We start from the raw sequence: 54163 nt of genomic DNA, 5'->3' as shown, positions 1-54163 counted from the left end.
CCGGCGGCATCGGCCTGGCGAAAGACCTCTTCCCGTCCGTAGCCGGTCACCATGACCCGATAGGGACGCGGGCCCATGCTGCGGGCGATGAGGCGGCGACCGGTCTCGATGCCATCCAGCCCCGGCATGTGCCAGTCCAGCAATACCACTTCGTAAGGCTGTCCCTCCTGCTCGGCGCCGGCGATCATCTGTAGTGCCTGCTGGCCCGACTCGGCGGTGTCCACCACAAAGCTCATGCTGCGCAGCAGGGCGGCCATGATGGTGCGGGCGCTGGCACTGTCGTCGGCCACCAGCATGCGGCGCCCGCGCAGATCCAGGCTCGGCAGATAGCGGGATCTGCGCCTGCCCCTACCGAGTCGGGCGGTAAACCAGAAGGTGCTGCCCTGGCCTGGTTCGCTCTGTACCCCCACCTCGCCGCCCATCAGCTCGGCCAGTTTGCGGGAAATGGCGAGGCCGAGGCCGGTGCCGCCGTACTTGCGGGTGGTGGAGCTGTCCGCCTGCTGGAATGACTGGAACAGCCGCTGCTGCTGCTCCTGGCTCATGCCGATCCCGGTGTCCTGTACCGAGCAGTGCAGCAACACCTCCTGGGGTTGTTTCTCCAGGCAGCTGACCTTGACCAGGATCTCCCCCTGCTCGGTGAACTTGACCGCGTTGTTGGCGTAGTTGATCAGGATCTGGCCGAGGCGAAGGGGATCGCCATAGAGCAGGGTGTCGAGCTGGTGATCGACCTCGAACAGCAACTCTATGCCCTTGGCTTCCGCCTTTTCGCCCACCAGGGTGGCCAGATTCTCCAGTACATGGTCGAGATCGAATTCGATCCGCTCCAGATCCAGCTTGCCGGCCTCGATCTTGGAGAAGTCGAGGATGTCGTTGATGATGCCGAGCAGATGCTGGGCCGAACGCTGGATCTTGCTGACATAGTCGAACTGCTGCGGATCGAGCCGGGTCTGCAGGGCGAGATGGGACATGCCGAGGATGGCGTTCATGGGGGTGCGGATCTCGTGGCTCATGTTGGCGAGAAAATCGCTCTTGGCCCGGGTTGCGCCCTCCGCCAGCTCATAGGCCACTTCCAGCTCCTGGTTCTTGGCCTGCATCACCGCAAACAGCTCGTCCCGGGTCGGTTCTGCGAACTGCTGCTGCATCTGTTGCAGCAGCAGTTCATCGGGCCCGCGGGGCAGGCGGTAGACCAGGGCGATGGCGTTGTCCGCGTGCGCGACCAATCGGATGCCACATGATTGGCGGCCGTCCGGCTCGGGGGGGATGGGGGCGTCAGCCGAGAGCGAGAGCCACAACTCCTGTGTGCTAGGCTCCAGCCACAACTGCAGTTGCAGCGGCTCCGTGTTCGCCACCAGCTGGCGTACCAGCTCGGAGGTGGCGCCCGCCAGCGGTGCCACGAAGGTGGGAGTTCCGTCGAGGCAGGTGAGTACCTGGATCACCTTGCGCCGGGCGGTGAGTGCCGCCGCCGGGCCTGACAGCAGGGTTTCCCCGATCAGTTGCCGCATCTAGTCCTCCTTTCCTGCCAGCACACGCAGCACGATGCAGCTGGCATCGTCGGTGCTGCGGCCACTGTGGGCGATCACCTGGCGTGCCAGCTGGGCGGGCTCGGCAGCCAGATCCAGTGCTCCGTCGCGCAGGTTGAGGGATTCGCTGATACCGTCCGAATAGAGCATCACCACGTCCCCCGCGACGAGTGGCTGGCGCTGCAGCAAGGGGGTGGGGAAGCGCTCTCCCAGCACCCCATCGCGGGAGATGCCGCGCCAGGGTTCGTGGCCGCGCAGGCAGATGCGGGTATTGCCGATGCCGGCATAGCTCAGCTCACCCCGTTCGCCGTTGACCAGGGCCACGCCGGCGGCGGCGCCCCGGGTACCGATGCAGTGCTGGTGCAGCAGTTGCAACAGGCGGGCCGGTTCCTGCTCGTGGGTTTGCTGCAGCGCAGCCTCCAGCACCTGTACCAGCTTGTTGGCCGAGGCACCGTGGCCGCTCACGTCGATCAGGATCAGCGATACCCCCTCCGGCCCCGGTCGGATGAAGGCCAGATCACCGGAGACCCGTTCCGGATAGCAGGGGCGGTTCTCGCTGGCCCATGTCAGCTGCAGGCCGGCGTGCAGCTGGCCTGTGCAGGCGAGAGGAGGGATTGGTCTGGATACCAGGGGCGCCGCGCCCAGCCACTTGCGGGCCTGCACCAGAGTTCCCCCTTCCGGCGGGGTACTGATAGTGAGTTCAGACATCATGCGGCGCACGCCGGGCAGGCCTAGTCCCAGGGTGCCCGAGGTGCTGTAGTGATCCTGCATGGCCTGATGCACGTCCCCAATGCCGGGTCCCTGATCGCGGGCGACGATGTCGATGCAGGGACGCCCGCTGGGATGGTGGAGGGTGAGGGTGATCTCCCCCCGCTCGGCGTATTTCAGGATGTTGCTGCCAAGCTCGGAGACCACGGTGGAGAGCATGGCACGGTCCACCTCGGACAGGTTGGCGATGAAGGGGAGGCGGCGTACCGCCATCACCGTCAGGTGCAGGTCGATGTCGTGGCGCAGCGGGTAGCTGGCTTCTTGAAGGCACTGTTCCAACTGCATGATGCGCTACTCCTCATCCTTGAGCGTCCTGCGAACATGGGCGAAGGCATCGTCCATGTCGAGAAAGCAGCGCAGCGGCCCGGGCTCGGCATCGGCCAGCGCCAGGAAGGCGGCGATCCCTGCATTGAGCCCAACCAGCAGGCAGACGGCACCGAGCAGGCGGCACACCTCGGCCAGTTTGCGTACCTGCCTGAATTCGTGGTGATCGAGCAGCATGACCCCGGAGAAGTCGAGCAGTACCGCGTGCTGGCGGCCCAGCATCAGCCGCTGGGAGAGGGCCTGCATCAGTTGCTGCATGCCCTCGTCACCGAGGTCGGGGCGCATGCTGACCACGATGCAGTCGGCCACGTCGGCGATGCCCAGATCATTGTTGAGCAGCATGCATCTCTCCTGGAGGCCTAGAGGGTGGATCCGACCCGCTTGAGGGCGATCTCGAAGGCATCCCGCAGGGTCGCCGTGGTGCGGATGTCGCCGACAGAGACCCCCAGCTCCACCATGGTGCGGGCGATGGCCGGCGAGACGCCGGAGATGATGGCCTCGCACCCCATGAACTGGGTCGCCTTGGTGATCTTGATCAGCTGGTTGGCGACGCCGGTATCCACGGTGGCGACTCCGGCGATGTCCAGTACGAAGACCCGGGCCCGGGTCTCGGCAATCTTGGTGAGCGATTTGTTCATCACGTCGGCGGTACGCATGGAATCGATGATCCCCACCAGCGGCAGCAGCAGGATCCCGTCCCAGATGGGGGTGACCGGGGTCGACATCTCCTGCAGCGACTTGTGCAGCTCCTCGCGCACCCTGGCGGCCTCTTCCGCCTCCTCCATGGCGCGCTTGAGCTGGTGATGCTGTTCTACTTGGGCTGTGATGTCGGTGGCAAACTTGACGATCTTGCTGGGCTTGCCGGTGAGATCCAGCACCGGGTTGTAGGAGCCCTGGATCCAGATCTCTTCACCCTGTTTGCCGATTCGGCAGAACTCTCCCGCCAGGAATTCACCGCGGCGCAGGGTTTCCCAGAAGGTGCGATAGTCGGCCGACTGGGCGTAGTCGGGATCGACCAGCAGCCGGTGGTGCTGGCCCTTCAGCTCTTCCAGCTGATAGCCCACTGTCTCCAGGAAGCGGGCATTGGCATCGAGGATGATGCCATCCAGTGAAAACTCCACCTTGCCCATGACCCGGCTCAGGGCGTTGAGCTGCCCCTCGAAGTTGGCGTTCAGCTGCTTCTGTTCGGTCAGGTCCATGGTGTATTCGATGACCTGAACCAGCGCGCCCTGTTCGTCCAGCAGGGGGCTGCAACTGCCTCGCAGCCATATGTCCCGCCCCTGCCGATCCCGGCGGCGAAACTCTCCCTCCTGTGCCTGCCCCGTTCGCAGCGCCTGCCAACGGGCGGCCTCGTCGGCGGATTCTGCTGCCTCCGCGGGGAACAGCATGCTGTAGTGCTGACCCTTGAGCTCGGCCAGCTGGTATCCCATGATGGCGAGAAAGCGGGGGTTGGCATCCAGAATCAATCCGTCTGGCGCGATCTCGAGCCGGGCCATCAGCTGGTCGACGGCCTCCAGTCTGGCCTGGGATGAAGCGGGAGTGACAGTATTCGAATGGGCAGCTGCGGTGTGCACGTCCATGGCATCTCCGGTAAATGGTGCAATTGATTTGAATGCCATTAGAAGGCGTACAGCAGTTATAGCCCACCGGGGCGAGAGCGGGGGACAAGAAGTGCCGAAAGAGCCTGCTGGCGGATGGGTCTTGGGCCTGGGGAGTTCGTCATGAACACCTTATATCGGGACTAATGTCCTTATCGCCCCGCTTTGCCCTGGTTGCCGCCAGCCTGACCCTGCCCGCCGTGGCAGTTGAAATCCCGACCAGCCCCGCCGGTGTCATTGCGGTGAGTCTGGCCCAGCAGGCCCCCCTTCACTGGGTGTCGGTGATGCAGATTGCCAGGAGCCTGGATGGGCTGCCGCCGATGGCGGTGGGTTTCGACATCGATGACACCCTGTTCTTCTCCAGCCCGGGGTGCTATCGCGGCAAGAAGGCGTTCTCCCCCAATGGTGAGAGCTGCCTGAAGAATCCGGCCTTCTGGGAGAAGATGAGCAACGGCTGGGACGCGTTCAGCGTGCCGAAAGAGGTGGGCAAGGCGCTCATCGCCATGCACTTCCCGCGCGGCGATCACATCTACTTCGTCACCGGCCGTTCGGCCAACTCCACCTACTTGCCCCTGCCGCTGGCTGGCGCATGGGAGGAGGAGGTGATCGTCAACTCCCTGTACTGAGGTTCCCATGCATGGCAAAAGGGCCGGATCCTGTCAGGTTCCGGCCCTTCTTTTGGGCGTCTAGCGGGCGGCGAAGGTGTCGCAACTGGCGGGCTTGCCGCTGTCAAAACCGCGTTTGAACCAGGCGAGGCGCTGGGCCGAGGTGCCGTGGGTGAAGCTGTCGGGAACGACCCGGCCCTGACCTTGCTGCTGCAACCTGTCGTCGCCGATGGCCTGGGCGGCATTGAGCGCCTCTTCCAGATCGCCACGCTCCAGCACCTGCTCTTTTTCCATGTAGTGGCCCCAGACCCCGGCGAAGCAGTCCGCCTGCAGTTCGAGCTTGACCGACAACCGGTTCTGGGCAACCTGGCTCAGCCCCTGTTGCTGCTGGCGCACCTTGGTGGAGATACCGAGCAGGTTCTGCACGTGGTGGCCCACCTCGTGGGCGATCACATAGCCCTGGGCGAAGTCGCCGTCGGCCCCCAGCTTGTCGCGCATGTCCTGATAGAAGGAGAGATCGATGTAGACGGTGCTGTCGGCCGGACAGTAGAAGGGCCCCATCACCGACTGCCCCTGGCCGCAGCCGGTGCGGGTCGCACCGCGATAGAGCACCAGTCTGGGGGCCTGATAGTGGTTGCCACTTTGCTGGAACATCTCGCCCCAGGCGTCCTCCGTGGAGGCGAGCATCACCGAGGTGAAGCGGGCGAGGGGATCGTTTGCAGCCTGGGACGAGTTCTGACGCTGGGGCTGGCTCTGCGGGGCCGGATCCTGCAGCAGGGGGCCGAGGTCCACGCCGTAGTACCCCGCCACCATGACCACCACCAGCAGGATCAGGCGCCCCTTGCCACCGATGGGCAGGCCGCCGCCCCCGTTGCCGCCGCCTTGCTGGCGTCGGTCTTCCACATTGTTGCTCTCACGGCGATCTTGCCAGCGCATATCCCCATACTCCCGTCATTGGTGGTGGCAGTAATGATAATGGCTGGCGCCGGGGCTTGCCTAATCGGCCCGGGTCATTCGGCCCAGGGCATCTCGGGCAGGCTGTCGAGAAACTCGCCGTAACGGACGAGGTTGAAGGGGCCCTGTTCGGCTTCCATGGCCATGAGCTCGGCACCCAGGGCGCAGGCGATGTATTGCAGCGCCTCTTCCCGCGGGGTGCCCTTCATCACCAGGCGCATCAGGGTGGCTTTCACCTGGAGGGGATGGCCGTCGGCGAGCTGATTCTCCACCATCTCCAGCAGTGTCTCTTCATCAAAAAATTCGGGGGTATCGGTCATGGCCGTTCTCCTGCCTGTTCCATGGGGTGGGCAGTATAGCGGGGACGCGGCTCCCGGGGGCGAAAATATCGTCCGGGTCTTGCCAAGGAAGCGGGGCGGGAGCAGTCTTGGACACTCTCTCTGCCGAACGAGCCCATGTCATGATCCTCTCCGAGCGCCTGGAACTGCGCGAACTGACCATAGTCGATGCCCCCTTCATTCTCGAACTGCTCAACGATGGTGATTTTCACCGCTACATCGGCGATCGCGGGGTGCGTACCCTGGCGGATGCCGAAAACTACATCCAGCAGGGGCCTGCGGTCAGTTATGCCCGCCACGGTCACGGACTCTATCTGGTGGTGCGGCGGGAAGACGGAGCCAGGCTCGGCATCTGCGGTCTGATCAAGCGCGATACCCTGCCCTGTGAAGACATCGGCTATGCCTTCCTGCCCGCCTGGCGCGGCCAGGGCTATGCCATCGAAGCCGCGCGGGCGGCCATGGCAGATGGCCGTGAACGGCTCGGCATCGAGCGGGTGGTCGCCATCGTCACCCCGGGCAATGAGCGCTCGGTCCGGCTACTCGCCAAGCTGGGGCTGAGTCAGGGCAAACGGGTCAGGCTGGGAGCTGGCGAGGAGGAGTGCCTGCTGCTGGAGGCGCCTGACAAGGAGACTTGCGGGGTCTAGTCATCGCTCGGGTGGTGGGGCCATGCAGACTATGACGTCAGGCAAGGAGGCCGCCGTGAGTTGCGGCCTGTCTGCATCGGGCGCTGCCTGGGCAGGCAGGATCAGTTGAGCTCTTCGATGGAGAACTCGCCGGCGATGCCATCACAGGAGATGGCGAAGCCGCCGCTGAAGCGGGTGCTGAACTGGATCAGGAACGCATCGTCGTCGTGCTCTTGCACGGGCAGGTTGATGGGTTTGCTGCGACGCAGGGGTTTGCGGATCTGTACGTGTTTCATCATGGTATTTCTCTATATAAATTAAGTGTTTGCTCCTTGTATTGGCAAATGTCAGGTCAATGGGCGCGGTCAGCACGATGGCGGACGAGCGCGCAGGAATACCCAGCCCGGTTCAGGGGCGTCTGCACTTTCAAGGAAGGCGCCAAGGACCACGCGGATGCATGATGCTACTTGGGAGTGGGCAGATCGGGTCTGCACCGTGAGAGCCGGGCAACGCAGGCAGACAGCCTGAACGGTTCTCAAGGCGAGTAAATCAGAAGAAGGTTATGCGGGTACTGGCAGGATTCATCGTGAGGTGAAGCATTGCGAACATAATCAGGGCTGATTAACTAGCCGGCGCGCATTCTCTCCTCGAAATGTGTAAAAAGCAAACACTAATTGTGCGTTCACCCAGTCATTCCCTGTTTTTCACTGCCACGGGGACGGCAAAAGGGCTCCCGAGGGAGCCCTTTTCATTGCCGGTCAGGGACGGGCTCAGGCGTCGCCACAGGCCTTCTTGGCGGCGGTGATCATGGGGGTAATGGTCATACCCTGTACCACGATGGAGAACATCACCACCGAGTAGGTCATCACCAGGATCACCTGGCGCAGATCGACGTTGTGCTCCGGGATCATCATGACACCGGATGGCAGTGCCAGGGCCATGGCCATGGCCAGGCCGCCACGCAGGCCGCCCCAGGTGAGGATGCGCACCGAGAAGGTGTTGTAGCTGCGGAACTTGCGGAACGCCACATAGGGCAGGGAGACGCTGATGAAGCGGGCGGCCAGGCAGAGCGGTACCGCGATGACCAGCAGGATCCAGTCGCGCCAGGCCAGATCCAGCAGCACCAGTGCCAGACCGATCAGCAGGAACAGCAGGGCGTTGAGGAACTGATCCATCAACTCCCAGAAGTGATCCAGGTGGTGCTGGCTCTGCTCGGAGAAGCCGGAATGACGGGTCCAGTTGCCGATCATGATGCCGGTCACCACCATGGCCAGGGCGCCGGAGACGCCGATCATGTTGGCGAAGGCGAAGCCCGCGGTCGGGATGCAGAGGGTCAGCAGCAGCTCCAGGGAGCCGTCGTCGGTGGCGCTGATCATCACGTGGGCGATGAGACCCAGCACGGCCCCGAACAGGATGCCGCCGAGAGCCTCATGCAGGAACAGACCGGCCACGCTGCCGAAGGTGGGCTCCACGCCGCCAAAGGCCACGGCAAACACGGTGGCGAAGATGACGAGGCCAACACCGTCGTTGAACAGGGATTCCCCCTCGATCTGGATGGCGATCTGGGGTGGCGCCTTCATCTTCTTGACGATGGCCAGTACGGCAATCGGGTCAGTGGGGGAGATCAGGGCACCGAACAACATGCAGTAGACCAGCGGCAGGTCCCAACCCAGCAGCTTGGCGATGAACCAGAAGCCGTAGCCGATGAGGAAGGTGGAGAGCAGGGTGGCGGCTATGGCCAGAATGGTGATTTCCCACTTCTGGCTACGCAGCGCCTTGAGGTTGATGCCAAGGCCGCCGGCGAACAGCAGGAAGCCCAGGATCCCCTTCAACAGGAAGTTCTGGAAGTCGATGCTCTCCATGGTCTTGATGGCGAGAGGCTCCAGATTGAACCAACCCAGTTTGCCAAACAGCACCAGCAGCGCGGAGATCAGCATGGAGCCCGCAGTGATGGCGATGGTGGTCTGGATCTTCACAACATACTGGTTGGCAAAGGCGATGAAGATCGCCAACGCTGCCAGGAAGCAGAGTGTGTAGTAGACGCTCATAGTTATTTTTCTCTTTGGTAAACAGCAAGCACGTATCCCTCTTGAGGACGGGCATAGGGTACTCCCGGGTTAGATCATGCTCATTACCTATTTATGGTTATATTTAATCGTCATCACGGACAGATAGACGGCTAGATTTCCATTTAATTTGATTGCTGCTAGGATGGGCATCACGCAGTTGCATGGATGTAAGGGGTACGAGCGGTGTCGAGCAGAGAGTCGAACAAGAAAGCGGATGTCACAGCCAGGCTGGAAGCCTGTCTCAAGGAGCGGATCCTGATCATCGACGGGGCCATGGGCACCATGATCCAGGGTTACAAACTCGGTGAGGCGGACTATCGGGGGGAGCGGTTTGCCGACTGGCATACCGACATCAAGGGCAACAACGACCTGCTGGTGTTGAGCCGTCCCGCCGTCATTCGCGAGATCCACGACCAGTATTGTGCCGCCGGGGCCGACATCCTCGAGACCAACACCTTCAACGCCACCCGCATCGCCATGGCGGACTACGAGATGGAAGCGCTCTCGGCCGAGATAAACCGGGAGGCGGCCCGCCTGGCCCGCGCCGTGGCGGACGAGTGGACCGCCAAGGACCCGGCGAAACCGCGCTTTGTGGCAGGGGTTCTGGGCCCCACCAACCGTACCGCCTCCATCTCGCCGGACGTGAACGATCCGGGCAAGCGCAACGTCACCTATGACGAGCTGGTGGCCGCCTACACCGAATCGACCCACGCCCTGATCGAGGGCGGTGCCGACATCATCCTGATCGAGACCATCTTCGACACCCTCAACGCCAAGGCGGCCGCCTTCGCGGTGGACCTGGTGTTCGAGGAGCTGGGTTACAGCCTGCCGGTGATGATCTCCGGCACCATCACGGACGCCTCCGGTCGTACTCTCTCGGGCCAGACCACCGAGGCCTTCTACCATTCGCTGCGCCACGTCAAACCGGTCTCCTTCGGTCTCAACTGCGCGCTGGGGCCGGATGAGCTGCGCCAGTACGTGGAGGAGCTGTCGCGCATCAGCGAGACCCATGTCAGCGCCCACCCCAACGCGGGCCTGCCCAACGCGTTTGGCGAGTACGACCTCGATGCTGTCGAGATGGCCGAGCATATCCGCGAGTGGGCCCAAAGCGGCTTTCTCAATCTGGTCGGCGGCTGCTGCGGCACCACCCCGACCCATATTCGCGCCATGGCGGACGCCGTGGCGGGCATCAAGCCGCGCGTCCTGCCGGATCTGCCGGTAGCCTGCCGCCTGTCGGGCCTCGAGCCCCTCATCATCACCCCCGAATCCATGTTCGTGAACGTGGGGGAGCGCACCAATGTCACCGGTTCGGCCAAATTCAAGCGGCTGATCAAGGAGGGGCTCTACGACGAGGCCCTCGACGTCGCCAAGCAGCAGGTAGAGAGCGGCGCCCAGATCATCGACATCAACATGGATGAGGGGATGCTGGATGCCGAGGCGGCCATGGTGCGCTTCCTGAACCTCATCGCCGGGGAACCGGACATCGCCCGGGTGCCGGTGATGATCGACTCCTCCAAGTGGGAGGTGCTGGAGGCGGGCCTCAAGTGCGTGCAGGGCAAGCCGGTGGTCAACTCCATCTCCATGAAGGAGGGGGAGGACAAATTCATCGAGCAGGCGAAACTGCTGCGCCGCTACGGCGCCGCCGTCATCGTCATGGCGTTCGACGAGGTGGGCCAGGCCGACACCCGGGCCCGCAAGTTCGAGATCTGCCAGCGCGCCTACCGCATTCTGGTGGACCGCGTCGGCTTCCCGCCGGAAGACATCATCTTCGACCCCAACATCTTCGCGGTGGCGACCGGCATCGACGAGCACAACAACTACGCGGTGGACTTCATCGAGGCGGTGAAGGACATCAAGGAGCACCTGCCCCACGCCATGATCTCCGGCGGCGTCTCCAACGTCTCCTTCTCGTTTAGGGGCAACGAGCCGGTGCGCGAAGCCATCCACGCTGTCTTCCTCTACCACGCCATCAGGAACGGCATGGACATGGGGATCGTCAACGCGGGCCAGCTTGCCATCTACGAAGACATCCCGGCCGAGCTCAAAGAGAAGGTCGAGGCGGTGGTGCTGAACCTCAACGACAACGCCACCGAGGCGCTGCTGGCCATCGCAGAGAAGTATCGCGGCGCGGGTGCCCAGGCGGAGGATCCGCGGGATCAGGAGTGGCGCAGCTGGCCGGTGGGCAAGCGGCTCGAACACGCCCTGGTCAAGGGGATCACTGATTTCATCGAGGAGGATACCGAGGAGGCACGCGCCCAGGCCGAGAAGCCGCTGCACGTCATCGAGGGGCCGCTGATGGACGGCATGAACGTGGTGGGCGATCTGTTCGGCGCCGGCAAGATGTTCCTGCCCCAGGTGGTGAAGTCGGCCCGGGTGATGAAGCGGGCGGTGGCCTACCTGCAGCCTTACATCGAGGCGGAGAAGTCCGGCGGCTCCAGCAACGGCAAAATCGTGCTGGCCACCGTCAAGGGCGACGTGCACGACATCGGCAAGAACATCGTCGGGGTGGTGCTCCAGTGCAACAACTTCGAGATCGTGGATCTCGGGGTCATGGTCTCCTGCGAGACCATCCTCAAGACGGCCCGGGAAGTGAACGCCGACATCATCGGCCTGTCGGGCCTCATCACTCCGTCCCTGGACGAGATGGTGCACGTAGCAAAGGAGATGGAGCGTCAGGGGTTCAAGCTGCCGCTGCTCATCGGCGGTGCCACCACTTCCAAGGCCCACACCGCGGTGAAGATAGAGCAGAACTACTCCGAGCCCGTGGTCTATGTCTCCAACGCCTCCCGCGCCGTGGGGGTGGCCCAGAGCCTGCTGAGCCCGGAGCTCAAGCCCGCCTTCGTCGCCCGCATCGACAAGGAGTACGAGATTGCCCGGGATCAGCATGCCCGCAAGCAGCCGCGCTCCAAGCCGGTCAGCCTGGCCCATGCCCGGGCCAACCGCCATCAGCTGGACTGGGTGGGCTATGAGCCCCCGGCGCCCCGGGAGCCCGGCGTACAGAAGTTCGAAAACGTGCCCATCTCGGTGCTGCGCCCCTACATCGACTGGACGCCGTTTTTCCTCAGCTGGGAGCTGGCGGGCAAGTTCCCCCGCATTCTGGAGGATGAAGTCGTGGGGGAGGAGGCGACGCGCCTCTACGCCGACGCCAACGCCATGCTGGACCAGCTGGAGAAGGATCAGAGCGTGCGCTGCGCCGGCATCGTCGGCCTGTTCCCCGCCAACGCCGTGGGGGACAGCATCGAGGTCTACACCGACGAGACCCGCACCCAGGTGCGCAAGGTGCTGCACCACCTGCGCCAGCAGAGCGAGAAGCAGGGCTTCCCCAACTACTGTCTGGCGGACTATGTGGCGCCGAAAGAGAGCGGCAAGCCCGACTGGATCGGTGCCTTCGCGGTGACCGGCGGCATCGGCGAGGAGGCCATCGCCAAGGCCTACAAGGCGGACCACGACGACTACAACGCCATTCTCATCCAGGCGGTGTGCGATCGCCTCGCCGAGGCCTTTGCCGAATACCTCCACGAGCAGGTGCGCAAAGTGCACTGGGGCTATGCCCCGGACGAGGCGCTCAGCAACGAGGAACTGATTCGCGAAAATTACCAGGGGATACGTCCGGCGCCGGGCTACCCGGCCTGCCCGGAGCACACCGAGAAGGGGAGCATCTGGGAGCTGCTGGACGTGGAGCAGGCCATCGGCATGCAGCTCACCGAGTCCTACGCCATGTGGCCGGGGGCAGCGGTGTCGGGCTGGTACTTCTCCCACCCCGAGAGCAAGTATTTCGCCGTGGCCCAGATCCAGCAGGATCAGGTGGAAGACTATGCCATGCGCAAGGGGATGACCCTGGCAGAGGCCGAACGCTGGCTGGGGCCCAACCTGCATTGATCCCCGTCTGCCCCGCCTCACGCGGTGCGGGGCAGGCGCCGGGTACGCACGCCATATCGAGGTTGCCATGAAGATTGGATTTGTCGGTCTGGGGGCCGTGGTGCAGACAGCCTATCTGCCTGCACTTGCCGCCCTGGCGGAAAATACCGAGATATGGGGTTTTGATCCCGCCATCACCCTGCCCGGCGTCATGTCTGCCCCGACCCTGGAAGCCCTGCTGGCCGAACCCCTGGATCGGCTGGTGATCGCCACGCCTTCCCTGCTGCATCTGCCCGTGCTGGAACAGGCACTGGCCAGCGCCATTCCCCTCATCCTGGTGGAGAAACCCGTGGTGGCCACCCTGGCCCAGCACGATCGCCTGCACGCCCTGCTGGCGGACCCCGAGGTCGCGGCCAGGGTGCTGGCGCTGGATCACTGGATGGCCCGCAATGCCGTCCAGCAGTTGCTGCTGAGCGGCAAACTGGATGAAGGCTGGCAGCCTCGGGAACCAGGCTGCGCCGGGGTCGGACTGGCCACCCTCGCCGATATCAGCGCGGTGGAGGGCTTTTTGCTGGAACCCTGCGGCCTGGACGAGGCGGGGCATCCCTATGCCCTCAACTTCGCCACCGGCGAGCCGGATCGGCGGGTCCTGCGCCACCCGGACGGTGTCATCCTCGACATCGGCACCCATCTGCTGGCGATGATCCGGGAACTGCTGGTGGCCCTGGGTGGGGACGACCGCCTGCACCTGATCGCGGAGGGCGTCTGCGACCGGCTGGGGCAGCCCATCCGGCGCGGGGATCTGGAGAGCGCCGAGGGGCGAGCCTGCCTGCGTGGCGAGGCGGCAGGGGTGCCCCTGACCCTCTGGCTCGACAAGTATGCAGGTCCCGGGGTGGAGAAGAAGGGGCTTTGCCTGCACCTCAAGGATGGGCGGCGCATCGAACTGCTTCGCCGCGGCAACCTGGAGTGGCTGCACCATCACGACGTCGACGGGATGCGGGGCTGGCAACATGAGGGGCCCCTCTATCGCCACTGCATCGCCCAGACCCTGCTGGCCCCCGTGCCTTTGGGAGGCTGGGCCGGCACCACGGCGCGCCGGTTGCAGGAGGTCGCCCTGCTGCTTGAGTTGCAGCAAGGGCTGCGCGGCCCCCATTGACGTCGCTGGCGCCATCCGGCATGAGGGCTGGTGGCTGGCGCTGTCTTGCAGAACGCTCTCTGGCTTTGGTCCGTCTTGAGTGCGGCACTCTCGGGTTTTGCCCGTTCTTGCAGAACCGCGCATGGTGAGGGGAAAGGATTGGCGTTGCCAGTCGTTCATGGCACCTTATACTCTCCAGTCCGATTATCAGGTCTGCCATTTCCATGAATATTGCCATTTTATCCCGTGAGCCCAACAACTACTCCACCCGCCGTCTGGTCGAGGTGGCCCGGGCCCGTGGGCACCAGGTCGAGGTGCTCGACACCCTGCGCTGCTACATGAACATCGCCTCCCACAGCCCCTCCATCCATTACGAAGGACGGGAGCTGGAGAGCTATGACGCCGTGATCCCGCGCATCGGTGCCAGCATCACCTTCTATGGCACCGCCGTGCTGCGCCAGTTCGAGATGATGAGCACCATGGCCCTCAACAGCTCGGTGGCCATCTCTCGTTCCCGGGACAAGCTGCGTGCCATGCAGCTGCTCTCCCGCCATGGCATCGGCCTGCCGGTGACCGGCTATGCCCACAGCACCCACGACGTACCGGATCTCATCACCATGGTGGGGGGCGCCCCCCTGGTGGTGAAGCTGTTGGAGGGCACCCAGGGGATTGGCGTGGTGCTGTGCGAGACCCAGAAGGCCGCCGAGAGCGTCATCGAGGCCTTTATCCAGACCAACAACAACATCCTGGTGCAGGAGTACATCCGCGAGGCCAACGGCGCCGATATCCGCTGCCTGGTGGTCAACGGCAAGGTGGTGGCCGCCATGCGCCGCCAGGCCCAGCCGGGGGAGTTTCGCTCCAACCTGCACCGGGGCGGCACCGCCGAAGCCATCAAGATCACGCCGGAAGAGCGTGCCACCGCCGTGCAGGCCGCCAAGATCATGGGGCTGGACGTGGCCGGGGTGGATATTCTGCGTAGCGCCCGCGGCCCGCTGGTGCTGGAGGTGAACTCCTCCCCCGGCCTGCAGGGGGTGGAAGCTGCCTCCGGCAAGGACGTGGCGGGCAAGATCATCGAGTTCCTCGAGCTCAAGGCGAGCCGCAAGCACAAGCCGGCGGAATGAGCCCCAAACGAGTGTCAGACAGGTAAACACAGGGCGCCCTCGGGCGCCTTGTTGCTATCTGGAGGGTGGGCTGGAAGGCTGCGGGCTTGCCGGGAAGTGTCTCCCTTCTCCCACTGTGTTGAACAGCCGGAGAGAAGGGCCGGGGATGAGGGGGTTATACCGCCCCGGGGGCGCCGGGGATCATCACCAGCCGGGCGCTGAAGACCCCATCCACCAGGTGGGTCTCAATCTGCCAGCCCAGCTTCTCGCAGATGCGCTGGATGATGGTGAGACCGCAGCCGTAGCCGAGGATCTGATCCGGCGCGGCGGCGGTGGGGTTGCTGATGGTGAGCACCTGCTCGTGCAGGGTGATCTCGATGTGGCCCTCGGCGTAGCTCAGGGCGTTTTTCAAGAGGTTTCCGAGGGCGATGGCGAGCAGGGAGAGGGGGGCCTGCACCTCGCTCTCCTCGTCCAGTTGCAGGCGAATGTCCAGCGTCTCCCGTTGCAGCAGGGGGGCGAGGCGGGTCAGTTCCCGGCGAATGAGCGGCGCCACCTGCTGGGGCGGGCGCTCCACGGCCTCCTTGCGTCCCAGCAGCAGGAAGGTTTCGGTGAGCAGGGCCATCTCGTCGGCGGCGGCGCGGATGCGGCTGACGGCGCGGGCTGCCGGGGCGGGCAGGTCATTCACCTTGCCGAGCAGGGCCGCGGATCCCTGGATCACCATGTTGGGGGTGCGCAGCTCGTGGCTGGCAAAGCGGCTGAACTCCTGTTCACGGGCAAACACGGCGGCTACCTCGTGCTTGCCCGCCAGCAGCGCCTGCTCTATCTCTCGCAGCTCCTGCCAGGGGGCATCGGGCACGAAGTCCCCCTGATCCGGGGTGAGGTGGGCGACCCGCTGGCGCAGCCGCTCCAGCGGCCTGGTGATGTGACGCACCAGCCAGATGCCGAAGGCGAGGCTCCCCAGCAGCAGGGCCAGGCCGATGAGGCGGGTCACCAGATGCAGCTTGGCTTCGTAAGGGTCGAGGTAGTCGTCCGCATCGTCGTTGAACACCAGATAGAGCAGCCCCTGACCCGAGGGGTGGGCGCGTACCAGGAAGTGCTTGTCCTCCCGGCCCAGCTGATGCTCGAAGAAGCCTGGGCTCTGGTAGGCCTTGAGCCAGGCGGGCAGGCGGCCCGCCTCTGTCCAGTAGCTGGAGAACTGGCGGGGGCTGGGGGCGGGGGCCGCCATCCCGAGGCGCAACCAGTCGTCGTCATAGCGGGTTGCCTCCGCCTCCAGCCAGTGGCGCAGGCTCAGCTCCTCCATCTTGTTCTCGGCCACCACCATCAGCAGGCTCAGGATCACCAGCAGCAGCAGACCGGCCCCTCCCAGCGCCAGCACCAGGCGCCGGCGCAGGCTCGGCAGGCCGGAGGCAAGGGGCGGCGTCGGGTTCGTCATGGGGTCACCAGCCGGTAGCCCTGGCCGTGCAGGGTCTCCAGCATGGGGGTGGGGAAGGGCTTGTCGAGGACATTGCGCAGGGCATAGATGTGGCTGCGCAGTGCGTCGGAGTCGGGCTCCTCGTCGCCCCAGACGGTGTCGAGCACCTCCTGGCGCGTCACCAGCTGGGGCGCGCGCTTCACCAGCAGGGTGAGGATCTGGAACGGGATCTTGCCGAGCTTGAGCTCCACCCCGGCGCGGGTGGCGCGGCCGCTGGCGGGATCCACCGTCAGATCGCCAAAGCCGAGGACGCCCATGTCCCCTCTGGGGCCACGCAGGCTGAGGGCCTCCAGGCGCACCTCCAGCTCCTCCATGGCGAACGGCTTGACCAGATAGTCGTCGCCCCCCGCCCGAAAGCCTGCCAGCTTGTCCTCCAGGCTGTCACGGGCGGTGAGAAAGAGCACCGGGGTCGCGATGCCGTCCGCACGCAGCCGCTCCACGGTACGCAGGCCGTCGAGGCGCGGCATCATGACGTCCATGATGATGACGTCGAAGCGCTCCTGGGCCAGCAGTTGCAGCGCGGCCTGGCCATGATAGGCGCAATCCACCCTGTGCCCGGCCAGCGCCAGATAGTCCATGATGGTCTCCGCCACCTGGGGACTGTCTTCCACCACCAGTATTTTCATGCTCTGATCTCCTGGTCTGTGCCGATATTTCACGGCCATTTCACACCGGATGGGTCATCCTGTGTGCCAGTGTAACCCCGAGGATCCCCGATGAAGAAGTCTCTCTGCGCCTTCTGGTTATTGATTCTATTGCCTTTTGGTCTGGTGCAGGCGGCCGAGTTCAAGCTCACGGGCCGCACCACCTGGCAGCTTGGCCAGTTGATGGTCAATGGCATTCCCTTCGTGATCGATGAGCGCACCCGCTTCAAGGATGGCCTGGATGAGGACGATCTCGGCGGGACCTGGGTCGATCTGGAAGGGGTCGTGCAGGAGACGGCGGCAGGGGCGCGGCGGCTCGTTCGCGAGGTGGAGGCGCTGGAGGAGGAGGACGAGATGGAGCTCGAAGGGCCGGTGGAAGGGGGACGGATCTGGGGTTATATCACCTCGGATGGGAGCCTCTCCCCGTTCGAGGGACGCTGGCTGGAGCTGGAGTGCAAGTTTGACGGCATGCGCCTGAGCCAGTGCCGGGAGGATGACTGACCGGTCAGTGCGGACCGGGAAAAATTGCCCGTCCGGGGCCATAGTTAAACCTCACCCCGTGACCCCGGACCGCCTGCCATGACCCGAACCGCACTCTGCCTGCTGCTGTTGCCCTTCTGCACCTTTGCCGACGACGCCGAGCTCTGGCTGGTGGAGCTGGAGCACAACGACGGGGTGCGCCTGCAATTCCAGGGGGCTGAGCTGGAGCTCGGCAGTGCCGAACTGCACGGCGTGGCGCAGCCGGACGGGCTCGTGCCCGGCATGCACCTCGCGATCCAGAGCCGCTACGGCGTCGCCGAGACGATCCGGGTGCTCGACGGGGCGCCGGATCCGGCGCTCGGGGCCAGTTGGCGGCGGGCGGAGGATCGACTGCTCACCCACAATCAGCAGGCATTGCTGCTACAGGAACTCGGCGTGCTGGTGTTTGATGCTGACACTCGCTGGATCAACGGCAGCGCCGCCGATCTGCAACCGGGTCGCCGCCTGGTGCTGAGCCGGGATGAAGAGGGCCGCCTCACCGATATCCTCATTCCCGACCCCGAGGATCCCCTCGACGCCGAAGAGTGAGACCTCTCTCCCTTTCCCCTTGTTAATGGCTTGTACTTTAAATTTCCCCACTTATACTGGCGCACATCTTGTCGGAGTGCTGACCGTCGAACGACGCTAAGCTGAGACCGTTAATTCGGGATCCGTGGAACCTGATCAGGTTAAGACCTGCGAAGGGAAACAAGGGTAACTTGCGGGTTACCGCGCCGGGGAAGGCACACCTTCCCGCCAGCCAGAGGCAGACCGCCTCTGGCTGGCACAGGCGCACAGGGGGAGGTTGTCCCGTCCGGCTGTCCTTAGGGCGCCGGGTTTCCAGACCAGGGAAACACCGGGACGGCAGAGCAGGGAAGATCCATGCCCGACTCACTCCCCCGAGCACACCCCGCCGCAAGTTCATCTTCTCCTCGAACTCCAGACAAGCAAACACCCATAACTTCAACCAGTTAATGTGAGTTTTGCTATGTCTACCAATGTATCTGATACCACCAAATCCAGCCGCCGCGAGCAGCGCTCCAGCGCCCAGACCTTTATCGACAACTTGAAAGGGATGGCTCACCCCAACTCCCGCCGCATCTTTATCGAAGGCTCCCGCGCCGATATCCGGGTGCCCCTGCGGGAGATCCAGCTGGCCGACACCTTCGTCGGCGGCACCAAGGAGGCTCCCCAGTTCGAGCCCAACGAGCCGGTGCCGGTTTACGATACCTCGGGCCCCTATGGGGAAGAGGCCGCCCCCATCGACGTGCGCCGTGGTCTGCCGCGCCTGCGCGAAGCCTGGGTGCTGGAGCGTGCTGACACCGACGCGCTGGACGGGCTGAGCTCCACCTTCACTCAGGAGCGGCTGGCGGACGAGGGGCTGGATCACCTGCGCTTCGAGCATCTGCACTCTTCGCAACATAAGGCCCGCCGTGCCAAGCCGGGCCGCCGGGTCACCCAGCTGCACTATGCCCGCCAAGGCATCGTCACCCCCGAGATGGAATTTATCGCCATCCGCGAGAACATGGGCCGCGAGCGAGTGCGCTCCGAGCTCCTGCGCACCCAGCATCCGGGTCAGGGCTTTGGCGCCAGACTGCCCCAGAACATCACCCCCGAGTTCGTGCGCGATGAGGTGGCCGCCGGTCGCGCCATCATCCCCAGCAACATCAACCACCCGGAAGCGGAGCCCATGATCATCGGCCGCAACTTCCTGGTGAAGATCAACGCCAACATCGGCAACTCGGCGGTCACTTCCAGCATCGAAGAGGAAGTGGAGAAGCTGGTGTGGTCCACCCGCTGGGGCGCCGACACCGTGATGGATCTCTCCACCGGCCGCTATATCCACGAGACCCGTGAGTGGATCCTGCGCAACAGTCCGGTCCCCATCGGCACCGTGCCCATCTACCAGGCGCTGGAGAAGACCAACGGCATTGCCGAAGACCTCACCTGGGAGCTGTTCCGCGACACCCTGCTCGAACAAGCCGAGCAGGGGGTGGACTACTTCACCATCCACGCCGGCGTCTTGCTGCGTTTCGTGCCCATGACCGCCAAGCGCCTCACCGGCATCGTCTCCCGCGGCGGCAGCATCATGGCCAAGTGGTGCCTGTCGCACCACAAGGAGAACTTCCTCTACGAGCACTTCCGCGAGATCTGCGAGATCTGCGCCGCCTACGACGTGAGCTTGTCGCTGGGTGACGGTCTGCGTCCGGGCTCCGTCTACGACGCCAACGACGAGGCCCAGTTCGCCGAGCTGCGCACTCTGGGCGAGCTCACCAAAATTGCGTGGGAGTACGACGTGCAGGTGATGATCGAGGGCCCCGGCCACGTGCCCATGCACATGATCGAGCGCAACATGACCGAGCAGCTCGAGCACTGCCACGAGGCGCCCTTCTATACCCTGGGCCCGCTCACCACCGACATCGCCCCGGGTTACGATCACTTCACCTCCGGCATCGGCGCCGCGCTCATCGGCTGGTACGGCTGCGCCATGCTCTGCTACGTGACCCCCAAGGAACACCTGGGCCTGCCCAACAAGGAGGACGTGAAGCAGGGGCTCATTACCTACAAGATCGCCGCCCACGCCGCCGATCTGGCCAAGGGCCACCCGGGCGCCCAGATCCGCGACAACGCCATGTCCAAGGCGCGCTTCGAGTTCCGCTGGGAGGATCAATTCAACCTGGCCCTGGATCCCGACACCGCCCGCGCCTACCACGACGAGACCCTGCCTCAGGAGTCCGGCAAAGTGGCCCACTTCTGCTCCATGTGCGGGCCCAAGTTCTGCTCCATGAAGATCACCCAGGACGTGCGCGATTATGCGGCGAAACTGGAAGCCGTGGAGATCAAGCTGGTCGGCATGGACGGTCAGCAGGAGCGGGTGGTGGCCGAGGTGGAGAGCGGCATGGCCCGCATGGCGGAAACCTTCAAGGAGACCGGCGGCGAGATCTACCATCAGGCGGCGACCCTGAAGCAGGCCGCAGGGGAGGAGGCGTGAGCAGCGAGCGCGGGGCTGTCAGCCCCGCCGACCTGTCGCCTGTGACGCAGGCCCGCCCCGTGGTCTGGACCATCGCCGGGTCTGACTCCGGCGGCGGGGCCGGCATTCAGGCCGACTTGCACACAATGCATGACCTCGGCGTGCACGGCTGCTCGGTCATCTCTGCCATCACCGCCCAGAACTCGGTGGCGGTGAAGATGGTCGACCCCGTGCTGATGCAGACCTTCGCCGCCCAGATCGATGCCCTGGGGCTGGATCTGCCACCCGCCGCCATCAAGATCGGCCTGCTGCCGACCCGGCTGCATGTGGAGGTGCTGGCACGCAGGTTGTCGACCGTCGAGGCTCCCTTCGTGGTCTACGACCCGGTGGCCATCGCCAGCACCGGCACCCCCATGGCGGAGCCCGGCATGCTGGTGGCGGTGCGCGAGCACCTGCTGCCCCGTTTGTCCCTCATCACCCCCAACGGTCCCGAGCTGGAAGCCCTGACCGGCCTGCCCGCCACCAGTCCCGAGCTGGTGCGCCTCGCCGCCCGGCGGCTGCGCGAACTCGGCGCTCGCGCCGTGCTGGTCAAGGGGGGCCACCTTGAATGGGGCGGGGATCTCTGCCTCGACTACTACCAGGACGAGAGCTGCGAATTCTGGCTCGCCGCGCCGCGCCTCGATACCCGCCACGGTCACGGCACCGGTTGCGCTTACGCCAGCGCCATCGCCGCCGTGGTGGCGCAGGACTATCCGGTGGAGGACGCCATCACCCTGGCGCGGGCCTACCTGCAACAGGGCTTGGCGGCGGCGCAAGGGGTGGGCGCAGGCCCGGGGCCCATCGCCCATCTCGGCTGGCCTGCCGATCTTGCCCACTTCCCCCGTGCCGTGCTGGCGGGCTCACCGCTCGATCGCCGCTTTGGATTGTATGAAGCGAGCAGCGCCCGTCTGCCGCAGGGCCCCTTCGCGCCGACCGAACACAACCTCGGCCTCTATCCGGTGGTGGACTCGGTCAAGTGGCTCAAACGCCTGCTGGGGGCCGGGGTCAAGACCATCCAGCTGCGGATCAAGAATCTGCCCGCCACAGAGGTGGCGCCGGCCATTCGTGATGCGGTAGCGCTCGGTCGCCGCCATGGGGCGCGGCTCTTTATCAACGACTACTGGCAGCAGGCCATCGAGGCGGGTGCCTGGGGCGTGCACCTGGGGCAGGAGGATATGGAGACCGCCGATCTCGCCGCCATTCAGGCGGCCGGGCTGCGCCTTGGCATCTCCACCCACGGCTACTTCGAGCTGATGCGGGCCCGCGAGCTGGCCCCCTCCTATATCGCGCTCGGCCATATCTTCCCGACCAACACCAAGGCGATGCCTTCGCGCCCCCAGGGGCTGGCGCGGCTGCACCACTACCGCGCCCTGATGGCGCAGTGGCCCACGGTGGCCATCGGCGGCATCAGCGAGGAGCGGGTGGCGGCGGTCAAGGCAAGCGGGGTCGGCAGCATTGCGCTGGTCTCGGCCATCACGGCAAGCGATGACTGGCAGGGGGCGACCGAGCGGCTGCTCGCCGCCGTGGGGGCGGGGGATGAACCGCGCTCGGCCTGCGTGATACGGGAGGCAGAACATGCGCTCTGATGCCGCTTCTCTTAGTGACAAAGAGTATCTGCGATACGGCCGCCAGCTGATGCTGGCGGAAGTGGGGGAAGCCGGTCAGGCACGGCTCAAGGATAAATCCGTGCTGATCGTGGGCCTCGGCGGGCTCGGCTCGCCGCTCGCCCTCTATCTGGCCGGGGCCGGGGTGGGCACTTTGTGGCTGGCCGATGGCGATACGGTGGACTCCAGCAATCTGCCGCGCCAGATCCTGTTCGATAGCGAGGCGGTCAACCACTCCAAGGCGGAGCTGGCCCGCGAGCGCTTGGCCGCCCACAACCCGCTGGTGGAGCTGATTGCCATCAATCAGCGACTCGATGCCGCCAGCCTGCCGGAGTTTGTGACCGAGGTGGATCTGGTGATCGACTGCTGCGACAACCTCGCCACCCGCCAGGCCATCAACGCCGCCTGCGTGGCCCAGGGCAAGCCCTGGGTCTGTGCCGCCGCAGTGGGCTGGCAGGGGCAGCTGATGGTGCGCACCAGCAGCGATCACGCCTGCTACGCCTGCCTTTATCCGTTGGATACCAAGGTGAGCCAGAGCTGCGAGACCAGCGGTGTCACCGGCCCGCTGGTCGGGGTGATGGGCTCTTTGCAGGCGCTGGAGGCACTGAAAATGCTGCTCGGGATGCCGAGCCCGGTGGCGGGCACATTGCGCCGCTTCGATGCGTTGACCCATCAGTGGCAGACCCTCACGCTGGCTCCCGACCCCGATTGCCCGGTCTGCGGCAGCACCCACGCGGCCCTGGAGAATTAACCATGAAGATCCGATTGAACGATATCGAGCTGACGCTGCCCACCGGCCAGCGCCTGACTGAGCTGCTGGCGGTGCAGGAGATTTCCCCTCAGGGGGTAGCGGTGGCCCTCAACGGTGCCGTGCTGCCCCGTGGCCGCTGGGCCGAGACCCGTCTCAATGACGGGGACGAACTCCACCTCTTCACCGCCATCGCGGGAGGCTGATCCATGATGCTCGCAGTCCCATCTTCGCGCGCTCTGCCTTGCGGCGGGGCCTCATCTCTTCTTATCGCAGTGGCCGGAGGCTGACATGCTCAAGATTGCCGATCACACCTTCTCTTCGCGCCTCTTCACCGGCACCGGCAAGTTTGCCCGCCCGGAACTGATGGCCGCCGCCATCGAGGCAAGTGGCTCCCAGCTGGTGACCATGGCCATCAAGCGGCTCGAACCGGGCAAGGCCCACGACGATATCCTCACGCCCCTTCGGCAACTCGGGGTCAAGCTGCTGCCCAACACCTCGGGGGCCAAGACCGCCGCCGAGGCGGTATTTGCCGCCCACCTCGCCCGCGAGGCGCTGGGGACGAACTGGCTCAAGCTCGAGATCCACCCCGATCCGCGCTACCTGCTGCCCGATCCCATCGAGACGCTGAAAGCCGCCGAGCAGCTGGTGAAAGAGGGCTTTGTGGTGCTGCCCTACTGCGGCGCCGACCCCGTGCTGTGCAAACGGCTCGAAGAGGTGGGCTGCGCCGCCGTGATGCCGCTCGGTGCGCCCATCGGTTCCAATCAGGGGCTGGTGACCCGGGAGTTTCTCTCCATCATCGTCGAGCAGGCCAATGTGCCGGTCGTGGTGGATGCGGGGATCGGTGCGCCGAGCCACGCCGCCGCCGCCTTTGAGCTCGGCGCCGATGCCGTGCTGGTCAACACCGCCATCGCGGTGAGCGGCGACCCGATCGCCATGGGCCGCGCCTTTGCGCTGGCCTGCACCGCCGGGCGCAGTGCCTATGAAGCCGGTCTCGGCGCCCGCGCCCTGCAGGCGCAAGCCTCCAGCCCGCTTACCGATTTTCTGGGGGCGTTATGAGTCAGCATGCCAATGACCCCACCCCGACCCTCCCCTTGCCAGGGGAGGGAGTGTCGACTTCGCCCTCTTGTGAAGTAGGAGATCGGGGGGGCGGATTAACACCTCCCCCTTGTGAAGGGGGAGGCCGGGAGGGGGTTGAGAGAAAGTCGGAGAGTTTTCTCGATAGATGGCAGGAGCTGGAGTGGGACGATATCGGCATGCAGATCCGCGCCAAGACCGCCGCCGATGTAGAGCGGGCGCTGACTACCTCCCGCCGCACCCTGGCCGACTTTATGGCGCTGATCTCCCCGGCCGCCGAGGCGTATTTGCCGCAGATGGCAGCCGAGGCCGAGCGCCTGACCCGCCAGCGCTTTGGCAACACCATCGGCTTCTATGTGCCCCTCTATCTGTCGAACCTCTGTGCCAACGACTGCACCTACTGCGGCTTCTCCATGAGCAACCGCCTCAAGCGCAAGACCCTGAATGCAGAGGAGATTGAGCGCGAGTGTCTGGCCATCAAGGCGCGCGGTTTTGACAGCGTGCTGCTGGTGACCGGCGAGCACGAGCACAAGGTGGGGCTCGCCTATTTTCGGCAGGTGTTGCCCATCATCCGCCGTCACTTCAGCACGGTGGGGATGGAGGTGCAGCCCCTCTCGCAAGCCGAGTACGCCGAGCTGAAAACCCTCGGCCTCGATTCGGTCATGGTCTATCAGGAGACCTACCACGCCCCCACCTATGCCCGCCACCACCTGCGCGGCAACAAGCAGGACATCGCATGGCGCCTCGCCACGCCGGATCGGCTCGGCCGCGCCGGTATCGACAAGATAGGGCTGGGGGCGCTCATCGGTCTCTCTGCGGACTGGCGTGCCGACAGCTACTTCGTCGCCGAGCACCTCGCCTGGCTTGAGCGCCACCACTGGCAGAGCCGCTACTCGCTCTCCTTCCCGCGCCTGCGCCCCTGCACCGGCGGGCTGGAGCCTGCCGTGGTCATGTCGGATCGCCAGCTGGCCCAGCTTATCTGCGCCTGGCGCCTCTTCTCGCCCACGCTGGACTTGTCCCTCTCGACCCGCGAGTCCGCCACCTTTCGCAACGGCGCAGTGCGCCTTGGCATCACCCAGATGTCGGCCGAGTCGCGCACCCAGCCGGGTGGCTATGCCGAGGGGGATAAAGAGGAGCTGGAGCAGTTCGCCATCCACGACGACCGCCCGGTGGGGGAAGTGGCCGCCGCCGTGCGGCTGGCAGGGTTGCAGCCGGTGTTCAAGGACTGGGAGCCCTTCCTGGGCCGATAGGGGCGGCCACGCCCCTTTGCCGGTGGCATCCCGGCGTCCAGCCAGACTCCGTGCCTGTGGCAAGCAGGCACGGCTTTGCCGTGCAGGACGTGAGGCCGCTGACCTCGAAGGGGTTTCGCCCGCCCTTCGGGCTTGGGCGAGTAACTTTTCTTTGCGTGGCCAAAGAAAAGTCACCAATCGAGCGGCCACCCCCGCTTATTCGCCCTACTTCATCGGGTTCCTTCGGCTCACCCGCTTGTCCGACGGCACGCGCCGACGGGCCTTTGGCTTTCACCATCCATGGCTTCGGCCAAAGCCCGCTTCGAACATCCCTGTTCTCGCGCCAAATCGGGTCGAGCGGCGCTCGTCCTTGCCCGATTTGGCCCATGGTCTGGCGCCGCTCGCTTGACATCCTGTCTCGCGGCCTGGACAAGCGGGCTCGCCTCAGCGAATAAGAGGGAGGAGCAATGCTCCTGTCTTTGCTTTTATGATAGATATCATTATAAGAACTTATATTGTTGAACCCCGCTACGCGGTTGTTCAAATGAAATTAGTTAAGTGTTTTTTATATAAAATTCCAAACCGTCCTCATCTAGAGGTCTTAAATCAGAAGAAAATGCATGCCTTTTTTTATAAACTATCTCAAGGTTTACAAAAGAAATTTTCTCCGAGTGAGAATTGATGGATTTACTAGTGTTCTTACGAATATGCTCGTCCCAAATTATAATTTTAGATATTGTTTCTAGATTGTCTATAAAAATGTTATCAGCATCGTGTGATTGATTTTTATCCACCGGAGACAATCTAATTCGGAATATTGCATGCTTATCCATAAGTTCAATCTCAGCTTGTTTAGCGCCTATAGAGTCAGCCCCATATTTGTACCAAATTTCAATTGATGTCTGTCCCTTTCTTAGGCTACGAATCATCTAGACTCTCCTTCAACATAACGCTTAAATGACGGTTGTAGTTTCTACCATGATAGATGTAGAAGGTGTGTAGTTAATTTACTTGTTAGGTCTACCATCTTGAATGCAACTTTTGGCGCGGAGTCATTGGAGCTCCAGTATAGCCATCTAATAAGCTTGGATTCCTATCCAAATATTCACGAGCCCAAGGTTGTAGATTAAATGCAAAGCCATTGAGCATGTCCCCCATGCTTGCTGCCAGATAGGTAATACCTTTTGCACGTAGTCCAGCCATTACTCCATCATCTATACCAACATAAACCGTGTTCTGCTGTTCTTCTATGTATGCTATCAGGTAACCTTTTTCCTCTGGAGTCAAATTATGAAGTACCGCCTGTCGTTTCTTGAGTGTTTGTCTCTGACGATATCCCTGCATCAAAAAATGGAATAGTCTGGCTGCGCAAAATGATAGCGTGAGTAAAAAAGCCGGGCCCAAAAAAACTCTATATTCATTTCTAAAGCCGTCTACAGCTAGAGTTTTAGAGTATTCTTCTGGCAAAAATAAAATGAGACCAAGAACAGATATAATGGCTACTAAGAATGCAGCTGGTATCTTTATGAAATAGTCAGAAAACGCTGTCAGTTTATCAATCATTGTTTCGCTTTCTCCTGAAAACTATCAAAATTACTATCATGACATGTAGACCAGTGTACTTCCGATGGAATTATGAATGAAGCATTGGAGTCTTTTGATGTGATATACCCAGTGTTGTTATGAGCTGCACCCACTTGGTGACGACGTTTTACCACTACAGCCGCACATTTTTTGATGCGAGTCTTACCCTATTCGCCCTGATTACTCCCTATAACCCCACCGTCTCCAACTCACTAATCTCCCCGCCGCCGATCAAGTTCAAATTCCGGCTGATCCGCTCCACCGGCCAGTCCCACCAGGCGAGGGCGCCCAAACGGGCGATGGTGTCGTCGTCAAAGCGATAGCGGATCACCTTGGCGGGGTTGCCGCCGACCACGGCGTAGTCGGGCACGTCCGTGGTGACCACTGAGCGGGCGGCGATGATGGCGCCGTTGCCGACCTTGACGCCCGGCATGATCAGGGCGTCATAGCCTATCCAGACGTCATTGCCGATGAGGGTGTCTCCCTTGTAGGGAAGGGTGCCAGGTTTGGGGGCGGCGCTCTCCCAGCCGTTGCCGAAGATAAAGAAGGGGTAGGTGGAGAGGCCGGAGGTCTGGTGGTTGGCGCCGTTCATGATGAACTTGACCCCGCGGGCGATGGCGCAGAACTTGCCGATGATGAGCTTGTCGCCGATGAAGGGGAAGTGGTAGAGGACGTTGCGCTCGAAGCCCGCCGCATCCTCCGGATCGTCGTAATAGGTGTAGTCACCCACCTCGATATTGGGTCCCTTGATGGTGTTCTTGATAAAGCACACCTGGGGGAAGCCGTTCATGGGGTGGGGGTTGGCGGGATCGGGTCCGTGCATGGGGGCTCCTCTGGGGTCTGGGCTCTGGCTACCCTAACGGAATCGGGTGGAGCCTTGCCACCCTTTTGTGCCCTCCGCTTCGCCAGTCTCTGTCGCCCCCTGCCCATGTGCGCATCGACCCGGGGCGGGTTTGTCTCTAGCATGGAGGGGCGGCGGAGTCTGGCTCCGTCAAAGTGGATGATGGACGAAGTGCGCCTTGCACACTTCTGGCGGAGAGAAAAGATGAAGCTGCGTTCCTTGTTGATGGTGGGTGCCCTGCTGCTGGGCGGATGTGCGGTCAATCCCTATGGGGGGACGCCTGCGCCGGTCGGCGAGCCGGACAAGCCGGTGACCAAACCAGAGAAACCCGTGGCCGAGCCTGACAAGGCCGAGCCGGTGCCTGCTCCCAAACCCGTGGCACCGACGGGGCTGGCGGTCGCCCTGGCCGATGACTTCCTGAAGGCCGCCGATGTGCAGGCGCTGGCGGGCAGCAGCCCGGTACTGCTGCTGATGGCGCCCCAGAACGGTACAGGTGAGCCCTTCAGCACCCAGCCCCTGGCGGTGGCCATGATCCAGCGCATTCAGGCCAATAGCGGCTTTCGTTTCGCAGACCCGGGCCAGGTGGCGGCCATCACGGGTCAGCTCGAATACCAGCAGGGGGGCATGAACCCCGCCTCCCTGGTGCGCCTGGGTCGCCAGACCGGGGCGGGTTACATGCTCTACGGGGATCTCCTCTCTGAAGGGGGCCGCTACCGGCTCGCCATGAGCCTGATGGATCTCAAGAGCGGCGAACTGCTCTGGAACGCCAGCCGATCCGCTGCCCGCTGATGCCGGCTCGCCATGAGCCTGATGGATCTCAAGAGCGGCGAACTGCTCTGGAACGCCAGTCGATCCGCTGCCCGCTGATGTCGGCTCGCCGGATCCCTCTTGACCGGGATCCGGCCCTGCCCCCCTTGTCCGGGGGCGGGAATACCCCTGTGGCGCCCCTGACGTCACAGGGGTTGGCATGTCGCACTGCCTGAAGGCAAAAAAACCTTCCTGACTGTCTGACAACCCTGGTTCTGACAGCATCCCCGATTGCTACCATTCACTTTGCCGGAGGCTTGTCCGGTGGGCACGTCACCGACCGCATCCTTCCCGCCCGGCAGGCAGCTTTCTGCCCCTGTGCGATACTCCATGAGTCTTGTATAACAGGAGTACAGGGACCCACTCCCACGGATAGCAAGGAGCTCGGATGGCGCTCTCAGTGGCACAACTCTACGAAGTGATGGCCCAGTTGCCGGATCCCGTTTTCATCCTCAGCGAAGATGGCTACTACATCGAGTACATCGGCGGGATGGAGCAGCAGTCCTACCAGAACGGCAACCCGCTGATCGGCAGACAACTGCTGGACGTGCTGCCCGAGGACAAGGCGCAGTGGGTGATGGCGCAGGTGGCTCAGGCCCTCGCCAGCGGCCAGGTGCAGGTGGTGGAGTATGACCTCTCCCCCGCCGAGGTGGACGGCATCGACGCTGACGCCGGGCCCCAGGGAATGCAGCGTTTCGAGGGCAAGATAGCGCCCTTGCCCTCTTTATATGAGGGGAAGCGGGCGGTGGCCTGGATGACCCGCAGCATCACCCGCCAGCACGAGCTGCAACAGCGGCTCAAGCGGCTCGGGGAGACGGATCAGCTCACCGGCCTCTACAACCGCCACTTCTTCTTCGACCAGTATCACCATAAGGTGCAGGGGCAGCATCTCACCGGCCTCATCATGCTGGATCTCGATCACTTCAAGCAGATCAACGATCGCTTCGGCCACCAGACCGGTGACAAGGTCCTGTGCCGGGTCTGCGAGTGCGTCTCCGCCCAGTTGCGGGGGGAGGATCTCTTCGTGCGCAGCGGTGGCGAGGAGTTTCTGATCCTGCTGCCGCAGATCGACGAGGGGATATTGCTGAAGGTGGCGGAGCGGATCCGCGCCGCAGTGGCGGCCATGGCGCCGGATCCCGCCCCCGTGACCGTGAGTCTGGGCACCACCCTGATCCGGCCGGGAGAGGATCTTGGCACCGTGCTGGCCCGGGCGGACGAGTGGCTCTATCGGGCCAAGCGGGGCGGGCGCAACCGGGTGGCCCACGATGGGGCGCCCTGAGGGGCGCAGTGAACAGGAAAGAGGGCGACCCGGGGTCGCCCTCTTTCATTTGGCCGGGCCAGATCAGCCGAACAGGGTCGAGATATTCTGCCCCGCCATCAGCAGGCCGATGGCCAGGGCGCTGAACCAGACCAGGGTGGCGGCGACCAGAGCATAGCCGAGGGCGACGAAGAGACCGTCCCGCTGCAACATGCCGATGGCCAGCAGCAGGATGGCCCAGGCGGGCATGGCGTTGGTGAAGGGAATGGCGCCGAGCGGCAGCATCAGCAGCAGGGCGGCCAGCATGATGAGCAGGCCGTTGCAGCGGTTGATGGTCACGCTGCCGGTCAGGATGAGCAGGCGCGGGCGGATGAAGCGGTCGATGCGGGCCAGCAGATCCGCCCCCTTGTGCAGGGTCGGCTTGAGGTGCTCGGCGGCGAAGCGGCGCTCCATCAGGAAGGCGGGCAGCCAGGGCACCCGGTTGAGGGTAATGCCGATGCCGATGAAGAGGATCAGCAGGCCAAAGGGGGTGCTGACGCCGGGAATGGAAACCGGCAGCAGGAAGGGAACCGTGAGCAGCACGCAAAACAGCAGCATGCCCTGCTCGCCCACCAGGGCCAGCATCTGGCGCAGGCTGATGTGGCTCTCCTCGATGGCGTGGGCGGTGGCCCTCAGGGTATCGGAGAGCGTGCTTTGGGGGTCGTTGAGTTGCGCGGCAACCATTCCTGAGATCCTCGTTTGTTGATGCCACCGCTGTGGCGCCGCCAGCTTACGGGGCCGAGGTTAATCCCGGATGAATAACCCCGGGGAGCACAGATTTTTCCATCGGGAGCGGGGCAATGAGGCTTGTACAGCGCCTGTCCAGTGTGGGAGACGGGCGCTCTGATATGCTTTGCGCAGGTCTTTTCACCAAAGGATGAGCACATGAGAGGAGCGATGGGGATGGTGCCTGGGCTGCTGCTGCCCCTGGCGGGCTGGGCAGCCGAGCCCCCGGCGACGGGCTGGCAGCTGACTCCCTTTGCGGGATACAGCTCGGCCATCGACTTTCGGGCCATGGACGAGCCGGCCCCCACGCCGCACGGGAGCGACATCGACACCCTGCAAGGGGAGCGCTCCGGCAGCTGGGGGCTCTTCATCAGCAGGGAGGTGGATGACCCCGGCATGGTGGAACTGCTCTACAGCCACCAGTCGACCCGGATGTCCCCCGAACTGCCCGACAGGCTGACGGTGGACACCCTGCAGTTTGCCGGGGCCCTGACTCTCTCGGACAACCTGATGGCCCCCTATATCGGTGCCGGGATAGGGGTCACCCGCTTCGATGCCTACGACAGCGAGACGGCCCCTTCCATGTCCCTGGCCCTCGGGGTGCAGCCGCGCCTGACCGAACATCTGGCTGTGCGGGCCGAGGTGCGCGGTTATGGTGCCCTGGTCAACGACGACAGCCAGTTTCTCTGCAACCCCGAGATCTGCGCCTTTCGGGTGCGAGGGGAGCTGATCACCCAGTGGCAGGCCAATATCGGCTTGACCCTGAGGTTCTGAGCCTCATGATGGGACTCCTTTGACCAGACAAGGCGATACGACTCCGTGCCATCCCTGCCCCGTGAACTGCCCGTACTGCTGACGCCAAGAGGGCGACTGCGCCCCTTCGATGGGCGGGATGCTGCCGATCTCTTCGCCATCTACGGGGATCCCCTGGTGATGCGCTTCGTCGGGGAGCCGCCGTTTCCCTCCCTTGCCACCGTGTCGCAGATGCTGGCTAGCGTCGAGCGGTTGCTGGCTGGCGGCGAGTCGCTGGAGTGGGGGCTGGAGTTACGCGGCAGCGGCCGCCTGGTGGGCACCTGCGGCTTGCACAGCTTTGCGGCCGGCGCCAGCCTGCGCCAGGCGGAGGTGGGCTGCATGCTGGCCCGCAGCCACTGGGGACAAGGTCTGATGGGGGAGGCGCTGAGCGCCCTGATCGTCTATGCCCGCCAGCTTGGCATCGTCACCCTGCTTGCGGATATCGAACCGGACAATCTGCCCAGCCAGCGGCTATTTGAGCGGCTGGGCTTCATCTGGCAGCAGGATACCTGCTACCGGTTGCTGCTGGGCGAGGAGATCACACCAGACCGCGCGTGACGCGACTCAGGGGCTCGTTGACGTCGAACACCTTGTACTGCACCGCGCTGGCGCCCATGGCGAGCACCCGCTGCTCATGCATGGTGGCGTAGGCGAGGGCACTCCCCTCATCCTCGAACAGATAGATGCCGCCCGCCTCGCCGGTGCGCGGATTCTCGGTCCAGATCTTGGAGATGAAGCCCGGCTCCCGGGTGATGGAGTCGGCCAACGGCATGGCCGCAGCAGTGAGGGCTGGTCCCATCATCTGGGCGGGGAAGTTGAAATGGATCTGTAGCAGGCTGGGCATGATAAACCTCTCGTGGGCGTTGATTGACGGAATCCGCATCATAGGAAGCCGGCATCTTGGCTGCAAGAAGGCACATTTTCGTGGCATAGTTACTGCAAAGTAACCACTCACGAGCCATACCGTGCCCTCACTGCCCTGTCCCGCCTATCAGGTATTAAGCCTGCTGACCGGCAAATGGAAGCCGGCCATTCTGTTTCATCTGCGCGAACAGACCCGGCGCTTTGGCGACCTGCGCCGCTGCCTGCCCGAGGTGAGCCAGAAGGTGCTCACCGCCCAGCTCAAGGAGCTGGAGAGCGACGGTGTCATCATCCGCACCCTCTACCCCGACGTACCGCCCAGGGTGGAGTACAGCCTGAGCCCCCTTGGCGCCGCCCTGATCCCCCTGCTCCAGCAGATGCACGATTTTGCGCTGAACCACGTTGATCTGCTGGCTGGTCAGGGTCCTGTTTCTAGCGAGCCCGCAGCAACCAGCGGCTGAGGGCGGTGGCCGCCAGCAGTCGGTAGCCGAGCAGAGTGAGCGCCAGCAGCGCGGGTACCTTGAGGAGTTCCCACCACACCTGTTTGCCCTGGGGGCCGAAGATCATCAGCCACACCACCAGCATCATGTGCAGACAGTAGAGGCCGAGCACCTTGGGGGCCTGGCGCTCCAGCCAGCTGCCTTTGCCCCATGCCGGGTTGGCCAGCAGCAGGCCGAACAGCCCCAGCGCCCAGGGGAGCGAACCCAGCAGGAAATCATGACGAGCGAGGGGGACGGCGGCAACGCGCAGCAGACCTGCGGCCTCCAGGGCGTAGAGCCCCATCCCCGCCATCATCATCAGGGCGCAGCGCCTGGCGTCCGGCTGCCAGGCACGCAGGCGCAGCTCGGCGCCAAGCGCCACGAACAGCAAGGAGAAGAAGGGGCCGTTGCGGGTCAGCAGGGCCCACTCGCCCCCCGGCAGCAGCGGGCCATAGGAGCCACCGATCAGGGCCAGGCTGTAGAGCAGGGCCCCCAGCAGCAGGGCCAGCCTCGGCAGGCGGACCTGCTGGCAGAGCCCCAGGATCAGCACCGCCACCATCAGGGCGGGCAGGAACCAGAGGTGGATCATGCCGCCCACCCACCAGACGTTGAGCGGATCCCCGAGCTGCATCTGCCACTGGCCTGCCATGGCGGGCAGGTAGCCCTCGCTCACCGCCGCGAGCGGGTTGAAGGGTATCAGCACGTAGAGCAGGCTCCACGCCAGCCAGAGCCCCAGCAGGGGTCGGCAGTAGCGCAGTGCGACCGTCAGCGGGTGGCCTGCGGCGAGGGCGGGCTGCAAGAAGTAACCGGCGCACAGGAAGAACAGCGGCACCGCGAAGCGGCAGAGCTGGTTGATGACGGCCCCGACCAGAGGGTAGGGCGTGCCGTCCCACAGGGCGGGGTCGAAGGGGTTGCTGAAAGGGGAGAGATGGATGGTCATCACGGCCAGGATGGCCACCACTCGCCCGCATTCGATGCTGGAGATGCGCATGATTCCTCGTGGCGTTCGGGAGCTGGGCGCACCCTATCAGCCGCAGGTGCTCCCTATCCAGCCGCCTGGTCGCCAACTGTGACCCCCATCGGCGGCCGGTTACCCTTTGTTACCCGAGGTGCGGGCAAGGTTACCGCCGCCGGGAGCGGGATCCCGTTTTGGTGTCGGTAAAAGGGCTAGAGCAGGGCCACCAGCACGGTGACCAGGGCGCCCAGCAGCAGCAGGGTGATGCCGCGACCGGCGGGGCCGTGCAGCTTGTTCCACATCAGCAGGCTGGTGAGGGCCAGCAGCAGCATGGCCAGGGCCGCCAGATCGCCCACCAGTTGCCAGGGCAGGCCGGTGCCCATGCCACGGTGCAGCCGGTTGAGGCTGGCAGCGAAGTTGGCCTGCTGCAGCTCGGTGCGCACCAGCAGAGTGCCTTCCACATAGCTGGCGGCCACGCTCTGGCTGAGGGTGACACCGCGCAGCTCCCAGCGGGCCGGCAGGGTGAGGGCGCCGGATGGTGTGGGCAGGGTCTGGGGCGGGGTGATCTGGGGTCTCCCCTCCTCGAACATGTCTGCATAACGCTGTTGCAGCAGGGCTTTCAATTCATCCGGGCTGGCCAGCGGCGTGCTCAGTACTATCTCTTCGCTCGATTTGGCGGTGTGGGGACCGGGCAGGGGCAGCACGGCCCTGTGTTGCAGCCAGAGGCCGGTGAGGCCGTAGAGCAGCATCAGGGTGAGGGTGGCAAAGCCGGCCCAGGCGTGGATGCGGCGCACCCACTTGTTGTTGTGCAGGGGAAGTTTTCTGCGTGTCATCGTTCGGTGCTTCATAACAATCTGGCCAGCGAACGCTGGCCAGAGGGGTCGGTAAACAGGGAGGATCAGAAGCGGTAGGCGGCGGTCAGGTGCAGCTGACGGGGCGTGCCCGGCATGATCTGGGCCGCGCTGGTGGCGCTGACGAAGTAGTCGTGATCGGTCAGGTTCTCCACGCTCAGCTGGGCTTCCCACTGGGGCCAGCGGTAGCCGGCACGGGCGTCGAAGCGGGCGTAACCGGGCAAGGTGGTGGTGTTGGCGTTGTCGGCGAAGCGATCCCCCACCGCCGTCACCCCGGTCTCGCCGAACCAGCCCTGCTTGCCGCTCTGGTAGCCGGCGAACAGCTGGCCGTTCTGGCGGGAGACGTTCATCGGCCGCTTGCCTTGCAGGTCCGCGTCTGCCTTGACCTGCTCGGCATCCTGGATGGCGACGCCGCCGCGCAGATAGATCTCGTCGGTCAGCTGGGCACGGGCGCTCAGCTCGATGCCGTCGGTGCGCTGCAGACCGGTGAGGATCACCCGGGTGGGATCCAGCGGATCCTTGCTGCGCTTGTTGTACATCTCCAGCCGGTAGAGGGAGAAGGTGGTGGCGAGGCGGCCGTTCAGCCAGTCGCTCTTCACGCCCCCTTCATAGAGCCGGGTGTGCTGGGGATCCAGGTTGTTGTTCTTGTCCCCCGGGGTGATGCCGATAAGCTCACCGCCCACCGGGGTGAAGGTCTTGCTGTAGGAGGTGTAGAAGGCATGCTCCTCGATGGGGTTCCACACCAGGCCCAGGCGCGGACTCAGGCTGGTGACCGAGAGGGTCTCTTCCTTGTCGAGGTCGTTGCGGCGGCTGGTGACGGTGAAGTCGTCGCGGCGCAGGCCTGCCAGCAGGTGCCAGTCGCCCAGGCTGAGCTGATCCTGCACATAGAGGCCGACACCGCGCACCCTGTGATGGGCGTCGCTGGAGAGTTTCATGGCGCCGTCGTAGGTGGGCAGGGAGCCCGGATCATAGAGGTTGCCTGCCGGGATCGGGTTGGCGTTCTGGTAGAGCTTGGGGGTGCGATCCTGCCAGCCCTGCTCCAGACCCACCAGCAGACGATGGGCGATGGGGCCGGTTTGCAGCTGGCCTTCCGCCTCGGTGTTGCTGGTGAGGCTGCTGGCCTTGAGATCCTGCTGCCAGCGGGCGCGGGTCACCTTGTCACCCTTGACGCTGGTGACATAGGTATTGTCGAACTGGCTGTCGAGGGTGGTGTAGCCGAGCTGCTGGCGCAGTTGCCACTGATCGTTGATGTCCCAGGTGAAGCGGGAGCGGGTGGACTGGGCCACATCGTCGATGAAGTCGCGGCGTGTGTCGCTGTAGACGCTCTCGATGGGGACATCCGCCGGGCGACCATCGACGCCGGGAATGCCGCGATCCGGGGTGCGATCGTGCTCGTTGCGCTCGTATTGCACCAGCCAGTTCAGGGTGTCGGTGATCTCCCAGTTGACGGAGGGGGCCAGCAGGGTGCGCTTGCTGGTCACGTCGTCGCGAAAGCTCTCCTTGTCCTCCTGGGCCAGGTTCAGGCGCACCTGTACCCGCTCTCCTGCCTCGCCGTTGAGATCGGCGGCGAAGCGTCGGCTGTCGAAGCTGCCGACCTGGGCGCTGACGCTGGAGGCCTGCCCCTTCTGGGGAACCTTGCTGACCCGGTTGACGATGCCGCCCGTGCTGCCACGGCCGTAGAGCACGGCGGCGGGGCCCTTGAGCACTTCGACCCGTTCGATGTTGCCAAGGTCGCGGGTGTATTGCATGTCGTCGCGCAGGCCGTCGAGGTAGAAGTCGTTGCTGGCGCTGAAACCGCGGATGGTGACGCCGTCAAAACGGGTGTCGCCGCTGGCGTTGACGCCAGGGATGCCGGTCAGGGCTTCACTCAGGGTGGGCTGGCCGAAGGCGGTCAGCTCGCTTGCCTTGACGGTCTCGATGCTCTGGGGCACCAGCTTGGCCGGGGTGGCGGTACGGGTCGCGGTGGCGACCTCTTCATGTTGGCTGCGTTTGCCGACCACGGTCAGGGTTTCGTCTTCGGCACGGGGGCTGGTGCAAACCGCCAGCAAGGCGACGCCCAGCAAGGCGCGCGGGGAGTTGGAATGGTTCATCTGGGTGTGACTCTTTGTCGACCAATCGGCCTGAACTTGTTGATTTAATTGTAATTATTGATTTCTCTCATCGCGAGAGGTTGCTAATGATATTGATTTTCATTTGCCTTGCAAGGAGAAGATGCAAGAAAAAGAGATCATTGGCGGCAGGCACTGAGGGGGCTGGAACCTCGGGGAAAAGGCCGGGGGAACCTTGGTTCGGTTCGGAGGGGACGCTACCATGGTGGCCTCGCGCCTTGGCGCACCATCCGGCACACACAGGGAGAGAAACATGGTCGAGATCATCAGGGCGGATCTGCACAACCCTCGCCACGGCGAGGCGCTGATCGCGATGCTGGACGAATACGCCAGGGACGAGATGGGGGGCGGCAGTGCACTGGCGGACGAGGTGAAGGCGAATCTGGCCGAAGCCCTGGCCGCGCGACCCGGTGCTCATGTGCTGCTGGCCTGGGTCGATGGGGAGCCCGCTGGCGTTGCCACCTGCTTCGAGGGTTTTTCGACCTTCGCCTGTCAGCCGCTGCTCAATATCCACGACGTGGCGGTGCACCCTACCCATCGCGGCCAGGGCATCGGCAAGCAGCTGTTGGCGGAGGCGGAGCGGCTCGCCCGGGAGCTCGGTTGCTGCAAGCTGACCCTGGAGGTGCTGGAGGGGAACAAGGTGGCCCAGGCTGCCTATCGCGCCAGCGGCTTTGCGGGTTATGAGCTGGATCCTGAGGTGGGCCGGGCCATGTTCTGGCAGAAGAAGCTGGGGTGAGAGGGTCGGCAAACATGATCTGCCGGGCTTGCCTCTGAGACTCCTGTCCCCTAGAGTGGCACCAGATTTTTCAATGTGTTGATGGAACCGGCCCGGCCGGGTGCGTGACATGACCCTTTATGCTTCGGATCAGCGAGTGACCCGAATGAACTCCGTACAGATGCGCACGATGAAGCATTGTCCGGAGCCGGTGGAGGCCCAGACCTCCCATCCATTCATCGTGCAGTGACGACCGGATCTCGCTACCTCGCGGGAGCCGTGACCTTGCCGCACGACTGAACCAAGGCCATAGACGTTGCCTCGTCTATGGCCTTTTTTGTTGCCTCGCAGCCAGGCTGCGGGTGCGAGACAGAGCAGAGGCCCGCCCGGGTCTCTGCTTTTTTTATGGTCTGTCATGACCGACGGTATGCTTGGCAAGGGCCGGGTCGTCGGCCAGAGAGGCTGACCATCTTCCAGAGGAAACAGTGCAATGTCACAAAATATCTATGACGAACCAGGGTTTTTTGAGGGCTATGCCCAACTGCCACGCTCCCTTCACGGGTTGGCGGGGGCGCCGGAGTGGCCGGCGCTGCACGCCATGCTGCCGGAGCTTGCCGGCAAGCGGGTGCTGGATCTGGGCTGCGGTTATGGCTGGTTCTGCCGGGCAGCCAGAGATCTCGGGGCTGCCGATGTGGTCGGTATCGATCTCTCCGCGAAGATGCTGGCCCGTGCCGCCGAGCTGACCCGGGATGAGGCCATCCGCTATCGGCAGGGAGATCTGGACGGTCTTGCGCTGTCCGATGAGCCTTTCGATCTCATCTACAGCTCCCTGGCGCTCCATTACCTGCCCGAGGTGGCGCCGCTGTTTGCGGAGATCCACCGTGCGCTGGTGGCTGGCGGCAGCCTGGTGTTCTCGGTGGAGCACCCCATCTTCACCTGCCCGCAGCCGCAGGGCTGGCTGGTGGATGCAGAGGGACGCCGCTCCTGGCCCGTCAACGGCTACCAGGCCGAGGGCAAGCGGGTCAGCAACTGGCTGGCGGAGGGGGTAGTCAAGTATCACCGCACCCTGGGCACCTACCTCAATGCCCTTGTCGCCGCCGGGTTTCAGATCCGCCGCGTGGAGGAGTGGGGGCCGACGGTGGCGCAGATTGCGGCCAACCCGGCCCTGGCGGAGGAGGCGGAGCGCCCCATGCTGTTGCTGGTGTCGGCGTACAAACCCCTGGCCTGACGCAATAAAAAACGGCGCGCAGAGTGCTCTGCGCGCCGTGTCGTCAGGTGGTTGCCGACTTAGAAGTCGTAGCGGGCCGCCAGCTGGAAGTCATCCTTGGTGTTGAGCTTGCCGCTGTCATGGCTGTCGAGGTTGTTGATGCGGTACTCGCCGATGACGCGCAGGTTCTTGTTGAACTTGTACTGGGCACCCAGGGTGTAGTAGTCGATGGAGTCGTAGTCAGACTTGCCAGCCTGCTCCACCTTCTGCTTGTTCCACAGGGCCATCAGGCCGAAGCCGCTCTCGAAGTTGTAACCCAGCGCCCCTTCCCAGCCGGTGTGATCCTTGCCAGTGGCCAGGAAGTCGCTGCCGTCGGCATAGCTCAGGGCGGCGTAGAGGGCCTTGTTGTCGTACTTGGCGGAGAGCAGCCACAGCTTGGCATCCTCTTCACCGCTCTTGTCGCGGATGCCCACGTTGTAGGCGGTCCCCAGGGAGAGGTTGAACGGGAAGGTGTAGGCCACGGCGGCACCGTAGGCGGCATCGCTGTCCTTGCTGGAGGTCTCTTCGGTGTCACCGCCATCGAACTTGTAGCTGGTATCGACCTGGAAACCGTTGAACAGGCCGGAGTACTTCAGCACGGAGCCGGCGCGGTTGGTGGCGAAGGTGTCGGTCTTGGCGCCCAGTGCCTCGTTGCCGTAACCATCTGAGAGAGAGACATCAGTCCAGTCCGCCAGGAAGCCAGGAGCCCCCTTCTGGCGACCGAAGGTGACGGTTCCCCAGTTGGCGCCGACACCGGCGAACGCCAGACGGGTACGCAGGTTGTCGGAGTTCTCGCTGACGGTCTTCTCGCTGTCGTTGATGTACATCTGCAGTTCGTACTGGGCCAGCGCCTTGAGACCCGGGTTGATCTCGCTCTCTACCTTGGCGCCCAGACGGACAAACTGGTTGGCCCCCTGTTTGTCGCTGTATTCGTTCTTGATGTCACCGTTGGCGTCCAGCTCTTTCTTCTCGCCGAAGAACTGGCCGGCGTAGATGCGGCCGTAGAGGTCGAGCAGGGTGCTCTCGTTTTTGTACACTTCGACGGCTTGAGCCTGGAAGGCGGCGGTAAGAGCCAATGCTACTACTGTCAGCTTTTTCATCATGATCCCTTGTGTTGCAAGCTTTTGTTTTAAAAGACGGGGCCATGCTAGAAGTGACAGATGACAGTCGGGTGACCGTGCAATGAACAAACCGTGTCGGTTCCATGTCAGCGGGATGAAAACCGGGATTTATGTGGCTGGTCGCCACTTTTACGCGCAAAGGTTTGCCCTTGTGGTAGAATGCCGCCCGTTTTCGAGCTCCTAAGGTTGGATATGCGATGAGACGTGAACTGGCAATCGAATTTTCCCGAGTGACGGAAGCGGCTGCACTGGCTGGCTACAAGTGGCTCGGACGTGGTGACAAGAATATCGCCGATGGCGCGGCCGTGGCGGCCATGCGTCACATCCTCAATCAGATCCAGATCGATGGCGAGATTGTGATCGGCGAAGGGGAGATCGACGAAGCCCCCATGCTCTACATCGGCGAGAAGGTGGGCACGGGTCAGGGCGACGCCGTGGACATCGCGGTCGACCCCATCGAAGGGACCCGCATGACCGCCATGGGTCAGGCCAATGCCCTGGCCGTGCTGGCGGTGGGCGACAAGGGATCCTTCCTCAAGGCCCCCGACATGTACATGGAAAAGCTGATCGTGGGCCCCAAGGCGAGAGGCGCCATCGATCTCGATCAGGCCCTGGAGCTGAACCTCAAGGCCGTGGCCAAGGCGCTCGGCAAGCCCCTCTCCCGTCTGACCGTCATCACCCTGGCCAAGCCGCGTCATGACAAGGCGATCAAGGAGATGCAGGGCCTGGGGGTGCGGGTGTTCGCCATTCCCGATGGTGACGTGGCCGCCTCCATCCTCACCTGTCTGCCGGACAGCGAAGTGGACATGCTCTACGGCATCGGTGGCGCACCGGAAGGGGTGATCTCGGCGGCGGTGATCCGCGCCCTGGACGGGGACATGCAGGCTCGCCTGATCCCCCGCCACCAGGTCAAGGGTGACAGCCCCGAGGTTCGCGCCCTGGGTGAACAGGAGATCGCGCGCTGCGAGGAGCTGGGCATCGACGTGAGCAAGGTGCTCAAGCTCGAAGATCTGGCCAAGAATGACAACGTCATCTTCTCGGCCACCGGCATCACCAAGGGTGATCTGCTGGAAGGGATCACCAGCGACGGCGTCATGGCGACCACCGAGACCCTGCTGATCCGTGGCAAATCGCGCACCATCCGTCGTATCAAGTCGATCCACTTCCTGGATCGCAAAGACAGCGTGGTACGCGACATCATCCTGTGATGTGCTGACTCCCGCAGCAAAAAGCCCGGCACTGCCGGGCTTTTTGCGCTCTGCAGGGCGCCAGGGTGCCCGGGCAGGGATAAGGCTTAGGAGAAACCGGACTCCTTGCTACACTGCGGTGCCCCACAGAGGAAAAATCACATGGAATGTCGTCAGGGATGCGGTGCCTGCTGCATCGCCCCCAGCATCAGCAGTGCCATTCCCGGCATGCCGGATGGCAAGCCCGCCGGTGTGCCCTGTGTGCAGCTCGATGCGCACCTGGGGTGCAAGATCTTCGGCCAGCCGGAGCGCCCGGCGGTGTGCGGCGGCTTTCGCCCCATGGCGGACGTGTGCGGCTCCCATCGCCAGGAGGCCATCTGGCTTATCGGCGAGCTGGAGCGGCTGACCGCCTGAACCCTTGACCCTCTCCCTCGGGGAAAGGGTGTCTGCTTGTCCTCCTCATCCCCGCCCCTTCTCCCGCAAGAGGAGAAGGGGGTGCCGCCATTCGGAGTCATGAAAAAGGCCCCCTCGCCTGGCGAGGGGGCCTTTTTTATCGTCGGCTCATGGTGAAGCCAGCTTATTCCTTGATGCGCTCGATGCGACCACCCAGGCCTTGCAGCTTGTGCTCGATGTCTTCGTAGCCACGGTCGATGTGATAGATGCGATCGACGATGGTGGCCCCTTCGGCCACGAAGCCGGCCAGCACCAGGCTGGCGGAGGCGCGCAGATCGGTCGCCATCACCTGGGCACCCTTGAGCTGATGGGTGTCGCGGCAGATGGCCACATTGCCCTGCAGTTCGATGTCGGCACCCATCCGTACCAGCTCGGGCACGTGCATGAAGCGGTTCTCGAAGATGGTCTCGGTGACCATGCCGGTGCCCTGGGCGACCGCGTTCAGCACGGTGAACTGGGCCTGCATGTCGGTCGGGAACGCCGGGTAGGGGGCGGTCTTGATGGTGACAGGTTTCAGGGTGCGACCTGTCATGTCGAGGGTTATCCAGTCGTCACCCTTTTCAATCAGGGCGCCAGCCTCTTCCAGTTTGACCAGTACGGCTTCCAGCAGGCTGGGGTCGGTGTTGCGGCAGGTGATCTTGCCACCGGTCACGGCGGCGCCTACCAGGAAGGTGCCGGTCTCGATGCGATCGGGCTGCACGCTGTAGCTGCCACCGTGCAGACGTTCTACGCCGTCGATGGTCAGGGTATCGGTGCCGGCGCCCTGAATGTTAGCTCCGAGCGCGTTGAGGAAGTTGGCCAGATCGACCACCTCCGGCTCACGGGCGGCGTTTTCGATCACGGTGCGGCCGTCAGCCAGGGTGGCGGCCATCATCAGGTTCTCGGTACCGGTCACGGAAACCATGTCCATCAGGATGTGGGCCCCTTTCAGGCGGCCGTCGACGCGGGCTTTGATGTAACCCTCTTCGATGACGATCTTCGCGCCCATCAGCTCCAGGCCGTGGACATGCAGGTTGACCGGGCGGGCACCGATGGCACAGCCGCCGGGCAGGGAGACGTCTGCTGCACCGAAGCGGGCTGCCAGCGGGCCCAGGGCCAGGATGGAGGCTCGCATGGTCTTCACCAGCTCGTAGGGGGCGACATGATTGTTTACCGCGCCGGTCAGCACGGTCACGTTGCCGTTGACCTTGGTGGTGGCGCCCAGCATCTCCAGCAGCTTGAGGGTGGTACCCACGTCTTTCAGGCGCGGTACGTTGGAGAGTTGAACCTCTTCGTCACACAGCAGGGTGGCAAACAGGATGGGCAGGGCGGCATTCTTGGCGCCGGAGATGGTCACTTCACCGGAGAGGGTGCAGGGGCCGGTGATCTTGAATTTGTCCATGGTTTACTTCTTTACCAAATCAGGAGGGCAGCTGGAATTTACGCTCGCGTTTCCACTCGGCGTCGGTATAGGCCTTGATGGAGAGAGCGTGGATCTCGTTGGTGGCGATCTTGTCCATCAGCGGGGCATAGATGGCCTGTTGTTTCTTGACCCGGCTCATGCCGTCAAACATGTCGCCGACGGCGATCACCTGGTAGTGACTGCCGTCCCCTTTGACATGGACTTCGGACAATGGCAAAGCCTCGAGGAGTATCGCTTCAATTTCAGAGACTTGCATTATGAGTCCTCAGTTGTGAGCGGGGTTGAATGAAAGAGGCTGGCCACCCCGTAAAGGTTGGCCAGCGTATGGAAATCGTTGGAGGCACCCACCAGTGTCGGAGTGGCACCCCGTGCCAGTGCCGCCTTGGCCCACTTGACCAGCAGGGCAAGGCCGGCGGAATCCAGGGTAGTCACGGCACCGAGTTCGAGCCGGTCGTCCTGCCACCAGTCGGCGCGGCGTTGCCACAGATCGTTGACCTGCGGGGCCTGCAAGTCACCGCTCAGGATCATGACTTGATCACCAGCGGCTTGGCGTTGTGTTCACGCAGCTGGGCGATCACCGCATCGATGCCGTTCTGGCGAATGAGGCCGCCCAGCTCGTTCTGCTTGGCGGAGAGCAGGCTGATCCCTTCGGCAACCATGTCGAAGGCTTTCCACTCGCCGGTCTTGTTGTTCTTGCGCAGCTTGAACTCGAGGAAGATGTCCGGCTTGCCGGCCTCTTTCACGCTGACGTTGACGGCGGTGATGTTGCTCTCGGCGGCTTTGCCGGGCTGGACCTTGACGGTCTGCTTGTCGAAGTGTGCCAGTGCGTCCGCGTAGGAGCTCACCATGTACTCGGTGAAGACGTCCACAAAAGCGTCACGCTGGGCAGGGGTCGTCTGTTTGATCTGGTTGCCGAGCACCTTGTAGGCGGCGAAGCGGTTGTCCACGTAGGGCAGCAGCTCCTCGCGGATGATGACGCGCAGGTGATCGGGGTTGCTCTTCACCTGGGCCTGATCGGCTTTCAGGCGGGCAAAGGTCTGCTGGGCGGCCTGATCCACGAGGGCATAGGGGTCCGAAGTATTGACATCCGCACGGGCGACGAGGGAGAACAGCATGCTGGTCATCAGACCCAGCATCAGGGCGATCTTCTTGAACATGGTTACTCCTTGGTTGCGGGTGTGTTGGCCGGAGAGGACTGGCTGTAGAGGAACTTGCCAATCAGATCTTCCAGCACGATGGCGGACTTGGTGTCTTCGATCATGTCGCCATCCTTGAGCATGCTGGTGCCCATCTCCTCATCGCTGAACCCCGGTGCCAGACCGATGTACTGCTCACCGAGCAGGCCAGAAGTCAGGATGGAGAGGGTGCTGGTCTCGGAGAACTCGCCGGCACTCTTCTGCATCTGCAGGGAAACGATGGGGACCTGGCTCTTGGGATCCAGGGTGATGTCGCTGACACGACCGACGACGACGCCGCCGACCTTGACCGGCGAGCGTACTTTCAGGCCGCCGATATTATCGAAATGGGCGCGCAGGGTATAGGTTTCTCCTTCCGGTTTGAAACTCAATCCCGCCACTTGCAGTGCCAATGCCAGAATGGCCGCGATGCCAGCCAGCATGAAGGCGCCAACCAGAAATTCTACTTTGCTGAACTTCATCTTTCCCTTATCCAAACATGACTGCGGTGAGTATAAAATCCAGACCGAGCACGGCCAGGGATGAGTGAACCACGGTACGGGTCGTCGCCTGACTGATCCCGGCCGAGGTCGGTTTGGCATCATAGCCGTTGAAGAGCGCTATCCAGGTCACCACCAGGGCGAAGATCAGGCTCTTGATGGCGCCCTGCATGATGTCGTCCTGCCAGTCGACGGAGGCCTGCATGGCGGACCAGAAACTGCCTTCGTCCACCCCCAGCCAGTCGACACCAACCAGCTTGCCGCCAAAGATGCCGATCAGGCTGAACATGAAGGCCAGCAGCGGCATGCTGATTACCCCGGCCCAGAAGCGGGGCGCCACGACCCGACGCAGCGGATCGACCGCCATCATCTCCAGGCTGGAGAGCTGCTCGGTGGCCTTCATCAGGCCGATCTCGGCGGTGAGGGCGGAGCCCGCACGACCGGCGAACAGCAGGGCTGTGACCACAGGGCCCAGCTCACGGAGCAGGGAGAGGGAAACCAGAGGCCCCAGGCTCTGCTCTGCGCCGAAATCCTTCAATACGTTGTAACCCTGCAGGGAGAGCACCATGCCGATGAAGAGGCCGGACACCAGTATGATGGCGACGGATTGCACTCCCACCACATACAGTTGCTGCACCAGCAGCGGGAAGTGCTTGCGTGGCTGGGGCCGTCCTGCCAGTGCATGAAACAGCATGATGGTTGCCCGGCCGACGGCGTTGATGAAACGCACACCGCTGCGGCCCAGCTTGCTTATCTGACTTGTCAACATCACAGATCCTGTAGCAGGTCACCTGCCGGAAAATGAAACGGAACAGGACCGTCGGGCAATCCCTTGAGGAACTGCTCGACTTCGGGATTGTGCTCCTCGCGCAGCTGCTCCGGTGTGCCGTGTGCCACTACCTTGCGGTTGGCGATGATGTAGGCGTAGTCGGCGATGCTCAGCACCTCTTTCACGTCGTGGGTGACGATGACGGAGGTGATGCCGAGGGCATCGTTGAGCTCCTTGATGAGCTTCACCAGCACCGCCATGGTGATGGGGTCCTGCCCCACGAAGGGCTCGTCATACATGATGAGATCCGGATCCAGCGCGATGGATCTCGCCAGGGCCGCGCGACGCGCCATGCCACCGGAGAGCTCGGACGGCATCAGCTTGGCCGCCCCGCGCAGACCGACAGCCTGCAGTTTCATCATGACGATGGTGCGGATCAGCTCTTCCGGCAGGCCGGAGTGCTCCCGCAGCGGGAAGGCCACGTTGTCGAAGACGGTCATGCCGGTGAACAATGCGCCACTCTGGAACAGCATGCTCATCCGTTTCCGCACTTCATACAGGCGTGAACGGGAGAGCGTGGGAACGTCTTCCCCGTCAAACAGAATGTGACCGGACTCAGGCTTGAGCTGGCCCCCGATCAGGCGCAGCAAGGTGGTCTTGCCGATCCCGCTCGGACCCATGACGGCGGTGACCTTGCCACGGGGAATGGTCAGGTTGATCCTGTCGTACAGCAGCCGATCCCCGTGACTGAAGGTCAGGTCGGAGATGGTGATCAGGTCATCGTTCAAACAATTGTCCATCCGGTATAAATGAAGAGCGAATTTTATGGGCTAGTCTAGGTCTAAGCAACAGCGAGGAACAACTATTGAGCGGGTTTCCCCCCCAAGTACGCGACAGTTTTATGTAACAACCTGCGTCAATGACCGCCCATTCCGCATCCGATTCGCTTATCTCGGCAGACTTTTTTATAATCCCGCAGCAAATTTCGGCCCGGAGCTGTGCCTTTATGTCTGTAAAGCCTGAAAAAGTGTCTGAATTGTTCGATTTCCGTCGCAGCGCCCGAGCGGTGCTGGACATAGAAAAACAAGCCATTGATGGACTCTACCAGTACCTTGACGAGGCGTTCGAGCGCGCCTGCGAGATGGTGCTGCGCTGTGGCGGCAAGATAGTGGTGACCGGCATGGGCAAGTCGGGTCATATCGGCAACAAGATTGCCGCGACCCTGGCCAGCACGGGAACGCCCGCCTTCTTCCTGCACCCGGGCGAGGCCAGCCACGGGGATCTCGGCATGATCTCAGCCGGGGATCTCATCATCGCCATTTCCAACTCCGGCGAGAGCGACGAGATCCTGGCCCTGCTGCCGGTGCTCAAGCGCCGCGGCATTCCACTCATCTGCATGACAGGCAATCCTGCTTCCACCATGGCGAAAGAGGCCAACGTGCACCTGTGCATCAAGGTGGAGAAAGAGGCCTGCCCCCTCGGTCTGGCCCCGACATCCAGCACTACCGCCACCCTGGTGATGGGGGACGCGCTGGCCGTGGCCCTGCTGGAGGCCCGTGGCTTCACCGCCGATGACTTTGCTCTGTCGCATCCGGGCGGGTCCCTCGGCAAGCGGTTGCTGTTGCGAGTGGGCGATCTGATGCACGGCGGCGAGCTGTTGCCCAAGGTGGGGATAGATGCCACCATCAGCCAGGCGTTGCTGGAAGTGAGCCGCAAGGGGCTCGGCATGACGGCGGTGGTGGACGATCAAGGGCTGCTTGCCGGTCTGTTCACCGATGGTGACCTGCGCCGCATTCTGGACCTGCAGGTGGATATTCATCACACCCCCATCAGCCGCGTCATGACGGTGAACTGTGTTACCGTAGGGCCTGAGATGATGGCTGCCGAGGCCGTCAAGCTGATGGAAACCAGGAAAATCAACGGGTTGTTGGTCGTGGATGGGGAGAGACACCCGCTGGGTGCCTTCAACATGCATGACCTGCTGAAAGCCGGAGTAATTTGATGCAAGACGTACCGACCCTCTATGGTCCGGTGACGCGCAGCCAGTACGAGAAGGCGGCGCAGATCCGCCTGCTGGTGTGCGATGTGGATGGGGTGCTCTCCAACGGCTTCATCTATATGGGCAATAACGGCGAAGAGCTGAAGACTTTCTGCACCCGTGACGGTGCCGGCATGCGTGCCCTGCTCAATGCGGGCATTGAGATTGCCATCATCACGGGGCGAAACTCCCGCATCGTCAGCGATCGCATGAAGAGTCTGGGAGTCCAGCACCTGGTGCAGGGTGCAGACAAAAAGCTGCCCCACTTCGAGGCCTTGCTGACCAAGCTCGGGCTGGATGCATCGCAAGCCGCCTATATGGGAGATGACACCATCGATCTGCCGGTGATGCAGGCTTGCGGCCTGGGTATCGCCGTTGCCGATGCCCATCCGCTTGTGCTGGCGAAGGCGGATCTGGTGACGCGGCTTGGCGGTGGCGTCGGGGCCGTGCGCGAGGTGTGCGACCTGATCTTGCAGGCCCAGGGATTGGCTGACTATCAACCCGAGGCGTCGCGATGAACAAACAGACTGTGCTGTTCGGCCTGCTGTTTCTGGCTGCGCTGGCGGCCTGGCAGCTGGGGGAGATCGAGCTGGTCCCCGAGCCGACCACCAAGACGGAAAATTTTCAACCGGACTTCACCGCCAGAGAGTTGGTGACGACCCGCTTCAACGAGCAGGGCAAGCGCACCGAGCGGCTGGAATCCGAATATGCGGAGTACTACCAGGTGCTCGAGCAGGCCACTTTCACCAAGCCGGTGGTCTACATGTTCGATGACAAGGGCGCGGCCGAATGGAAGCTGACGGCCGAAACCGGGGTGCTCAACACCGATGACAATGTGATCCTCCGTGACAAGGTGCATCTGGACGGTCTGCTGCCCGCTTCCTTCATCTCCACGCTGGATACCTCCTATCTGGAGCTGGATCTGGTGACGCAGGGGATGAGAAGCAACCAGCACATCAGCATTGTGGGCCAGGAGTTCCAGACCGAGGGCGTTGGCCTCAAGGGCCACCTGGAACGTAAATATTTCGAGTTACTGGATAAAGGCCATGCCACTTATTTCAATGAAAAACGTTAATCTGGCCCTCACGGCCCTGTTGCTGTGCGGTTCCCTGAATGCCAAAGAGTCCGACTTTGCCGAGAAGGTCTATGTGGATGCGGTCAAGCAGGTGGCCGAGATGCAGGACAACCGCATCACCTTCAGCGAGGATGTCATCATCACCCAGGGCACCATCAAGATTAAGGCCGACAAGGTGGTGGTGATCCGCTCCGGCGACAAGGGCGCCGAGGTGATGACCGCGTATGGCAACCCAGCCACCTTCTTCCAGGTGCTGGACAACGGCAAACCGGTCAATGCCCATGGCAACAGCATCCGCTACGAGCTTAAGAACCGGCTGGTGACCATCACCGGCAATGGCCAGCTCAAGCAGGAAGACAGCCAGGTGACCGGCGATCTCATTCGCTACGACATCGTCAAGCAGAAGATGATTGCCGAGAGCAAGGGGCCCACCCAGCGCGTCAAGACGGTGTTCCTGCCGGATCAGGTGGAGAACTTCGACAAACCCGCCGATCAGAAGAAGTAGGAAACAACAGCCATGGCAGTGTTAAAAGCAACGGGTCTGCAAAAGAGCTACAAGCGCCGCATGGTGGTCAGCGATGTGAGCCTGGAGGTGGGAACGGGCCAGATCGTGGGCCTGCTCGGCCCGAACGGCGCGGGCAAGACGACCTCCTTCTACATGATCGTGGGCCTGGTGCAGCGAGATGCCGGCCTCATCACCATCGACGAGCAGGACATCAGCCTGCAGCCCATGCATATCCGTGCCCGCAATGGCATCGGCTATCTGCCCCAGGAGGCCTCCATCTTCCGGCGCCTGTCGGTGTTCGACAACTTGATGGGGGTCATGCAGACCCGCAAGGGGTTGAGCCGCGAAGAGCGGGAGGATAAGGTCGAACAGTTGCTGGAAGAGTTCAATATCACCCATATCCGCGACAGCCTGGGTCAGAGCCTCTCGGGTGGGGAGCGGCGCCGGGTGGAAATCGCCCGGGCGCTGGCGGCAGAGCCGAGATTCATTCTGCTCGATGAGCCTTTCGCAGGTGTTGATCCTATTTCAGTCATCGATATCAAAAAGATCATCCAGCATCTGAAAGAACGCGGGTTGGGTGTGCTGATAACGGACCACAACGTCAGAGAGACGCTGGATGTGTGCGAGAAGGCCTACATCGTCAGCCACGGCAAGATGATTGCCGAGGGCGCGCCGGCCGATATCCTCGCCGATGAGCAGGTCAAGCGCGTCTATTTGGGCGATCAATTCAGTCTATAGTAAGGGGGCACCCCTCATTTTTGTTAGGTGACTGCCTCGCTGAACATAAGGATATCCCGACGTAGATGAAGCCGACATTACAGTTGCGTCTCGGTCAGTCCCTGACCATGACGCCACAATTACAACAAGCGATTCGTCTGCTCCAGCTCTCCACCCTGGAACTCCAGCAGGAAATTCAGCAAGCGCTCGACAACAACCCCTTGCTGGAGCAAGAGGAGAACGAGGCGCAGGAAACCAGTCAGGCAGAGACACAGGACGCCAGTCAACTCGACTCCAGCGATGCCATGGCCCAGGAGAGCATGCCGGATGAACTGCCGGTGGACACCACCTGGGACGAGGTCTACTCGGCCGGTACGGCCCAGAGCGCAGGCCCCATCCATGACGGGGAAGACAGCGTCTATCAGGGGGAGACCACCGAGAACCTGCAAGACTACCTGCTGTGGCAGATGCGGCTCACCCCGTTCAGTGATGTGGATGCGGCCATCGCCCTTGCCATCATCGATGCCATCGACGAATCCGGGTATCTGACTGCCACCCTCGAGGATATTCAGGCTGCAGTCAGCAGCGAGGAGGTAGAAGTCGAACTGGATGAGATCGAAGCCGTGCTCAAGCGGGTGCAGCATTTCGATCCGGTCGGCATCGCCGCCCGTTCGGTGCAAGAGTGTCTGCTGATCCAGCTCGGCCAGTATTCGCCGGACCTGCCCTGGCTCGACGAAGCCAGAGAGGTGATCCGCGAACACATGGACCTGCTCGGCAATCGCGACTACCGCACCCTGGCTCGCAAGACCCGCCTCAAGGAGAGCGATCTCAAGGAGGTGCTGGATCTCATCCAGCAACTGGAGCCCAGACCCGGCAACGGCATCATCCAGAGTGAATCCCAGTACGTGATCCCGGATGTGTCCGTGGTCAAGAAGGGCAGCAAGTGGGTGGTTGAACTCAATCCGGATTCTGCTCCGCGCATCCGTGTCAACGAGGCCTATGCGGCCATGGCGCGCAATGCCCGCAGCAGCACGGATACCCAGTTCATCCGTTCTCATTTGCAGGAGGCCAAGTGGTTCATCAAGAGCCTGGAGAGTCGTAACGACACCCTGCTCAAGGTGGCCAGCTGCATCGTCGAGCAGCAGCAGGGCTTTTTCGAGTACGGCGAAGAGGCCATGAAACCCATGGTACTCAACGACATCGCGGAAGCGGTGGAGATGCATGAGTCGACCATTTCACGGGTCACGACCCAGAAGTACATGCATACGCCCCGCGGCATTTTTGAACTGAAGTTTTTTTTCTCCAGTCACGTCAATACGGAGGGAGGAGGAGAGTGCTCATCGACCGCTATTCGCGCCCTGATCAAGAAGCTGGTGACGGCGGAAAACCCCGCCAAGCCGCTTAGTGATAGCAAGATCGCGGATTTGCTGGCCGAACAGGGTATTATGGTGGCGAGACGCACGATCGCAAAGTACCGTGAATCCTTGTTGATCCCGCCATCCAATCAGCGCAAACGCCTGGTTTAGGCAAACAAAAGGAAGACGTTATGCAAATTAACCTGACCGGACACCATGTCGAGATTACCGAAGCTCTGCGTGATTATGTGAACAACAAATTTGCCAAACTCGAGCGTCACTTTGACCATATCAACAACGTACACGTGGTGTTGAGCGTCGAAAAACTGAACCAGATCGCCGAAGCCAAGCTGCATGTCAGCGGGGGAGAGGTGTTCGCCAATTCGCAGCATGCCGACATGTATGCGGCGATTGATACCCTGCTGGATAAACTGGATCGGCAGATCATCAAGCACAAAGATAAGTTAAATCAAAAATAACTATGCAACTTGAACACATACTGAGTCGGGACTGCACCAAGAGTGCGGTCCCTTGTACCAGCAAGAAACGCGCGCTCGAGATCATCAGTGAACTGGCCGCAGAGCGCCTCGGCGCTTCCCGCCAGGTCCTGTTTGAAAGCCTGCTGGCGCGAGAAAAGATGGGCAGTACCGGGATCGGAGCCGGTATCGCCATCCCCCACGGCCGGATTGACGACGCCTTCGCGCCGACCGCCGTGTTGATGACCTTCTCCGAGCCCATCCCTTTCGATTCTATCGACAATCAACCGGTTGACCTGCTCTTTGCATTGCTGGTGCCGGAAAGCGAGTGCAAGCAGCACCTCAAGACTCTTTCCCTGATGGCATCCAAACTGGGTGACAAGGCCGTCTGCCGCCAGTTGCGCCAGGCGACCAGCGACGAAGAACTCTATCAGATCATGACGTCGGCCTGAGGCCGGGTCTGACACAGCCACGTTGGCGTGAGGGGACAAGATGCAGTTAATAGTAGTAAGCGGTCGTTCGGGCTCCGGCAAGACGGTGGCCCTGAGGGTGCTCGAGGATCTCGGGTACTACTGCGTGGACAACCTGCCGGTCAACCTGCTGCCCCAGTTGATCGTGTCGGTGGAGAGCCAGTATGACAAGCTGGCTGTCAGCATCGACGTGCGCAACCTGCCTGCCCAGGCAGACAGGCTGGAGAACCTGCTGAGCCAGGTGCGCAACGAGGGGCGAGTCAAGTTTTCGAGCTTCTTCTTCGATGCGGACAACGCGACCCTGCTCAAACGCTACGGTGAGAGCCGCCGTCTGCATCCTCTGTCCCGCAACAAGCTTTCGCTGGACGAGGCGATCCGGGAAGAGACCCACCTGCTGGCACCGCTCTCCTCGACCGCCGACCTGCGCATCGACACCACCAACCTCAGCATTCACGATCTCAGCGAGCTCATCAAAACCCGGGTGCTCGGCAAGAAAGAGAACGAGCTGGTGCTGGTGTTCGAGTCGTTCGGCTTCAAGTACGGCATTCCCAAGGATGCGGACTTCGTGTTCGACGCCCGTTTCCTGCCCAACCCGCACTGGATCCCGGAGCTCAAGCCCTTCACCGGCAAGGATGAGCCCGTGGCCAACTACCTCTCCAGCCAGCCGGATGTCATGCTGTTCATCCAGCAGATCGAGAATATGCTGGGGACCTGGTTGCCCCACCTGGAGCGCAACAATCGCAGCTATGTGACCGTCGGGATTGGCTGTACCGGCGGACAACACCGCTCGGTGTTCATCGCCGAACGGCTGGCCAGCGCATTCCGCTTGCTTGGCAAGAACGTGCAGATCCGCCATCGCACGTTGGACAAGCGTTCAAACCCCGCCTGACAGATCCACAGGATGCTCAGATGACCGTTTCCGCCTCGGTAGAAGTCAAAAACAAGTTAGGCATTCACGCGCGACCGGCCATGATGCTGTTCGAGCTGGTGCAGGGGTTCGATGCCCACGTGTTGCTGCGCAACGAAGAGGGGGTCGAGGCCGACGCGGACAGCGTGATCGGCCTGCTGATGCTGGACTCCGCCCAGGGCAAACAGGTGGAGGTGCAGGTGGAGGGCCCCGAAGAGGTGGAGGCCCTGGCCGCCGTGGTGGCGCTGTTCACCTCGGGCTTCAATGAGGAGTAATACGCCTCGGCGTGCTCAAGGTGCGCTGCGAGCCAGCGCCTTGAAAGCGGCAAAATCCCGACAAGCCAGCAGACTTCTGCTGGCTTTTTCGTTCATCAGTGCCAGAAACAGATCATAAAGTCCCATGGCTTCCTCATAATCCGCCTTGGCGATGGCCAGCACGAAGATGAGGGTAGCGCTCTCGCCGTTGCCCCAATCGATCCCCTGGGGGGCCAGCACGGTATAGACCAGGGTGCGGCGCGCCAGCAGGCCGAGGGAGTGGGGCAGAGCGATGCCGTCCCCCAGCATGGTTGAGACAATTCGCTCCCGCTCCTGCAAGGATCCCCGGAATCCGCTCTCCACCAGATCCTCCGCCTCAAGCTGGCTGCAGATGCGATCAAACAGCACCCCCTGGCTGATGGGTTCATCAAGCACCATGAAGTGGTCGGCATCGAAATACTTGTCGAGCAGATAGGGACGGGTGCGATCGACGAGCACCAGCTTGCCGAGCTGCTCCAGCTGGTACTGAGTCGGGAAGGGGGAGACCTGTACCACGGGAGCATTCTTCTCGCTCACCTTGAGGGTGCTGATGACGAAATCCTGCTCGATCCGCGCAAGCCCTTCGTAATCCCGTACCGACTCCAGCGTGGTCAGCTGCAGTTGGGGGTATTCCCGCCGGATGCGTGCTTCCAGCACCCGGAAGGTGGCGTTGCCCGCATCGCACAGCAGCAGCGCCTGGGGGCGCCGGGTGTAACCGATGTCGTAGTGGCGCTCCAGGCCGACCCCGATGTGGATCACCAGGTAGCCGATCTCGTGATGGGTCAACCGGTAGGGGGTCTGCCTGATCCACTCAGAGATGGCCGCCAGGGTGATGTCGTAGGCGAGGGGGTAATACTGCTTGATGTGGTCCGCCAGGGGATTGTGGCTGCCAATCTGGTATTTGACTCGCAGCAGCATGGCGCCGATATGGGTCTGCAGGTCGGCTCGCAATTGCGGGTCGCCGCGCAGGTCATAGGGGTAGTGGTGGTGGATGTAACCCAGCAGGTGCGTAGTCAGCTGCTCGCTCTCGGCCGCCATGGCCGGGCTGAGCAGGGGCGTCTCTGCAGTGAGGCGAGCCTGGATCTGGATGGCGAGACAGGCGATCTCTTCCTGCCCCGGTGACGTCAGGGTTGGCAGCTCGGCATAGATGTCGCGGGCCACCACTGCCAGGGGTGGGGTGATGTCGTCGCTGGCAAACTGGCGCAACTCGTGGCCAGACGCCTGGCGAAGCAGTGCGACGGCACAGTAGACGGTGACTTGCTGC

General features: G+C 63.0%; 59 protein-coding genes and 1 riboswitch (2 of these 60 cut by a window edge). Of the genes, 32 read left to right on the top strand and 27 right to left on the bottom strand.

The window, feature by feature from the left end; genetic code table 11:
- The 4 genes in view from AB5Y70_RS19955 to AB5Y70_RS19940 are tightly spaced (at most 17 nt apart) and all read right to left on the bottom strand, a layout consistent with a single transcriptional unit that may run on beyond the window.
- Positions 1–1502, bottom strand: the 5' portion of a protein-coding gene (locus AB5Y70_RS19955) for a response regulator (RefSeq protein ID WP_103244122.1). It extends 1165 nt beyond the left edge of the window; only the first 1502 of its 2667 coding nucleotides appear in the window; it begins with the start codon at positions 1500–1502; the stop codon falls past the left edge of the window.
- Entirely contained in the window at positions 1503–2573 is a 1071-nt protein-coding gene (locus tag AB5Y70_RS19950; protein ID WP_103244123.1) for an ATP-binding SpoIIE family protein phosphatase, read from the bottom strand.
- Between the two features lie 6 nt (positions 2574–2579).
- Positions 2580–2954 carry an anti-anti-sigma regulatory factor gene (locus tag AB5Y70_RS19945; protein WP_043154645.1) on the bottom strand — a complete coding sequence of 125 codons (375 nt, stop codon included), beginning with the start codon at positions 2952–2954 and terminating at the stop codon, positions 2580–2582.
- A gap of 17 nt (positions 2955–2971) precedes the next feature.
- Positions 2972–4192 carry a PAS domain-containing protein gene (locus tag AB5Y70_RS19940; RefSeq protein WP_103244124.1) on the bottom strand — a complete coding sequence of 407 codons (1221 nt, stop codon included), beginning with the start codon at positions 4190–4192 and terminating at the stop codon, positions 2972–2974.
- A 164-nt stretch (positions 4193–4356) separates the two neighbouring features.
- Between AB5Y70_RS19940 and AB5Y70_RS19935 the strand changes: the two genes are divergently transcribed.
- Entirely contained in the window at positions 4357–4836 is a 480-nt protein-coding gene (locus tag AB5Y70_RS19935; RefSeq protein ID WP_199767286.1) for an HAD family acid phosphatase, read from the top strand.
- 60 nt (positions 4837–4896) lie between these two features.
- Here the strand turns inward: AB5Y70_RS19935 and AB5Y70_RS19930 are convergent, their stop codons facing one another.
- Both AB5Y70_RS19930 and AB5Y70_RS19925 read right to left on the bottom strand, forming a co-directional pair.
- The gene (locus AB5Y70_RS19930; RefSeq protein ID WP_042015333.1) at positions 4897–5751 is read right to left on the bottom strand and encodes a neutral zinc metallopeptidase; all 855 of its coding nucleotides are present in this window, start codon (positions 5749–5751) and stop codon (positions 4897–4899) included.
- Between the two features lie 74 nt (positions 5752–5825).
- Positions 5826–6089 carry a hypothetical protein gene (locus tag AB5Y70_RS19925; protein ID WP_039040440.1) on the bottom strand — a complete coding sequence of 88 codons (264 nt, stop codon included), beginning with the start codon at positions 6087–6089 and terminating at the stop codon, positions 5826–5828.
- A gap of 140 nt (positions 6090–6229) precedes the next feature.
- On the opposite strand from AB5Y70_RS19925, the gene AB5Y70_RS19920 reads away from it, so the two are divergent.
- On the top strand, positions 6230–6751 hold the full coding sequence (locus AB5Y70_RS19920; protein WP_010672652.1) for a GNAT family N-acetyltransferase: 522 nt from the start codon (positions 6230–6232) through the stop codon (positions 6749–6751).
- Positions 6752–6852: 101 nt separating this feature from the next.
- On the opposite strand, the gene AB5Y70_RS19915 is transcribed toward AB5Y70_RS19920, so the two are convergent.
- Positions 6853–7029, bottom strand: a complete 177-nt coding sequence (locus AB5Y70_RS19915) for a hypothetical protein (protein ID WP_010672653.1) — start codon at positions 7027–7029, stop codon at positions 6853–6855.
- 471 nt (positions 7030–7500) lie between these two features.
- Positions 7501–8778: a sodium:proton antiporter gene (locus AB5Y70_RS19910; RefSeq protein ID WP_042880492.1), complete on the bottom strand. Its 1278-nt coding sequence runs from the start codon at positions 8776–8778 to the stop codon at positions 7501–7503.
- 204 nt (positions 8779–8982) lie between these two features.
- On the opposite strand from AB5Y70_RS19910, the gene metH reads away from it, so the two are divergent.
- The 3 genes from metH (at position 8983) to rimK (ending at position 14913) form a co-directional block, all read left to right on the top strand.
- Positions 8983–12678 carry a methionine synthase gene (gene metH / locus AB5Y70_RS19905; protein WP_103244126.1) on the top strand — a complete coding sequence of 1232 codons (3696 nt, stop codon included), beginning with the start codon at positions 8983–8985 and terminating at the stop codon, positions 12676–12678.
- A gap of 67 nt (positions 12679–12745) precedes the next feature.
- Positions 12746–13813: a Gfo/Idh/MocA family oxidoreductase gene (locus tag AB5Y70_RS19900; RefSeq protein WP_368176115.1), complete on the top strand. Its 1068-nt coding sequence runs from the start codon at positions 12746–12748 to the stop codon at positions 13811–13813.
- Between the two features lie 203 nt (positions 13814–14016).
- A complete protein-coding gene (rimK, locus tag AB5Y70_RS19895; protein ID WP_010672657.1) occupies positions 14017–14913 on the top strand; it encodes a 30S ribosomal protein S6--L-glutamate ligase in 897 nt (298 codons plus the stop codon).
- A 154-nt stretch (positions 14914–15067) separates the two neighbouring features.
- On the opposite strand, the gene AB5Y70_RS19890 is transcribed toward rimK, so the two are convergent.
- Both AB5Y70_RS19890 and AB5Y70_RS19885 read right to left on the bottom strand, forming a co-directional pair.
- Positions 15068–16324, bottom strand: a complete 1257-nt coding sequence (locus AB5Y70_RS19890; protein WP_268451463.1) for a HAMP domain-containing sensor histidine kinase — start codon at positions 16322–16324, stop codon at positions 15068–15070.
- The gene (locus AB5Y70_RS19885) at positions 16321–16989 is read right to left on the bottom strand and encodes a response regulator transcription factor (RefSeq protein ID WP_042864554.1); all 669 of its coding nucleotides are present in this window, start codon (positions 16987–16989) and stop codon (positions 16321–16323) included. The genes AB5Y70_RS19890 and AB5Y70_RS19885 overlap by 4 nt, the downstream gene beginning before the upstream one ends.
- 90 nt (positions 16990–17079) lie before the next feature.
- Here AB5Y70_RS19885 and AB5Y70_RS19880 point away from each other — a divergent pair, with 90 nt between their 5' ends.
- From AB5Y70_RS19880 to thiH, 8 genes are all read left to right on the top strand, one after another.
- Positions 17080–17508 carry a hypothetical protein gene (locus AB5Y70_RS19880; protein ID WP_103244129.1) on the top strand — a complete coding sequence of 143 codons (429 nt, stop codon included), beginning with the start codon at positions 17080–17082 and terminating at the stop codon, positions 17506–17508.
- A 78-nt stretch (positions 17509–17586) separates the two neighbouring features.
- Positions 17587–18075, top strand: a complete 489-nt coding sequence (locus tag AB5Y70_RS19875) for a hypothetical protein (RefSeq protein WP_103244130.1) — start codon at positions 17587–17589, stop codon at positions 18073–18075.
- Between the two features lie 62 nt (positions 18076–18137).
- A riboswitch (TPP riboswitch) is annotated at positions 18138–18251 on the top strand.
- A gap of 263 nt (positions 18252–18514) precedes the next feature.
- Positions 18515–20518 (top strand): phosphomethylpyrimidine synthase ThiC, encoded by a 2004-nt coding sequence (gene thiC / locus AB5Y70_RS19870; protein WP_103244131.1) that lies wholly within the window; start codon positions 18515–18517, stop codon positions 20516–20518.
- On the top strand, positions 20515–22122 hold the full coding sequence (gene thiE / locus AB5Y70_RS19865; RefSeq protein WP_103244132.1) for a thiamine phosphate synthase: 1608 nt from the start codon (positions 20515–20517) through the stop codon (positions 22120–22122). Before thiC ends, thiE begins: the two co-directional genes overlap by 4 nt.
- The gene (locus AB5Y70_RS19860; RefSeq protein WP_103244133.1) at positions 22112–22891 is read left to right on the top strand and encodes a HesA/MoeB/ThiF family protein; all 780 of its coding nucleotides are present in this window, start codon (positions 22112–22114) and stop codon (positions 22889–22891) included. Before thiE ends, AB5Y70_RS19860 begins: the two co-directional genes overlap by 11 nt.
- A 2-nt stretch (positions 22892–22893) precedes the next feature.
- On the top strand, positions 22894–23094 hold the full coding sequence (gene thiS / locus AB5Y70_RS19855) for a sulfur carrier protein ThiS (protein WP_010672666.1): 201 nt from the start codon (positions 22894–22896) through the stop codon (positions 23092–23094).
- Between the two features lie 85 nt (positions 23095–23179).
- Positions 23180–23947 carry a thiazole synthase gene (locus tag AB5Y70_RS19850; protein ID WP_052815867.1) on the top strand — a complete coding sequence of 256 codons (768 nt, stop codon included), beginning with the start codon at positions 23180–23182 and terminating at the stop codon, positions 23945–23947.
- Positions 23944–25215: a 2-iminoacetate synthase ThiH gene (thiH, locus tag AB5Y70_RS19845; RefSeq protein ID WP_103244134.1), complete on the top strand. Its 1272-nt coding sequence runs from the start codon at positions 23944–23946 to the stop codon at positions 25213–25215. The genes AB5Y70_RS19850 and thiH overlap by 4 nt, the downstream gene beginning before the upstream one ends.
- A gap of 533 nt (positions 25216–25748) precedes the next feature.
- On the opposite strand, the gene AB5Y70_RS19840 is transcribed toward thiH, so the two are convergent.
- The 3 genes from AB5Y70_RS19840 to AB5Y70_RS19830 all read right to left on the bottom strand — a co-directional run bounded on the left by AB5Y70_RS19840 (position 25749) and on the right by AB5Y70_RS19830 (position 27601).
- A complete protein-coding gene (locus AB5Y70_RS19840; RefSeq protein WP_049637279.1) occupies positions 25749–26123 on the bottom strand; it encodes a hypothetical protein in 375 nt (124 codons plus the stop codon).
- Between the two features lie 91 nt (positions 26124–26214).
- The gene (locus AB5Y70_RS19835; protein ID WP_197970412.1) at positions 26215–26757 is read right to left on the bottom strand and encodes a superinfection exclusion B family protein; all 543 of its coding nucleotides are present in this window, start codon (positions 26755–26757) and stop codon (positions 26215–26217) included.
- A 208-nt stretch (positions 26758–26965) separates the two neighbouring features.
- Positions 26966–27601 (bottom strand): Vat family streptogramin A O-acetyltransferase, encoded by a 636-nt coding sequence (locus tag AB5Y70_RS19830; RefSeq protein WP_368176114.1) that lies wholly within the window; start codon positions 27599–27601, stop codon positions 26966–26968.
- A 222-nt stretch (positions 27602–27823) separates the two neighbouring features.
- Between AB5Y70_RS19830 and AB5Y70_RS19825 the strand changes: the two genes are divergently transcribed.
- Positions 27824–28408, top strand: a complete 585-nt coding sequence (locus tag AB5Y70_RS19825) for a hypothetical protein (protein ID WP_010672673.1) — start codon at positions 27824–27826, stop codon at positions 28406–28408.
- Between the two features lie 406 nt (positions 28409–28814).
- Entirely contained in the window at positions 28815–29705 is an 891-nt protein-coding gene (locus AB5Y70_RS19820) for a sensor domain-containing diguanylate cyclase (protein WP_041214332.1), read from the top strand.
- 63 nt (positions 29706–29768) lie between these two features.
- Here the strand turns inward: AB5Y70_RS19820 and AB5Y70_RS19815 are convergent, their stop codons facing one another.
- Complete coding sequence (locus AB5Y70_RS19815) at positions 29769–30407, bottom strand: exopolysaccharide biosynthesis protein (RefSeq protein WP_010672675.1); 639 nt, start codon at positions 30405–30407, stop codon at positions 29769–29771.
- A 201-nt stretch (positions 30408–30608) separates the two neighbouring features.
- Between AB5Y70_RS19815 and AB5Y70_RS19810 the strand changes: the two genes are divergently transcribed.
- Positions 30609–31223 (top strand): outer membrane beta-barrel protein, encoded by a 615-nt coding sequence (locus AB5Y70_RS19810; protein WP_103244138.1) that lies wholly within the window; start codon positions 30609–30611, stop codon positions 31221–31223.
- Between the two features lie 45 nt (positions 31224–31268).
- A complete protein-coding gene (locus tag AB5Y70_RS19805; RefSeq protein WP_268451472.1) occupies positions 31269–31799 on the top strand; it encodes a GNAT family N-acetyltransferase in 531 nt (176 codons plus the stop codon).
- On the opposite strand, the gene AB5Y70_RS19800 is transcribed toward AB5Y70_RS19805, so the two are convergent.
- Positions 31780–32085, bottom strand: a complete 306-nt coding sequence (locus tag AB5Y70_RS19800; RefSeq protein WP_103261951.1) for a monooxygenase — start codon at positions 32083–32085, stop codon at positions 31780–31782. The genes AB5Y70_RS19805 and AB5Y70_RS19800 overlap by 20 nt on opposite strands.
- A 121-nt stretch (positions 32086–32206) precedes the next feature.
- On the opposite strand from AB5Y70_RS19800, the gene AB5Y70_RS19795 reads away from it, so the two are divergent.
- Positions 32207–32563: a helix-turn-helix domain-containing protein gene (locus AB5Y70_RS19795; protein WP_279961672.1), complete on the top strand. Its 357-nt coding sequence runs from the start codon at positions 32207–32209 to the stop codon at positions 32561–32563.
- Here the strand turns inward: AB5Y70_RS19795 and AB5Y70_RS19790 are convergent.
- From AB5Y70_RS19790 to AB5Y70_RS19780, 3 genes are all read right to left on the bottom strand, one after another.
- Positions 32535–33572: an acyltransferase gene (locus AB5Y70_RS19790; RefSeq protein WP_103244140.1), complete on the bottom strand. Its 1038-nt coding sequence runs from the start codon at positions 33570–33572 to the stop codon at positions 32535–32537. The genes AB5Y70_RS19795 and AB5Y70_RS19790 overlap by 29 nt on opposite strands.
- 176 nt (positions 33573–33748) lie before the next feature.
- A complete protein-coding gene (locus AB5Y70_RS19785) occupies positions 33749–34369 on the bottom strand; it encodes a PepSY-associated TM helix domain-containing protein (RefSeq protein WP_069652288.1) in 621 nt (206 codons plus the stop codon).
- A 65-nt stretch (positions 34370–34434) separates the two neighbouring features.
- Positions 34435–36477, bottom strand: a complete 2043-nt coding sequence (locus AB5Y70_RS19780; RefSeq protein WP_113978261.1) for a TonB-dependent siderophore receptor — start codon at positions 36475–36477, stop codon at positions 34435–34437.
- Positions 36478–36748: 271 nt separating this feature from the next.
- On the opposite strand from AB5Y70_RS19780, the gene AB5Y70_RS19775 reads away from it, so the two are divergent.
- Complete coding sequence (locus AB5Y70_RS19775; protein WP_368176113.1) at positions 36749–37231, top strand: N-acetyltransferase family protein; 483 nt, start codon at positions 36749–36751, stop codon at positions 37229–37231.
- Between the two features lie 469 nt (positions 37232–37700).
- Positions 37701–38438 (top strand): class I SAM-dependent methyltransferase, encoded by a 738-nt coding sequence (locus tag AB5Y70_RS19770; RefSeq protein ID WP_279961674.1) that lies wholly within the window; start codon positions 37701–37703, stop codon positions 38436–38438.
- Positions 38439–38497: 59 nt separating this feature from the next.
- Here AB5Y70_RS19770 and AB5Y70_RS19765 read toward each other — a convergent pair whose 3' ends face one another.
- Positions 38498–39556: a porin gene (locus AB5Y70_RS19765; protein ID WP_029313567.1), complete on the bottom strand. Its 1059-nt coding sequence runs from the start codon at positions 39554–39556 to the stop codon at positions 38498–38500.
- 218 nt (positions 39557–39774) lie between these two features.
- Between AB5Y70_RS19765 and glpX the strand changes: the two genes are divergently transcribed.
- Together glpX and AB5Y70_RS19755 are read left to right on the top strand one after the other, a co-directional pair.
- Entirely contained in the window at positions 39775–40785 is a 1011-nt protein-coding gene (gene glpX / locus AB5Y70_RS19760; RefSeq protein ID WP_039040467.1) for a class II fructose-bisphosphatase, read from the top strand.
- A gap of 141 nt (positions 40786–40926) precedes the next feature.
- Entirely contained in the window at positions 40927–41178 is a 252-nt protein-coding gene (locus AB5Y70_RS19755; RefSeq protein WP_010675884.1) for a YkgJ family cysteine cluster protein, read from the top strand.
- A 163-nt stretch (positions 41179–41341) separates the two neighbouring features.
- Here AB5Y70_RS19755 and murA read toward each other — a convergent pair whose 3' ends face one another.
- The 7 genes from murA to mlaF are packed head-to-tail and all read right to left on the bottom strand — an operon-like array spanning position 41342 to position 45863.
- Entirely contained in the window at positions 41342–42598 is a 1257-nt protein-coding gene (gene murA, locus AB5Y70_RS19750) for a UDP-N-acetylglucosamine 1-carboxyvinyltransferase (RefSeq protein ID WP_201957396.1), read from the bottom strand.
- Positions 42599–42617: 19 nt separating this feature from the next.
- Positions 42618–42875 carry a BolA family iron metabolism protein IbaG gene (ibaG, locus tag AB5Y70_RS19745; protein ID WP_010675882.1) on the bottom strand — a complete coding sequence of 86 codons (258 nt, stop codon included), beginning with the start codon at positions 42873–42875 and terminating at the stop codon, positions 42618–42620.
- Positions 42875–43147: a lipid asymmetry maintenance protein MlaB gene (locus AB5Y70_RS19740; RefSeq protein ID WP_010675881.1), complete on the bottom strand. Its 273-nt coding sequence runs from the start codon at positions 43145–43147 to the stop codon at positions 42875–42877. The genes ibaG and AB5Y70_RS19740 overlap by 1 nt, the downstream gene beginning before the upstream one ends.
- Positions 43144–43776 (bottom strand): phospholipid-binding protein MlaC, encoded by a 633-nt coding sequence (mlaC, locus tag AB5Y70_RS19735; RefSeq protein ID WP_039040470.1) that lies wholly within the window; start codon positions 43774–43776, stop codon positions 43144–43146. The genes AB5Y70_RS19740 and mlaC overlap by 4 nt, the downstream gene beginning before the upstream one ends.
- Positions 43777–43778: 2 nt before the next feature.
- Positions 43779–44276 carry an outer membrane lipid asymmetry maintenance protein MlaD gene (gene mlaD, locus AB5Y70_RS19730; protein WP_010675879.1) on the bottom strand — a complete coding sequence of 166 codons (498 nt, stop codon included), beginning with the start codon at positions 44274–44276 and terminating at the stop codon, positions 43779–43781.
- A 7-nt stretch (positions 44277–44283) separates the two neighbouring features.
- Positions 44284–45063, bottom strand: a complete 780-nt coding sequence (gene mlaE / locus AB5Y70_RS19725; RefSeq protein ID WP_010675878.1) for a lipid asymmetry maintenance ABC transporter permease subunit MlaE — start codon at positions 45061–45063, stop codon at positions 44284–44286.
- A complete protein-coding gene (gene mlaF, locus AB5Y70_RS19720) occupies positions 45063–45863 on the bottom strand; it encodes a phospholipid ABC transporter ATP-binding protein MlaF (protein WP_029314846.1) in 801 nt (266 codons plus the stop codon). The genes mlaE and mlaF overlap by 1 nt, the downstream gene beginning before the upstream one ends.
- A 206-nt stretch (positions 45864–46069) precedes the next feature.
- Here mlaF and AB5Y70_RS19715 point away from each other — a divergent pair, with 206 nt between their 5' ends.
- The 10 genes from AB5Y70_RS19715 to npr all read left to right on the top strand — a co-directional run bounded on the left by AB5Y70_RS19715 (position 46070) and on the right by npr (position 52881).
- Entirely contained in the window at positions 46070–47065 is a 996-nt protein-coding gene (locus AB5Y70_RS19715) for a KpsF/GutQ family sugar-phosphate isomerase (protein WP_042880205.1), read from the top strand.
- Positions 47065–47619: a 3-deoxy-manno-octulosonate-8-phosphatase KdsC gene (gene kdsC / locus AB5Y70_RS19710; protein WP_042864828.1), complete on the top strand. Its 555-nt coding sequence runs from the start codon at positions 47065–47067 to the stop codon at positions 47617–47619. The genes AB5Y70_RS19715 and kdsC overlap by 1 nt, the downstream gene beginning before the upstream one ends.
- The gene (gene lptC / locus AB5Y70_RS19705; RefSeq protein WP_039040473.1) at positions 47616–48176 is read left to right on the top strand and encodes an LPS export ABC transporter periplasmic protein LptC; all 561 of its coding nucleotides are present in this window, start codon (positions 47616–47618) and stop codon (positions 48174–48176) included. The genes kdsC and lptC overlap by 4 nt, the downstream gene beginning before the upstream one ends.
- The gene (gene lptA / locus AB5Y70_RS19700; RefSeq protein WP_010675873.1) at positions 48163–48681 is read left to right on the top strand and encodes a lipopolysaccharide transport periplasmic protein LptA; all 519 of its coding nucleotides are present in this window, start codon (positions 48163–48165) and stop codon (positions 48679–48681) included. Before lptC ends, lptA begins: the two co-directional genes overlap by 14 nt.
- A gap of 12 nt (positions 48682–48693) precedes the next feature.
- Positions 48694–49419, top strand: coding sequence for an LPS export ABC transporter ATP-binding protein (lptB, locus tag AB5Y70_RS19695; RefSeq protein ID WP_010675872.1), 726 nt, complete (start codon positions 48694–48696; stop codon positions 49417–49419).
- Between the two features lie 65 nt (positions 49420–49484).
- A complete protein-coding gene (locus AB5Y70_RS19690) occupies positions 49485–50924 on the top strand; it encodes an RNA polymerase factor sigma-54 (RefSeq protein WP_041211850.1) in 1440 nt (479 codons plus the stop codon).
- Positions 50925–50944: 20 nt separating this feature from the next.
- Positions 50945–51232, top strand: a complete 288-nt coding sequence (gene hpf, locus AB5Y70_RS19685) for a ribosome hibernation promoting factor (protein ID WP_005305957.1) — start codon at positions 50945–50947, stop codon at positions 51230–51232.
- 2 nt (positions 51233–51234) lie between these two features.
- Positions 51235–51681 (top strand): PTS IIA-like nitrogen regulatory protein PtsN, encoded by a 447-nt coding sequence (gene ptsN / locus AB5Y70_RS19680; protein ID WP_010675870.1) that lies wholly within the window; start codon positions 51235–51237, stop codon positions 51679–51681.
- A 40-nt stretch (positions 51682–51721) separates the two neighbouring features.
- Positions 51722–52588: an RNase adapter RapZ gene (rapZ, locus tag AB5Y70_RS19675; RefSeq protein ID WP_010675869.1), complete on the top strand. Its 867-nt coding sequence runs from the start codon at positions 51722–51724 to the stop codon at positions 52586–52588.
- A 20-nt stretch (positions 52589–52608) separates the two neighbouring features.
- Positions 52609–52881, top strand: a complete 273-nt coding sequence (gene npr / locus AB5Y70_RS19670) for a PTS phosphocarrier protein NPr (RefSeq protein WP_010675868.1) — start codon at positions 52609–52611, stop codon at positions 52879–52881.
- Positions 52882–52896: 15 nt separating this feature from the next.
- On the opposite strand, the gene AB5Y70_RS19665 is transcribed toward npr, so the two are convergent.
- A protein-coding gene (locus tag AB5Y70_RS19665; protein WP_103244145.1) for a transcription antiterminator crosses the window boundary here: on the bottom strand, positions 52897–54163 show its 3' portion. The gene runs 638 nt beyond the window's last position; the window shows 1267 of its 1905 coding nt (coding positions 639–1905); its start codon lies beyond the right edge, outside the window; it ends in the stop codon at positions 52897–52899.

This window comes from Aeromonas sp. s1(2024), assembly GCF_040908005.1.
Classification (GTDB): Bacteria; Pseudomonadota; Gammaproteobacteria; order Enterobacterales; family Aeromonadaceae; genus Aeromonas; species Aeromonas caviae.
The sequence above is the reverse complement of the archived record's forward strand: the minus strand, read 5'-3'. Positions and strand labels throughout refer to the sequence as shown.

Excerpts from the sequence above, each read along its gene's own strand:
- AB5Y70_RS19950 (WP_103244123.1), bottom strand. The coding sequence starts at position 2,573 with ATGCAGTTGGAACAGTGCCTTCAAGAAGCCAGCTACCCGCTGCGCCAC.
- AB5Y70_RS19945 (WP_043154645.1), bottom strand. The coding sequence starts at position 2,954 with ATGCTGCTCAACAATGATCTGGGCATCGCCGACGTGGCCGACTGCATC.
- AB5Y70_RS19940 (WP_103244124.1), bottom strand. The coding sequence starts at position 4,192 with ATGGACGTGCACACCGCAGCTGCCCATTCGAATACTGTCACTCCCGCT.
- AB5Y70_RS19935 (WP_199767286.1), top strand. The coding sequence starts at position 4,357 with ATGTCCTTATCGCCCCGCTTTGCCCTGGTTGCCGCCAGCCTGACCCTG.
- AB5Y70_RS19930 (WP_042015333.1), bottom strand. The coding sequence starts at position 5,751 with ATGCGCTGGCAAGATCGCCGTGAGAGCAACAATGTGGAAGACCGACGC.
- AB5Y70_RS19925 (WP_039040440.1), bottom strand. The coding sequence starts at position 6,089 with ATGACCGATACCCCCGAATTTTTTGATGAAGAGACACTGCTGGAGATG.
- AB5Y70_RS19920 (WP_010672652.1), top strand. The coding sequence starts at position 6,230 with ATGATCCTCTCCGAGCGCCTGGAACTGCGCGAACTGACCATAGTCGAT.
- AB5Y70_RS19915 (WP_010672653.1), bottom strand. The coding sequence starts at position 7,029 with ATGATGAAACACGTACAGATCCGCAAACCCCTGCGTCGCAGCAAACCC.
- AB5Y70_RS19910 (WP_042880492.1), bottom strand. The coding sequence starts at position 8,778 with ATGAGCGTCTACTACACACTCTGCTTCCTGGCAGCGTTGGCGATCTTC.
- AB5Y70_RS19900 (WP_368176115.1), top strand. The coding sequence starts at position 12,746 with ATGAAGATTGGATTTGTCGGTCTGGGGGCCGTGGTGCAGACAGCCTAT.
- rimK (WP_010672657.1), top strand. The coding sequence starts at position 14,017 with ATGAATATTGCCATTTTATCCCGTGAGCCCAACAACTACTCCACCCGC.
- AB5Y70_RS19890 (WP_268451463.1), bottom strand. The coding sequence starts at position 16,324 with ATGACGAACCCGACGCCGCCCCTTGCCTCCGGCCTGCCGAGCCTGCGC.
- AB5Y70_RS19885 (WP_042864554.1), bottom strand. The coding sequence starts at position 16,989 with ATGAAAATACTGGTGGTGGAAGACAGTCCCCAGGTGGCGGAGACCATC.
- AB5Y70_RS19880 (WP_103244129.1), top strand. The coding sequence starts at position 17,080 with ATGAAGAAGTCTCTCTGCGCCTTCTGGTTATTGATTCTATTGCCTTTT.
- AB5Y70_RS19875 (WP_103244130.1), top strand. The coding sequence starts at position 17,587 with ATGACCCGAACCGCACTCTGCCTGCTGCTGTTGCCCTTCTGCACCTTT.
- thiC (WP_103244131.1), top strand. The coding sequence starts at position 18,515 with ATGTCTACCAATGTATCTGATACCACCAAATCCAGCCGCCGCGAGCAG.
- AB5Y70_RS19860 (WP_103244133.1), top strand. The coding sequence starts at position 22,112 with ATGCGCTCTGATGCCGCTTCTCTTAGTGACAAAGAGTATCTGCGATAC.
- thiS (WP_010672666.1), top strand. The coding sequence starts at position 22,894 with ATGAAGATCCGATTGAACGATATCGAGCTGACGCTGCCCACCGGCCAG.
- AB5Y70_RS19850 (WP_052815867.1), top strand. The coding sequence starts at position 23,180 with ATGCTCAAGATTGCCGATCACACCTTCTCTTCGCGCCTCTTCACCGGC.
- thiH (WP_103244134.1), top strand. The coding sequence starts at position 23,944 with ATGAGTCAGCATGCCAATGACCCCACCCCGACCCTCCCCTTGCCAGGG.
- AB5Y70_RS19840 (WP_049637279.1), bottom strand. The coding sequence starts at position 26,123 with ATGATTCGTAGCCTAAGAAAGGGACAGACATCAATTGAAATTTGGTAC.
- AB5Y70_RS19835 (WP_197970412.1), bottom strand. The coding sequence starts at position 26,757 with ATGATTGATAAACTGACAGCGTTTTCTGACTATTTCATAAAGATACCA.
- AB5Y70_RS19830 (WP_368176114.1), bottom strand. The coding sequence starts at position 27,601 with ATGCACGGACCCGATCCCGCCAACCCCCACCCCATGAACGGCTTCCCC.
- AB5Y70_RS19825 (WP_010672673.1), top strand. The coding sequence starts at position 27,824 with ATGAAGCTGCGTTCCTTGTTGATGGTGGGTGCCCTGCTGCTGGGCGGA.
- AB5Y70_RS19820 (WP_041214332.1), top strand. The coding sequence starts at position 28,815 with ATGGCGCTCTCAGTGGCACAACTCTACGAAGTGATGGCCCAGTTGCCG.
- AB5Y70_RS19815 (WP_010672675.1), bottom strand. The coding sequence starts at position 30,407 with ATGGTTGCCGCGCAACTCAACGACCCCCAAAGCACGCTCTCCGATACC.
- AB5Y70_RS19810 (WP_103244138.1), top strand. The coding sequence starts at position 30,609 with ATGAGAGGAGCGATGGGGATGGTGCCTGGGCTGCTGCTGCCCCTGGCG.
- AB5Y70_RS19800 (WP_103261951.1), bottom strand. The coding sequence starts at position 32,085 with ATGCCCAGCCTGCTACAGATCCATTTCAACTTCCCCGCCCAGATGATG.
- AB5Y70_RS19790 (WP_103244140.1), bottom strand. The coding sequence starts at position 33,572 with ATGCGCATCTCCAGCATCGAATGCGGGCGAGTGGTGGCCATCCTGGCC.
- AB5Y70_RS19785 (WP_069652288.1), bottom strand. The coding sequence starts at position 34,369 with ATGACACGCAGAAAACTTCCCCTGCACAACAACAAGTGGGTGCGCCGC.
- AB5Y70_RS19780 (WP_113978261.1), bottom strand. The coding sequence starts at position 36,477 with ATGAACCATTCCAACTCCCCGCGCGCCTTGCTGGGCGTCGCCTTGCTG.
- AB5Y70_RS19775 (WP_368176113.1), top strand. The coding sequence starts at position 36,749 with ATGGTCGAGATCATCAGGGCGGATCTGCACAACCCTCGCCACGGCGAG.
- AB5Y70_RS19770 (WP_279961674.1), top strand. The coding sequence starts at position 37,701 with ATGTCACAAAATATCTATGACGAACCAGGGTTTTTTGAGGGCTATGCC.
- AB5Y70_RS19765 (WP_029313567.1), bottom strand. The coding sequence starts at position 39,556 with ATGAAAAAGCTGACAGTAGTAGCATTGGCTCTTACCGCCGCCTTCCAG.
- glpX (WP_039040467.1), top strand. The coding sequence starts at position 39,775 with ATGAGACGTGAACTGGCAATCGAATTTTCCCGAGTGACGGAAGCGGCT.
- AB5Y70_RS19755 (WP_010675884.1), top strand. The coding sequence starts at position 40,927 with ATGGAATGTCGTCAGGGATGCGGTGCCTGCTGCATCGCCCCCAGCATC.
- murA (WP_201957396.1), bottom strand. The coding sequence starts at position 42,598 with ATGGACAAATTCAAGATCACCGGCCCCTGCACCCTCTCCGGTGAAGTG.
- ibaG (WP_010675882.1), bottom strand. The coding sequence starts at position 42,875 with ATGCAAGTCTCTGAAATTGAAGCGATACTCCTCGAGGCTTTGCCATTG.
- AB5Y70_RS19740 (WP_010675881.1), bottom strand. The coding sequence starts at position 43,147 with ATGATCCTGAGCGGTGACTTGCAGGCCCCGCAGGTCAACGATCTGTGG.
- mlaC (WP_039040470.1), bottom strand. The coding sequence starts at position 43,776 with ATGTTCAAGAAGATCGCCCTGATGCTGGGTCTGATGACCAGCATGCTG.
- mlaD (WP_010675879.1), bottom strand. The coding sequence starts at position 44,276 with ATGAAGTTCAGCAAAGTAGAATTTCTGGTTGGCGCCTTCATGCTGGCT.
- mlaE (WP_010675878.1), bottom strand. The coding sequence starts at position 45,063 with ATGTTGACAAGTCAGATAAGCAAGCTGGGCCGCAGCGGTGTGCGTTTC.
- mlaF (WP_029314846.1), bottom strand. The coding sequence starts at position 45,863 with ATGGACAATTGTTTGAACGATGACCTGATCACCATCTCCGACCTGACC.
- AB5Y70_RS19715 (WP_042880205.1), top strand. The coding sequence starts at position 46,070 with ATGTCTGTAAAGCCTGAAAAAGTGTCTGAATTGTTCGATTTCCGTCGC.
- kdsC (WP_042864828.1), top strand. The coding sequence starts at position 47,065 with ATGCAAGACGTACCGACCCTCTATGGTCCGGTGACGCGCAGCCAGTAC.
- lptC (WP_039040473.1), top strand. The coding sequence starts at position 47,616 with ATGAACAAACAGACTGTGCTGTTCGGCCTGCTGTTTCTGGCTGCGCTG.
- lptA (WP_010675873.1), top strand. The coding sequence starts at position 48,163 with ATGAAAAACGTTAATCTGGCCCTCACGGCCCTGTTGCTGTGCGGTTCC.
- lptB (WP_010675872.1), top strand. The coding sequence starts at position 48,694 with ATGGCAGTGTTAAAAGCAACGGGTCTGCAAAAGAGCTACAAGCGCCGC.
- AB5Y70_RS19690 (WP_041211850.1), top strand. The coding sequence starts at position 49,485 with ATGAAGCCGACATTACAGTTGCGTCTCGGTCAGTCCCTGACCATGACG.
- hpf (WP_005305957.1), top strand. The coding sequence starts at position 50,945 with ATGCAAATTAACCTGACCGGACACCATGTCGAGATTACCGAAGCTCTG.
- ptsN (WP_010675870.1), top strand. The coding sequence starts at position 51,235 with ATGCAACTTGAACACATACTGAGTCGGGACTGCACCAAGAGTGCGGTC.
- rapZ (WP_010675869.1), top strand. The coding sequence starts at position 51,722 with ATGCAGTTAATAGTAGTAAGCGGTCGTTCGGGCTCCGGCAAGACGGTG.
- npr (WP_010675868.1), top strand. The coding sequence starts at position 52,609 with ATGACCGTTTCCGCCTCGGTAGAAGTCAAAAACAAGTTAGGCATTCAC.